At 65.0% G+C, this 55,754-nt stretch carries 55 protein-coding genes and 1 tRNA gene (2 of these 56 cut by a window edge); 29 read left to right on the top strand and 27 right to left on the bottom strand.

The annotated features are described in order from the left end of the window. The 4 genes from RBB31_RS01365 to RBB31_RS01350 all read right to left on the bottom strand — a co-directional run. Window positions 1-1,565 carry the 5' portion of a chemotaxis protein CheB gene (locus RBB31_RS01365; protein ID WP_306127464.1) on the bottom strand. The gene continues 2,797 nt to the left of window position 1, outside the view, so only the first 1,565 of its 4,362 coding nucleotides appear in the window; the start codon lies at window positions 1,563-1,565; its stop codon lies off the left edge, out of view. Between the two features lie 107 nt (window positions 1,566-1,672). Further along, window positions 1,673-2,050 (bottom strand): DUF4112 domain-containing protein, encoded by a 378-nt coding sequence (locus RBB31_RS01360; RefSeq protein ID WP_306127463.1) that lies wholly within the window; start codon window positions 2,048-2,050, stop codon window positions 1,673-1,675. A 295-nt stretch (window positions 2,051-2,345) separates the two neighbouring features. Next, window positions 2,346-2,421: transfer RNA gene (locus RBB31_RS01355), tRNA-Ala, on the bottom strand. A gap of 96 nt (window positions 2,422-2,517) precedes the next feature. Next, the gene (locus RBB31_RS01350; protein WP_306127462.1) at window positions 2,518-2,841 is read right to left on the bottom strand and encodes a TIGR02300 family protein; all 324 of its coding nucleotides are present in this window, start codon (window positions 2,839-2,841) and stop codon (window positions 2,518-2,520) included. Between the two features lie 114 nt (window positions 2,842-2,955). Here RBB31_RS01350 and RBB31_RS01345 point away from each other — a divergent pair, with 114 nt between their 5' ends. The 4 genes from RBB31_RS01345 to RBB31_RS01330 are packed head-to-tail and all read left to right on the top strand — an operon-like array spanning window position 2,956 to window position 5,526. After that, complete coding sequence (locus RBB31_RS01345) at window positions 2,956-3,645, top strand: M48 family metallopeptidase (RefSeq protein WP_306127461.1); 690 nt, start codon at window positions 2,956-2,958, stop codon at window positions 3,643-3,645. 45 nt (window positions 3,646-3,690) lie between these two features. Then, a complete protein-coding gene (locus tag RBB31_RS01340) occupies window positions 3,691-4,368 on the top strand; it encodes a GntR family transcriptional regulator (protein WP_306127460.1) in 678 nt (225 codons plus the stop codon). Window positions 4,369-4,411: 43 nt separating this feature from the next. After that, window positions 4,412-5,131, top strand: a complete 720-nt coding sequence (gene ubiG / locus RBB31_RS01335; protein ID WP_306127459.1) for a bifunctional 2-polyprenyl-6-hydroxyphenol methylase/3-demethylubiquinol 3-O-methyltransferase UbiG — start codon at window positions 4,412-4,414, stop codon at window positions 5,129-5,131. Beyond that, window positions 5,128-5,526 (top strand): DUF4149 domain-containing protein, encoded by a 399-nt coding sequence (locus RBB31_RS01330; protein WP_306127458.1) that lies wholly within the window; start codon window positions 5,128-5,130, stop codon window positions 5,524-5,526. Before ubiG ends, RBB31_RS01330 begins: the two co-directional genes overlap by 4 nt. On the opposite strand, the gene RBB31_RS01325 is transcribed toward RBB31_RS01330, so the two are convergent. After that, on the bottom strand, window positions 5,523-6,485 hold the full coding sequence (locus RBB31_RS01325) for an acetyl-CoA carboxylase carboxyltransferase subunit alpha (protein WP_306127457.1): 963 nt from the start codon (window positions 6,483-6,485) through the stop codon (window positions 5,523-5,525). The two genes, RBB31_RS01330 and RBB31_RS01325, sit on opposite strands and share 4 nt — an antisense overlap. A 109-nt stretch (window positions 6,486-6,594) precedes the next feature. On the opposite strand from RBB31_RS01325, the gene RBB31_RS01320 reads away from it, so the two are divergent. Together RBB31_RS01320 and RBB31_RS01315 are read left to right on the top strand one after the other, a co-directional pair. After that, window positions 6,595-7,152, top strand: a complete 558-nt coding sequence (locus RBB31_RS01320) for a helix-turn-helix domain-containing protein (RefSeq protein ID WP_306127456.1) — start codon at window positions 6,595-6,597, stop codon at window positions 7,150-7,152. After that, window positions 7,149-7,676: a GNAT family N-acetyltransferase gene (locus tag RBB31_RS01315; protein ID WP_306127455.1), complete on the top strand. Its 528-nt coding sequence runs from the start codon at window positions 7,149-7,151 to the stop codon at window positions 7,674-7,676. Before RBB31_RS01320 ends, RBB31_RS01315 begins: the two co-directional genes overlap by 4 nt. On the opposite strand, the gene RBB31_RS01310 is transcribed toward RBB31_RS01315, so the two are convergent. Both RBB31_RS01310 and RBB31_RS01305 read right to left on the bottom strand, forming a co-directional pair. Continuing rightward, window positions 7,673-8,296: a hypothetical protein gene (locus tag RBB31_RS01310; RefSeq protein WP_306127454.1), complete on the bottom strand. Its 624-nt coding sequence runs from the start codon at window positions 8,294-8,296 to the stop codon at window positions 7,673-7,675. The two genes, RBB31_RS01315 and RBB31_RS01310, sit on opposite strands and share 4 nt — an antisense overlap. Window positions 8,297-8,340: 44 nt before the next feature. Continuing rightward, window positions 8,341-8,946 (bottom strand): LysE family translocator, encoded by a 606-nt coding sequence (locus RBB31_RS01305; RefSeq protein WP_306127453.1) that lies wholly within the window; start codon window positions 8,944-8,946, stop codon window positions 8,341-8,343. A gap of 73 nt (window positions 8,947-9,019) precedes the next feature. Between RBB31_RS01305 and RBB31_RS01300 the strand changes: the two genes are divergently transcribed. Next, window positions 9,020-9,472, top strand: a complete 453-nt coding sequence (locus RBB31_RS01300) for an Lrp/AsnC family transcriptional regulator (protein WP_306127452.1) — start codon at window positions 9,020-9,022, stop codon at window positions 9,470-9,472. Window positions 9,473-9,523: 51 nt separating this feature from the next. Here RBB31_RS01300 and RBB31_RS01295 read toward each other — a convergent pair whose 3' ends face one another. The 3 genes from RBB31_RS01295 to RBB31_RS01285 all read right to left on the bottom strand — a co-directional run bounded on the left by RBB31_RS01295 (window position 9,524) and on the right by RBB31_RS01285 (window position 12,714). Continuing rightward, complete coding sequence (locus RBB31_RS01295) at window positions 9,524-10,834, bottom strand: ABC transporter permease (RefSeq protein WP_306127451.1); 1,311 nt, start codon at window positions 10,832-10,834, stop codon at window positions 9,524-9,526. Beyond that, complete coding sequence (locus RBB31_RS01290) at window positions 10,831-11,637, bottom strand: taurine ABC transporter ATP-binding protein (RefSeq protein ID WP_306127450.1); 807 nt, start codon at window positions 11,635-11,637, stop codon at window positions 10,831-10,833. The genes RBB31_RS01295 and RBB31_RS01290 overlap by 4 nt, the downstream gene beginning before the upstream one ends. A gap of 84 nt (window positions 11,638-11,721) precedes the next feature. Beyond that, window positions 11,722-12,714: an ABC transporter substrate-binding protein gene (locus tag RBB31_RS01285; RefSeq protein WP_306127449.1), complete on the bottom strand. Its 993-nt coding sequence runs from the start codon at window positions 12,712-12,714 to the stop codon at window positions 11,722-11,724. Window positions 12,715-13,096: 382 nt separating this feature from the next. Here RBB31_RS01285 and RBB31_RS01280 point away from each other — a divergent pair, with 382 nt between their 5' ends. Continuing rightward, entirely contained in the window at window positions 13,097-14,482 is a 1,386-nt protein-coding gene (locus tag RBB31_RS01280) for an aspartate aminotransferase family protein (RefSeq protein ID WP_306127448.1), read from the top strand. Window positions 14,483-14,575: 93 nt separating this feature from the next. On the opposite strand, the gene RBB31_RS01275 is transcribed toward RBB31_RS01280, so the two are convergent. Continuing rightward, window positions 14,576-15,247: an OmpA family protein gene (locus RBB31_RS01275; protein WP_306127447.1), complete on the bottom strand. Its 672-nt coding sequence runs from the start codon at window positions 15,245-15,247 to the stop codon at window positions 14,576-14,578. Between the two features lie 185 nt (window positions 15,248-15,432). Beyond that, entirely contained in the window at window positions 15,433-16,296 is an 864-nt protein-coding gene (locus RBB31_RS01270) for a bifunctional helix-turn-helix domain-containing protein/methylated-DNA--[protein]-cysteine S-methyltransferase (RefSeq protein WP_306127446.1), read from the bottom strand. A 97-nt stretch (window positions 16,297-16,393) separates the two neighbouring features. Here RBB31_RS01270 and nth point away from each other — a divergent pair, with 97 nt between their 5' ends. After that, window positions 16,394-17,038: an endonuclease III gene (gene nth, locus RBB31_RS01265; RefSeq protein ID WP_306127445.1), complete on the top strand. Its 645-nt coding sequence runs from the start codon at window positions 16,394-16,396 to the stop codon at window positions 17,036-17,038. Then, window positions 17,035-18,021: an adenosine kinase gene (locus RBB31_RS01260; protein ID WP_306127444.1), complete on the top strand. Its 987-nt coding sequence runs from the start codon at window positions 17,035-17,037 to the stop codon at window positions 18,019-18,021. Before nth ends, RBB31_RS01260 begins: the two co-directional genes overlap by 4 nt. Window positions 18,022-18,256: 235 nt before the next feature. Here RBB31_RS01260 and RBB31_RS01255 read toward each other — a convergent pair whose 3' ends face one another. Further along, on the bottom strand, window positions 18,257-19,075 hold the full coding sequence (locus RBB31_RS01255; protein ID WP_306127443.1) for a sulfotransferase family protein: 819 nt from the start codon (window positions 19,073-19,075) through the stop codon (window positions 18,257-18,259). 150 nt (window positions 19,076-19,225) lie between these two features. Here RBB31_RS01255 and RBB31_RS01250 point away from each other — a divergent pair, with 150 nt between their 5' ends. From RBB31_RS01250 to RBB31_RS01240, 3 genes are read left to right on the top strand one after another with little or no spacing between them, the layout of a single operon-like run. Next, entirely contained in the window at window positions 19,226-20,803 is a 1,578-nt protein-coding gene (locus RBB31_RS01250; protein ID WP_306127442.1) for a DUF5928 domain-containing protein, read from the top strand. A gap of 11 nt (window positions 20,804-20,814) precedes the next feature. Continuing rightward, window positions 20,815-21,201 carry a histidine triad nucleotide-binding protein gene (locus RBB31_RS01245; protein WP_306127441.1) on the top strand — a complete coding sequence of 129 codons (387 nt, stop codon included), beginning with the start codon at window positions 20,815-20,817 and terminating at the stop codon, window positions 21,199-21,201. Window positions 21,202-21,250: 49 nt separating this feature from the next. Continuing rightward, window positions 21,251-22,081 (top strand): ion transporter, encoded by an 831-nt coding sequence (locus RBB31_RS01240; RefSeq protein ID WP_306127440.1) that lies wholly within the window; start codon window positions 21,251-21,253, stop codon window positions 22,079-22,081. Window positions 22,082-22,085: 4 nt separating this feature from the next. Here RBB31_RS01240 and RBB31_RS01235 read toward each other — a convergent pair whose 3' ends face one another. Beyond that, window positions 22,086-23,015, bottom strand: a complete 930-nt coding sequence (locus tag RBB31_RS01235) for an ABC transporter ATP-binding protein (RefSeq protein WP_306127439.1) — start codon at window positions 23,013-23,015, stop codon at window positions 22,086-22,088. 73 nt (window positions 23,016-23,088) lie between these two features. Between RBB31_RS01235 and RBB31_RS01230 the strand changes: the two genes are divergently transcribed. The 4 genes from RBB31_RS01230 (at window position 23,089) to RBB31_RS01215 (ending at window position 27,273) form a co-directional block, all read left to right on the top strand. Continuing rightward, window positions 23,089-23,268 carry a zinc-finger domain-containing protein gene (locus tag RBB31_RS01230; protein WP_306127438.1) on the top strand — a complete coding sequence of 60 codons (180 nt, stop codon included), beginning with the start codon at window positions 23,089-23,091 and terminating at the stop codon, window positions 23,266-23,268. Between the two features lie 98 nt (window positions 23,269-23,366). Then, window positions 23,367-23,969, top strand: a complete 603-nt coding sequence (locus RBB31_RS01225; RefSeq protein WP_306127437.1) for a DUF2459 domain-containing protein — start codon at window positions 23,367-23,369, stop codon at window positions 23,967-23,969. A gap of 78 nt (window positions 23,970-24,047) precedes the next feature. Beyond that, window positions 24,048-26,846, top strand: a complete 2,799-nt coding sequence (gene polA / locus RBB31_RS01220) for a DNA polymerase I (RefSeq protein ID WP_306127436.1) — start codon at window positions 24,048-24,050, stop codon at window positions 26,844-26,846. A gap of 301 nt (window positions 26,847-27,147) precedes the next feature. Next, window positions 27,148-27,273 carry a hypothetical protein gene (locus RBB31_RS01215; protein ID WP_261391446.1) on the top strand — a complete coding sequence of 42 codons (126 nt, stop codon included), beginning with the start codon at window positions 27,148-27,150 and terminating at the stop codon, window positions 27,271-27,273. Window positions 27,274-27,424: 151 nt separating this feature from the next. Here RBB31_RS01215 and RBB31_RS01210 read toward each other — a convergent pair whose 3' ends face one another. Beyond that, window positions 27,425-28,006 carry a DUF1285 domain-containing protein gene (locus tag RBB31_RS01210; RefSeq protein WP_306127435.1) on the bottom strand — a complete coding sequence of 194 codons (582 nt, stop codon included), beginning with the start codon at window positions 28,004-28,006 and terminating at the stop codon, window positions 27,425-27,427. 69 nt (window positions 28,007-28,075) lie between these two features. Between RBB31_RS01210 and RBB31_RS01205 the strand changes: the two genes are divergently transcribed. The 4 genes from RBB31_RS01205 to RBB31_RS01190 are packed head-to-tail and all read left to right on the top strand — an operon-like array spanning window position 28,076 to window position 34,774. After that, window positions 28,076-29,083: a MoxR family ATPase gene (locus tag RBB31_RS01205; RefSeq protein ID WP_152490812.1), complete on the top strand. Its 1,008-nt coding sequence runs from the start codon at window positions 28,076-28,078 to the stop codon at window positions 29,081-29,083. After that, window positions 29,080-29,958, top strand: a complete 879-nt coding sequence (locus RBB31_RS01200; RefSeq protein WP_306127434.1) for a DUF58 domain-containing protein — start codon at window positions 29,080-29,082, stop codon at window positions 29,956-29,958. Before RBB31_RS01205 ends, RBB31_RS01200 begins: the two co-directional genes overlap by 4 nt. Then, window positions 29,955-32,729, top strand: a complete 2,775-nt coding sequence (locus tag RBB31_RS01195; RefSeq protein WP_306127433.1) for a DUF4159 domain-containing protein — start codon at window positions 29,955-29,957, stop codon at window positions 32,727-32,729. Before RBB31_RS01200 ends, RBB31_RS01195 begins: the two co-directional genes overlap by 4 nt. Beyond that, on the top strand, window positions 32,726-34,774 hold the full coding sequence (locus RBB31_RS01190) for a hypothetical protein (protein ID WP_306127432.1): 2,049 nt from the start codon (window positions 32,726-32,728) through the stop codon (window positions 34,772-34,774). Before RBB31_RS01195 ends, RBB31_RS01190 begins: the two co-directional genes overlap by 4 nt. A gap of 166 nt (window positions 34,775-34,940) precedes the next feature. Here RBB31_RS01190 and RBB31_RS01185 read toward each other — a convergent pair whose 3' ends face one another. Beyond that, on the bottom strand, window positions 34,941-35,300 hold the full coding sequence (locus tag RBB31_RS01185) for a hypothetical protein (protein WP_306127431.1): 360 nt from the start codon (window positions 35,298-35,300) through the stop codon (window positions 34,941-34,943). A gap of 145 nt (window positions 35,301-35,445) precedes the next feature. Here RBB31_RS01185 and RBB31_RS01180 point away from each other — a divergent pair, with 145 nt between their 5' ends. From RBB31_RS01180 to RBB31_RS01155, 6 genes are all read left to right on the top strand, one after another. Further along, window positions 35,446-36,885 carry an FAD-linked oxidase C-terminal domain-containing protein gene (locus RBB31_RS01180; protein ID WP_306127430.1) on the top strand — a complete coding sequence of 480 codons (1,440 nt, stop codon included), beginning with the start codon at window positions 35,446-35,448 and terminating at the stop codon, window positions 36,883-36,885. Between the two features lie 44 nt (window positions 36,886-36,929). Continuing rightward, window positions 36,930-38,066, top strand: a complete 1,137-nt coding sequence (glcE, locus tag RBB31_RS01175) for a glycolate oxidase subunit GlcE (protein ID WP_306127429.1) — start codon at window positions 36,930-36,932, stop codon at window positions 38,064-38,066. 55 nt (window positions 38,067-38,121) lie between these two features. Then, window positions 38,122-39,408, top strand: a complete 1,287-nt coding sequence (gene glcF / locus RBB31_RS01170) for a glycolate oxidase subunit GlcF (protein ID WP_306127428.1) — start codon at window positions 38,122-38,124, stop codon at window positions 39,406-39,408. 120 nt (window positions 39,409-39,528) lie between these two features. Continuing rightward, the gene (locus RBB31_RS01165; RefSeq protein ID WP_371931277.1) at window positions 39,529-40,302 is read left to right on the top strand and encodes a serine protease; all 774 of its coding nucleotides are present in this window, start codon (window positions 39,529-39,531) and stop codon (window positions 40,300-40,302) included. Between the two features lie 3 nt (window positions 40,303-40,305). Further along, window positions 40,306-41,127: a serine protease gene (locus RBB31_RS01160; RefSeq protein WP_306127426.1), complete on the top strand. Its 822-nt coding sequence runs from the start codon at window positions 40,306-40,308 to the stop codon at window positions 41,125-41,127. 141 nt (window positions 41,128-41,268) lie between these two features. Next, entirely contained in the window at window positions 41,269-41,736 is a 468-nt protein-coding gene (locus RBB31_RS01155) for an Hsp20 family protein (RefSeq protein WP_306127425.1), read from the top strand. 72 nt (window positions 41,737-41,808) lie between these two features. Here the strand turns inward: RBB31_RS01155 and RBB31_RS01150 are convergent, their stop codons facing one another. The 4 genes from RBB31_RS01150 to RBB31_RS01135 form a co-directional block, all read right to left on the bottom strand. Further along, on the bottom strand, window positions 41,809-43,827 hold the full coding sequence (locus tag RBB31_RS01150; protein WP_306127424.1) for a von Willebrand factor type A domain-containing protein: 2,019 nt from the start codon (window positions 43,825-43,827) through the stop codon (window positions 41,809-41,811). Further along, on the bottom strand, window positions 43,824-44,360 hold the full coding sequence (locus RBB31_RS01145) for an RNA polymerase sigma factor (RefSeq protein ID WP_306127423.1): 537 nt from the start codon (window positions 44,358-44,360) through the stop codon (window positions 43,824-43,826). Before RBB31_RS01145 ends, RBB31_RS01150 begins: the two co-directional genes overlap by 4 nt. Window positions 44,361-44,516: 156 nt before the next feature. Beyond that, window positions 44,517-45,410: a dihydrodipicolinate synthase family protein gene (locus RBB31_RS01140; RefSeq protein WP_306127422.1), complete on the bottom strand. Its 894-nt coding sequence runs from the start codon at window positions 45,408-45,410 to the stop codon at window positions 44,517-44,519. An 8-nt stretch (window positions 45,411-45,418) separates the two neighbouring features. Further along, complete coding sequence (locus tag RBB31_RS01135; protein ID WP_306127421.1) at window positions 45,419-46,897, bottom strand: NAD-dependent succinate-semialdehyde dehydrogenase; 1,479 nt, start codon at window positions 46,895-46,897, stop codon at window positions 45,419-45,421. Window positions 46,898-46,980: 83 nt separating this feature from the next. Here RBB31_RS01135 and RBB31_RS01130 point away from each other — a divergent pair, with 83 nt between their 5' ends. After that, window positions 46,981-47,769, top strand: coding sequence for an alpha/beta hydrolase (locus RBB31_RS01130; RefSeq protein ID WP_306127420.1), 789 nt, complete (start codon window positions 46,981-46,983; stop codon window positions 47,767-47,769). Window positions 47,770-47,858: 89 nt separating this feature from the next. Here RBB31_RS01130 and RBB31_RS01125 read toward each other — a convergent pair whose 3' ends face one another. Next, window positions 47,859-48,839, bottom strand: coding sequence for a P1 family peptidase (locus RBB31_RS01125; RefSeq protein ID WP_306127419.1), 981 nt, complete (start codon window positions 48,837-48,839; stop codon window positions 47,859-47,861). A gap of 366 nt (window positions 48,840-49,205) precedes the next feature. Between RBB31_RS01125 and RBB31_RS01120 the strand changes: the two genes are divergently transcribed. Next, window positions 49,206-49,802: a DUF1523 family protein gene (locus RBB31_RS01120; RefSeq protein ID WP_306127418.1), complete on the top strand. Its 597-nt coding sequence runs from the start codon at window positions 49,206-49,208 to the stop codon at window positions 49,800-49,802. A 15-nt stretch (window positions 49,803-49,817) separates the two neighbouring features. Here RBB31_RS01120 and RBB31_RS01115 read toward each other — a convergent pair whose 3' ends face one another. The 6 genes from RBB31_RS01115 to RBB31_RS01090 form a co-directional block, all read right to left on the bottom strand. Then, entirely contained in the window at window positions 49,818-50,690 is an 873-nt protein-coding gene (locus RBB31_RS01115; protein WP_306127417.1) for a DmsC/YnfH family molybdoenzyme membrane anchor subunit, read from the bottom strand. Then, the gene (locus tag RBB31_RS01110) at window positions 50,690-51,469 is read right to left on the bottom strand and encodes a 4Fe-4S dicluster domain-containing protein (RefSeq protein WP_306127416.1); all 780 of its coding nucleotides are present in this window, start codon (window positions 51,467-51,469) and stop codon (window positions 50,690-50,692) included. The genes RBB31_RS01115 and RBB31_RS01110 overlap by 1 nt, the downstream gene beginning before the upstream one ends. After that, window positions 51,466-51,618: a hypothetical protein gene (locus RBB31_RS01105; protein ID WP_306127415.1), complete on the bottom strand. Its 153-nt coding sequence runs from the start codon at window positions 51,616-51,618 to the stop codon at window positions 51,466-51,468. The genes RBB31_RS01110 and RBB31_RS01105 overlap by 4 nt, the downstream gene beginning before the upstream one ends. A gap of 115 nt (window positions 51,619-51,733) precedes the next feature. Further along, window positions 51,734-54,559 carry a molybdopterin oxidoreductase family protein gene (locus RBB31_RS01100; protein ID WP_306127414.1) on the bottom strand — a complete coding sequence of 942 codons (2,826 nt, stop codon included), beginning with the start codon at window positions 54,557-54,559 and terminating at the stop codon, window positions 51,734-51,736. 123 nt (window positions 54,560-54,682) lie between these two features. After that, window positions 54,683-55,741: an acetate/propionate family kinase gene (locus RBB31_RS01095; RefSeq protein ID WP_306127413.1), complete on the bottom strand. Its 1,059-nt coding sequence runs from the start codon at window positions 55,739-55,741 to the stop codon at window positions 54,683-54,685. After that, on the bottom strand, window positions 55,738-55,754 hold the end of the coding sequence (locus tag RBB31_RS01090; protein WP_306127412.1) for a phosphate acyltransferase. Its footprint extends 916 nt past the window's final position; the window shows 17 of its 933 coding nt (coding positions 917-933); its start codon lies beyond the right edge, outside the window — the gene reads right to left on this strand; it ends in the stop codon at window positions 55,738-55,740. The genes RBB31_RS01095 and RBB31_RS01090 overlap by 4 nt, the downstream gene beginning before the upstream one ends.

The following is a 55,754-nucleotide window of genomic DNA, read 5'->3' as shown; positions in this document are numbered from 1 at the left end:
ACGCAGGGCGGCACGAAACGCTCCATAAGCTGGCGCCGTGCGGTCTCGGCCACCGGGGCGAAAGAGCGCGTGCGCGACGGCAGTTTCATTCCGTCTTGCGTCCCGCTCGGCGGAACCGGGAACTTTCCCGGCCGGACCCGGCTGTTGATCGCCTTGCGATAGATCCGGCTGCTTTTCTCGACCGGCGAGAACAACCGCCCGGGCCGCTCCGCATTCTCGGAATTGCCCAAGAGCAGGTGCCCGTTCTCGTTCAGCGCGAAGTGGAACATCTCGATCATCCGCTGCTGTACGTCGGGTTCGAGATAGATCATCACGTTACGGCAACTGATGATGTCCAGTCGCGAAAAGGGTGGGTCCGAAATCACGTTCTGCGTCGCAAAGACCACGGTTTCGCGCAGCCGCTTGCTGACCTGGAACGTCTCGTCCTCCTCGGTGACGAAACTGCGCCGCATCGGCTCGGGTATGTCCGGCAGCGCTGCGACCGGGTATCGCCCGGTCCGGGCCACGTCGATGGCCCGCGAATTGAGATCGGTGGCAAACACCTGGACCGGAAGATCGGCGCGGCGTCTGTCCAGCCGATCAAAGATCGTCATGGCAAGGGTATAGGCCTCTTCCCCGCTGGCGCATCCCGGTACCCAGGCACGTATTCCGTCTTTGGTGTTCTTGCCATCCAGCATCGGCTCTATCACCTTGTCGGCAAGCACCTCCCAGACGTCGGGCTCGCGGAAAAAGCGGGTAACACCGATCAATAGGTCACGGAACAGGCTGTGCACCTCCTCGGGTGTCTCGTTCAGGTGTTCCACATAGTCCGACAGTTCCCGGAACTGGCCCAGCCCCATGCGCCGCTGTATGCGCCGCTCGACCGTGCCGCGCTTGTAGTCGCGAAAGTCATACTCGGTCTGCGACCGCAACAGCCGCAGAACCTCGTTGTACCCGTCAGGCGCTTGCTGCGACAGCGGCGTTTCGGCCTCATTGGGCTCGCGCAGATAGGGATGCTGAAAGAACTGTTTCAGCCGCTCCGGCATCTCCGCTACCGGCAGAACGAAATCCACCAATCCTGTACTGACGGCGCTGCGCGGCATCCCGTCGTGCTCCGCCTCGTTCGGATCCTGTGCCATCACCATGCCGCCGGCCGCCTTGATCTCGCGCAGTCCCAAGGTCCCGTCGCTGCCGGTGCCCGACAGCACGATGCCGATCGCCTTCTCCCCACGCTCCTCTGCCAGCGATCGGAAGAAATAGTCGATCGCCATCCGTATCCCATTTTCCTCGACCGGTGCATCGAGGCTGAGCTTGCGGTCGATCAGGCGAATGAATTTGCCTGGCGGAATGACGTAGACGGTGTCGCGCGCCAGCAGCATGTCATCCTCGGCCTGCACCACGGTCATCGCGGTCTGCCGCGTCAACAGGTCCGCCATCATGCTGGGATGGTTCGGGTCCAGGTGCTGAATAAGGATGAATGCGGCGCCTGTATCGTCCGGCAATGCGTGCAAAAATCGCTTGTAGGCGTCCAGCCCACCGGCCGAGGCACCGATACCGACAATAGGGAAGTCTCCGTGCTCTGCCATGCGATCTCCTGACGCGACAAGCCTAGCGGATAACGGGCGCGCCAACCATCGCGATTTTCTGCCAGAACGGCTCTGGCGCGGTGCGCCCGAGAGCCGGGTCGGATCCGTTACAAGGAGGCCGCGCGCTGATCCGTGGAGGGCAGGACGTCCAGTTCACGCCGCAGCAACGCAACGTTGCGACGGTGGGATTTGAAGAACAGGTCGAAGGCATCGCCCAGTAACGGAATACCGCCCAGAACCGTGTCGATGCCGGTGTTCAGCGCCATTCGTCCCAGAACGCGTTTGCGCGCGCCCATCCGGTGTCCTTCGAGAATCATCCAGGCACCCGGTCCGACAGTGACCAAATCGCCAAGCCCCGGTATCAGCCCGAGGATCGAATCCCAACCCACTGGAACGCCCAGCACCGGAAGCCGGAACTTGGTGTCCAGGGTCCTGGCCATCCGGTCCAGTCGGTCCAACCGAGCCGTCCGGTCGGCTGCAGTCACCGCGGCGCGTCGCGGCCTGCGCCGATACGCATCCGCGCGGGCAGGGCTTTCTGCGGTTGTAGGGGTGCGCCGAGGCGGGCCAGGGCCACCACGACCAAATGCAGCAGAAACATCGGAACGCTCCTTTCACGGGTTACGGCCTGCGATGCCCGCAAGCCTCTCCGGTCAACGTGCGCACTCGGTCAAGGTTCCGCCAAGTCCGGCCAGCAGGACAGTGCCTCCTCCGACAGGGCGGCGCTTCTGCAACCCGTTCACGACAACTATCTGCGTAAATCGTATGTTCAAATCGAGGGGATGGTGGAGCCTAGGGGGATCGAACCCCTGACCTCTTGCATGCCATGCAAGCGCTCTCCCAGCTGAGCTAAGGCCCCGGACAGATGGCCCGTCGCCGGGCCCGTCATTCGCCGCCTTCTAGGTAAAGCGGCAGGCGGGATCAAGTGGAAAATCCCGCCCCGTCACAACTTGGTTCAGCTCTCGTCGTCCTCCGACGCGACGTCGGCGATATCGTCGAGCGAGACGTTGTCATCATCGTCATCGTCTTCCAGAACATCATCGCCCAGGTCGACATCGACGTCGTCATCATCGTCGAGGATTTCCTCGTCGACATCGTTACCCTTCATCTTCTTGGTCTCGGCATCTTCCGCGTCGGCGGTGATGGACCGGCTCTTGCCGGAATGCATCTCGACCACCTCCCCGGTATAGGGGCTGACGATCGGGTCTTTGTTCAGGTCGTAAAACCGTTTGCCGGTCGTCGGGCAGACGCGCTTCACACCCCATTCTTCCTTGGGCATCCTTATCCCCTTCGGTGTCTGTGGACTTGCAGGCGTTCGACGTCCCCTGCCATAAGACGTATCAGGTGTCAAAGGCATAAAGCGCAACGCGGCGCTGCAAGAGGTGAGCGGCATATGGGGCAATATGTTCTGCCCGGCAACCCCCCGGTCGAAGTGACCCTGCGCCGCTCGGCGCGGGCACGGCGGATTTCGCTTAGGGTGTCGGGCGTTGACGGGCGCGTGACGCTGACCATGCCCCCCGGCGTGGCCGAGCGCACGGCACTGAACTTCGCCAATGAAAAGGCCGCGTGGCTGCGCACGCAACTGTCGCGCCAGCCCGACATGACGGAGGTGCGAATCGGATCGGACTTGCCCGTCGAGGGCCGCCTGCGCCATCTCGCGCCCGGCGCGGGCCGCCGCATTCAACTCACCGACGACACCCTCACCGTGCCCGGCCCGCCCGAGACCGCGCCGCGGCGCGTCCAGGCCTGGCTCAAAACCCGCGCCCGCGATCAGTTGGCCGCGGCGTCGGATCACCACGCGCAGGCGGTCGGCCGCGGATATGCCCGTCTGACCCTGCGCGACACGCGTTCGCGATGGGGGTCCTGCACCCACGATGCCGGGCTGATGTATTCCTGGCGGCTGATCCTCGCCCCGCGTGAGGTGCTCGATTATGTCGCCGCGCACGAGGTCGCGCATCTTGTCGAGATGAACCACTCCCGCGCCTTCTGGGATATCGTCGCACGGATCTGCCCCGGCTATGATGCGCCACGCCGCTGGCTACGGGAAAACGGCGCGGAACTGCACCGCTATCGCTTCGACTGACGCAACGGGATTGACCGCGCGGCAAACTGTGATCACAAATATGCCATGAACTTTCCGCCGCGTTCCGAAGCCGGGATTGCCCCGGCCACCGGCGCCGCCCCCACCGGGTCGGCCCATGACCGCGTCTATCGCGGGTTGCGCAGCCGCATCATGCATGGCGAGCTTCGCCCCGGCCAGGCCCTGACACTGCGTGGCGTCGGCGCGGAATACAACGTCTCCATGACCCCCGCCCGCGAGGCCGTGCGCCGTCTCTCCGCCGAGGGCGCCCTGACGGTCAGCAGTTCTGGCCGCCTCGCCGCGCCCGAGCTTGGCAACGAACGGATAGAGGAACTGGCGGCCCTGCGCGCCCTGATCGAGGTCGAGCTGGCCAGCCGCGCCCTGCCCCGCGCCCACATGGCGCTGATCGACAGGCTGCAATCCATCAACGCCCGGATCACCGACCATATCGCCCATCAGGATGCGGTCGGTTACATCCGCTCGAACCTCGAGTTCCACCGCACGCTCTACCTGCGCGCCCAGGCGCCCGCGATGCTGGCGATGGCCGAGACCGTCTGGCTGCAACTCGGCCCGACGATGCGGGCGCTTTACGGCAAGCTTCAGCAGAAAGAGCCGCCGCGTTATCATCGCCTGATCATCTCGGCGCTCAAGGCCGGGGATGAACCGGGCCTGCGCCTCGCCGTGCGCTCTGACGTCACGCAAGGGCTGAAGATGCTGCTGGCCTGACGCCGCCTCTGGATGCACGCTCCAGCCGGCCTATCTCCGGCCCATGACCGCAAAAATCCGCAACACGCAAGAGATCTACGACGATGCCGCCGCCAAGTGGTGGTCGGACGAACTGCGCTGGGTCCGCACGCTGAAAAACCTCGTGCCGGCCCGCCTCAACTACTTCGACCGGCACATCGACTGGGCGGGAAAACACGTGCTCGACCTCGGCTGCGCAGGCGGCTTCATGGCCGAGGCCATGGCGCAGCGCGGCGCGCAGGTCACCGGAATCGACCCGGCGAAAGAGGCGATCGCCGTGGCCCGCAGCCATGCCGCGCAAACCGGCCTTGCCATCCGCTACGACACCGGCACCGGCGAGGCGCTTCCCTATGGCGAGGCGAGGTTCGATGCCGTGGTATGCGTCGACGTACTTGAGCATGTCTCAGACCTGCAACAGGTCCTGCATGAGGTCGCCCGCGTGCTGAAACCCGGCGGGCTGTTCCTTTACGACACGATCAACCGCAACTTCGTCTCGCGGCTGGCCACCATTACCCTGGCCGAGGACATACTAGGGCTGCTGCCCAAGGGCACTCACGATCCCGAATTGTTCATCAAGCCCAATGAATTGACGAACAGACTGCAAGGGGCCGGCCTCACTCCCGGCAGGATGACTGGCCTCGGCCCCACCGGCCTGAGCCGCCGCCTCGATTTCACCTTCGGCGTGCTGCCGTTCAAGCAGGTGATCTATATCGGCACCGCGCAGAAACCGAAGGCCATGACATGAATATACTCGCCCTGCTTCTCACCGCGCTTCTCTTCGGCGGCATGACGCTCTATTCCTTCGGCTTCGCCGCCTTCGTGCTGCGCGCCCTGCCCGAAGAGACGGCCCGCCCCCTGATCCGCCGCGCTTTTCCGCATTTCTACCTGTTCGTGCTGGGCACGGCGTCCCTCGCGGCGGTCTGCGCCGCCTTCACCGACCTGTTGTCCACGGTGATCCTCGTCGTGATCGCGCTTACCACGCTCTATGCGCGCCAGTCGCTCATGCCACGCATCAACGCAGCGACCGATGCCGGCCACTCCAAGCGTTTCAAGCTTCTTCACTTCTTCTCGGTGTTGATCACGTTGGCCCACATCGCCAGCGCGGCGTGGGCCATCATACGCCTGGGCGTCGCGCTCTAGGCCGCCAGCCCGGTCGATCCCATCTTCAGGAACTTCTCGCGCCGGTCGCGCACCAGCTCCTCGCGCGACAGGTCCTTCAGACCGTCCAGCATTGCCCGGATCGCATCGCCCACCGACGCCATCGCGCCTGTCGGATCACGATGCGCGCCGCCTTTGGGCTCGTCGATCACCCAGTCGATCACGCCCAGCTTTATCAGGTCCTGCGCCGTCAGGCGTAGCGCCTCGGCGGCCTCGCGCATCTTCTCGGAATCCTTCCACAGGATGCTGGCACAGCCCTCGGGGCTGATGACCGAATAAACCGAATGCTCCAGCATTGCCACGCGGTTGGCCGAGGCGAACGCCACAGCACCCCCCGATCCGCCCTCGCCGATAATCACGCTCACCAGCGGCACACCGGCCTTCAGGCACATCTCGGTCGAGCGGGCAATCGCCTCGCTCTGGCCGCGCTCCTCGGCGCCCTTGCCGGGATATGCGCCGGGTGTGTCCACCAGCGTAATCACCGGCAGGTTGAACCGGTCTGCCATGTCCATCAGCCGGATCGCCTTGCGATACCCCTCTGGCCTCGCCATGCCGAAATTCCGCTCGATCCGGGACTTGGTATCGTTGCCCTTCTCGTGGCCGATCACCACCACCGGCGTGTCGCCGAACCGCGCCAGCCCGCCCATCACCGCGTGGTCGTCGGCAAAGTTCCGGTCGCCCGCCAGCGGCGTGTATTCGGTGAACAGCGCCTCGATGTAATCCTTGCAATGGGGCCGGTTCGGATGCCGCGCCACCTGGCATTTCCGCCACGGCGTCAGGTCCTTGTAAAGGTCGGTCAGCATCGCCGCCGCCTTGCGGTCCAGCGCCCCGGCCTCTTCCTCGACATCCATGCCCTCGGTGGTGCGCGCCATCGCGCGCAGCTCTTCCGCCTTGCCTTCGATTTCCGCCAGGGACTTCTCAAAGTCGAGGTAGTTGGTCATGCCGATGCTCCTGTTTGGCGAACGGGATATATGGAAATGGCGGGGGGGTTCAACAGACTTCGCACGTGAGGGCTTGCTTGAATCCCAAATTTGGGATTAATTCTCAATTATGGAATCGACCCTTTCCCCCACGCCTCCACTGGCCCAGCATCTCCGCGACCTGCGCCAGTCGCGCAACCTCACGCTCGCGGACCTGGCCGAGGCCAGCACCGTCAGCCGCGCCAGCCTCTCGCGCATCGAGAATGGCGAGGTCAGCCCCACGGCCGACACGCTTGCCAAGCTCTCCACCGCCCTGCGCCTGCCGATCTCTCAGCTGATCTCGCCACTGGAAAGCCGGTTCAAGGCCTTCGTGCCCCGCACCGCCCAGCCGGTTTATCACGACGCCAGCCATGGCTTTCGCCGCCGCAACGTCTCGCCCCCCAGCGCCGATCTGCAAATGGAGCTGGTCGAGGCCACCCTCGAACCGGACGCACATATCTCTTACGACCATCCCAGCGTTCCGGGTCACGAACATCATTTCGTGCTGCTGGAAGGTGCGTTGCAAATCACTGTCGACGGTCAGACCCACAGCCTGTCCCCAGGCGATTGCCTGCGCTACCGCCTGTACGGCGTGTCTGATTTCCGCGCCGGGCCAGACGGCGCCCGCTACCTTCTGGCGCTCGCATGACCGCGCCCCTGATCGCCGCGCTGACCGGCCCCGCGTTGGACCGGAACCTCGACAACCTTGCCCGCCTGCTGATCGACACCGTGGCCGATGGCGCCGCCGTGGGCTTCCTGCATACGCTTGACCCCGAAACGGCCCGTGCCTTCTGGCAAACCGACGTCTTTCCCGAAGTGACCGCCAACCGGCGCAACCTGTTTGCCGCCCACCTGGACAACACGCTTGCCGGCACCGTCCAGCTTGTCACCGCCATGCCCCGGAACCAGCCGCACCGGGCCGAGATCGCTAAGATGATGGTACATCCCACCGCCCGCCGCCGCGGCCTTGGTCGCATGGTGTTGCACGCGGCGCTGGACCACGCCCGCAGCTTGGGAAAAACCAACGTCACGCTCGACACCCGCAGCGGCGACGCCTCGCAGTCGCTCTATGCCTCCATGGGCTTCGAAGTGGCAGGCGTCATCCCTGATTTCGCCCTCGACCCGGACGGGCGCACGCTCCATTCCACGACCTACATGTACAAACGGCTTTAACCGCGCGTCACGTCCAGCACTGCCCTCAACGCAAGCTCCGGCGAATTCAATACCGGCACTCCCAGGTCTTCCAGCCGCGCCGTCGCGCCCGCCATCGATGCCTGCGCCAGCACCACGGCCGCCACGTCGCCCTGCGCGTCCACGGCCTGACGCACCTCGCGGGCGATCACGGCATCAAAGGCCTCCACCTGGCCCGCCTCGAACAGCGGCCAGTATTGCGGCAACGGCAGGGGGTACACTTTCTGCGGCGTGCCCTCTTCCGCCAGTGCCCGCTCCAGCAACGCAAGGCTGGGCGCAAAGGTGCTTTCAAGGCAAAACGCCATCACAACTGGCCCCTGCGCCTGCGCCGCCGCCCGCATCATCGGCCAGTCGACGCGCATCGCCCCCGCCTTTTCGGCCAGTGGCCCCAGCGTTGTGCACGTGCACAGCACCGGCCCGGCGGCCCGCGCCACCACACCCGCGATCTCGTCCTCCAGCGCCGCGCCGCGCCCCTCCTGCGCTCGCTTCAGCCATCGCGGCCGCACCACATGGTTCAGCGTCAGGTCCGGTGCAATCCGGTCGCGGATGCGGTCGAACCGCTCCCGGTGCGCCTCGGCGGTATGAAGTAAGGTGATCGTCATGGCCGCCGTCATCGCAGCAACGCCGCGATCGCGCAAGTCCACGCCTATCCCGCGCCCTGCTGGCGCAGCACCAGGACCAGCGTCGCCACCAGCAATGCCGCCATCACCCGGTTGAATATCCGCAAACGCTTTGGGCTGGTCAGAAAGCGGCGCATCTGCTGACCCAGCACGGTCCAGCTTGTGGTGCTGACGACCGAGACCACCACGTATACCCCGGCCACCCACAGGACAGCGCCAAGGTCCCGGCTGGTCGCGTAAAGCGTGATCGCCGAGAGCGCCATGCTCCACGCCTTGGGGTTCACCCACTGGAACGCCGCCGATTGCAGAAAGGTCAGCGGTTTGCCTTCGACCTTCGCCTCCTTCGGCGGCGCGGCATTGGCGATCTTCCACGCCAGGTACAGCAGATACACGACGCTCAGCGCCATCAGGATCATGTAGGCCGGCGGCCAGAGGTCGAACACCTGCATCACCCCCAGCCCCACCAGGACTATCATGCAGGGAAACCCCAAGGTGATCCCCAGCATGTGCGGCACTGTCCGGCGAAACCCGAAATTGGCGCCCGAGGCCATCAGCATCAGGTTATTCGGCCCCGGCGTGATCACCGTGGCAAGGGCGAACCCGGTGAGAAGGAAAAGCAGTTCGAGTGTCATGGACGCAACCATATGGCGGAAACTGCGCAGTGAAATTGCGTTTGTTTGCGTCCGAAGTGAAATTGTGCAATTCATGCGCGTCATGGACAAGATTAACGACAAGATATTGCAAGAACTTCAGCGCGACGGTCGCATCAGCAATCTCGACCTAGCAGAACGCGTCGGACTGTCGCCCTCGGCCTGTCTGCGCCGTGTGCAGGATCTTGAGCGCCGCGGCATCATCACCGGGTTCCGCGCCGTTCTGGACCGTTCCAAGCTGGGCGTCGGTTTCGTCGCCTACGCCACGATCGGCCTCAACGCCCACACCAAGGCCAGCCAGGTCGCCTTCGAGCGCGCCATGGCCATCGCCCCCGAAGTGGTGGAGTGTCACAACATCACCGGCTCGGTCGAATACCTGCTGCGGATCGAGGTGGCCGACCTGCCCGCCTACAAGTCCTTTCATACCGACGTCATCGGGACCCTGCCGCAGGTCAACGCCATCACCTCCTTCGTGGTGATGGGCTCGCCCAAGGACATGCGGGCGTGAAACGAAAAACGCCCGGCGCATCGGCCGGGCGTCTCTGTCATGGCGCTGGCGTCAGACGCGCCCTTTCCAGGGCACCAGCCATTTCTCCAGGATACGGATGCCCACGTCGATCAGGAACCCGATGATCCCGATCAGGATGATCCCGACGATGACGATATCCGTCAGCTGGAACTTCGACGCGACCATGATCATCATCCCAAGTCCCCGTTCGGCAGCCACCAGTTCGGCGGCCACGACCGTGCCCCAGCAGACCCCCATCGCCACGCGGGCACCGGTGAAGATCTCCGGCAGGCTGTTGGGAATGATCACCTTGGTCAGCACCTGCATCTTGCTGGCACCCAGCGAGTAGGCCGCGTGGACCTTGGAAATCGCCACGCCGGACACACCGGCCCGTGCCGCGATCGCCATGATCCAGAGCGCCGCCAGGAACAGCAGGATCACCTTGGACTGCTCTCCGATACCGAACCAGATGATCATCAGCGGGATCAGCGCCAGCGGCGGCACCGGCCGCATGAATTCGACGATCGGGTCGAACCAGCCGCGCGCCCAGTTGGTCAGGCCCATGGCATAGCCCAGCGGAATCCCCACCAGCGCGCCGAAGAAGAAGCCCAGCAAGACCCGTTGCAGCGAAATCCACGTATGCTGCCAAAGGGTATAGTTGCGGTACCCTTCCTCGTTCAGCTCGAAGAATCGCTCCACCGTCACCTCGGGGGCGGGCAGGTACAACCGCTGCATCCGGTTGCCGGTCGAGGGCGAGAAGGTCGGCGTGCCCTTGTCGGTCAGCCCCACCGTGCCCTCTGGCAGCCGTATCATCTCACCGGCCTGCACCTCGGTCCCGTTGAGCGCGGTGATGACCGCATCCTCGGACCGGCCCAGCTCGTCATTGCCCAGAACGTTGATCACCTTGTAGCCGTAGCGCGGCACCACGACGCTGTCGTTCTTGGCAAACCCCTCGCCCGGCTCCACCTCGGGCGCCGCCGGGATACGCCCCGGGTTGCCCTCGGCGTCCACGGTCTGGCTGATATCCTCGCGGTAGACCAGCACGGTCACCTCGGCTTCATCCGCCCGCCCGTCCGGCAGGGTGGAGGTATAGGTGAACGTCACCTCCCCCAGATAGGGCGACGAGGCCTGCGGCAGCGGCAGGCTCGAGTTGGTAAAGGCCACCCACAGCAGGAAGATCGTGATCACCGACAATACGCTGGCCGCCCGGTTCGGGCGCACGGCGCTTTCGTCACCGAAGGTCACGGTCTTCAGCGCGGTATAGTCGATCCGTGCAAAGAACGCCCGATACAGCGCCGAGACCGCGAGATAGGCAATGAAAAACGCGCCCACATAGAGCGCGAGAACGATGAACCCGGTCATGCGCTTTCCTCCACCCGGCCCATGATCTCTTCTTCCATGTTCCAGATCATCTCGAGGATTTCCTCACGCCGCTCACTGAACTCGGGGTGCTTCTTCACCTCGCGCAGGTCCTTGCCCACGCCGAGGTCGGCAAAGGGCAGGCGGTATTCCTTGTGGATACGCCCCGGCCGCGGCGCCATCACCAGAAGGCGCTCGCCCAAGAGAAGCGCCTCTTCCACCGAGTGGGTAATCAGGATGATCGTCTTGCCCGTCTCCTTCCAGAGCTTCAGCACCAGCCCCTGCATCTTTTCGCGGGTCAGCGCGTCGAGCGCCCCCAAGGGTTCGTCCATCAGGATCACGTCGGGATCGTTGGCCAGGCAGCGGGCAAGCGCCACGCGCTGCTGCATCCCGCCGGACAATTCGTAAATCGCCTTTTCCTTGAAGTCCTTCAGGCCCACTACGTCCAACAGGTGATTGACGGTCGGTGTGTAGGTTTTCTTGCTTTCGCCCTTCATCCGGGGGCCGAAACTGACGTTGTCGCGCACGCTCATCCATTCGAACAGCGCGCCTTGCTGGAAAACCATGCCGCGTTCGGCGTTCGGCCCCGTGACCTTGTGGTCGTTCAGCGTGATCTTGCCCTCGGTCGGCGCAAGAAATCCCGCGACGATATTCAAAAGCGTGGTTTTGCCACAGCCGGACGGCCCCAGCACGCTCAACAATTCACCGCTCTGCAACTCTAGCGAGACGTCCTTGAGCGCCTGCACATGACCACCATTCGGCAAATCGAAGCGCATGGAAATATTGTCGATCTTTAATGTCGACATGCCTGCCCCCTTCCGTTTTCGGATTTTTGGTGTGGTGCGGACCCGCGGACCGGCGCGCGGCCCGCGGGTGTCTTGCGCAAAGCGTTATTGCGCGGCCGCTTCCAGCGGGCCGGTGTTCACGTTCGTCTCGTAAGAGGCTTTCGCCGCGTCGATCGAGCCGGACTCCACGAAAACGTCCGCGACGCCCTTCATGAACTCCTGCGCGCCGCCGCCCAGCCATTTCTCTGTCAGTTGCTCGTCCACCGGAGGAAAGACGAAGGTCTCGATGGTGGCCATCGTGTCTTCCTCCGACATGCCCGCGTCCTCGGCGATCACCGGCAGCATCTTCTCGTGGTTGGCCTCGTCCGCCCACATGGCGTTGGCCTCCGCCGTCACCTTGAGGAAGTTCGACACCACGTCCGGGTTTTCGGCGATGAACGACGCCGGGCCCGAGGTCACGTCGAACACCAGGATGCCCAGTTCCTCCTTCTCGGCGCCGGTCAACAGCACGTTGCCGCTTTCCTTCATGCGGCGCAGCGCACCGCCCCAGCCGCACGCCATGTCGACGGCGCCCTGCGCCAGCGCGGCCTGCCCTTCGGCGGGGGCCATATCGACCACCGTCAGGCTGTCCAGCGACACGCCGAAATGGTCCATCTGCTTCAGGAACCCGTAATGCGCCGCGGTGCCCAGCGGCACGGCGACCTTCTTGCCGGCCAGTTCGTCCGCGCTGTCCTTGTCGATTTCAAGCGCCGCCGACACGACGCAGTTGTCGTTGTCCGAATAGGACACGGCCACGTCGACGATCTGCAGGTCCTGGCCCGCGCTGGTGGCCACCACGAAGGGCGGCACGCCCTGGCTCACCACCAGCTGCACATCACCCGACGCCATCGCCGCGCTCATCGCGGTGCCGGTGTCGAAGCTGACCCAGTTCACGGTCATGCCCAGCGCCTCGTCATACATGCCTTCGGCCTTGGCGTACTGGAACGGCATCGGCCATTCGAGGAAATAGCCGACCGTGATTTCCTGCGCCGAAGCGGAGGCACCGGCCATAAGCGCCGCGCCGGTGGTGGCCGCCATGAGTTTTGACTTGAGTGTCATTTTTCTTTGTCTCCCTGGAGTGTCATTTCTTATTTGCGCCATCTTTGCGGGGCGTGCAGCATGGTGCCGCAACGCTGCCCCCGATGGCAGATGCGGCCTCATCCGAGCCGAATTTACGATTCCGATCAATGATTTTGTCTGGCTGACAGGGCTTCTTCCACCTTTCTGAACCGAAGTTTCGGAAAAACCGTCTCAGAAATCAGCAGAATAGCCACAATTTAACCCTACTGCTGGGCATCGGCGGCATTCCCTGGACTTAATTATTGAACCAGCCTGGCCCTATCGACAGACGCGGTTTCGAGGCTGATTATACGGCAATCGCACCGATGTGCACTCATCCGCCCCCGGCCACTGTGCCGGGCCTGACCCGATGGAGTTTCCGATGGATGGCAACCTGCTGAATGATATCGACAAAGTCGTGGACGCCGACCGCGCCCATGTCTGGCACCACCTGATTCAACATCAGCCGTTCCAGACCGGTGCCCCCAAGATCATCGTCGAGGGCAAGGGCATGCGCGTCTGGGACCAGTACGGCAAGGAACATATCGACGCCGTCTCCGGCGGGGTCTGGACCGTCAACGTGGGCTATGGCCGCGAGCGCATCGCCAACGCCATTCGCGACCAGCTGATCAAGCTGCCCTATTTCGCGGGCTCCGCGGGCTCGATCCCCGGCGCGATGTTTTCGGAAAAGCTGATTTCCAAGATGCCGGGCATGAGCCGGGTTTATTTCACCAATTCCGGCTCCGAGGCGAACGAGAAAGCCTTCAAGATGGTCCGCCAGATCGCGCACAAGCGCTATGGCGGCAAGAAATACAAGATTCTCTACCGCGAGCGCGACTATCACGGCTCGACCATCGGCACCATGTCGGCGGGCGGCCAGGACGAGCGCAACGCGCAATACGGCCCCTTCGCACCCGGTTTCGTGCGCGTGCCGCACTGCCTTGAATACCGCGCCCAATGGGACCTGACGGGCGAGGATTACGGCATCGCCGCGGCCAACGCGATCGAGGAAGTCATTCTCGCCGAAGGCCCCGACACGGTCGGCGCCCTTTGCCTTGAGCCGGTCACCGCCGGCGGCGGCGTCATCACCCCGCCTGAAGGCTACTGGCCCCGCGTGCAGGAGATCTGCCGCAAGTACGACATCCTGCTGCATATCGACGAGGTCGTCTGCGGCGTGGGCCGCACCGGCACCCAATGGTTCGGCTACCAGCATTACGGGATCGAGCCCGATTTCGTGACCATGGCCAAGGGCGTCGCCTCCGGCTATGCCGCCATCGCCTGCTGCGTGACCAACGAAAAGGTCTTCGACATGTTCAAGGACGACGTCGAGGACCCCCTCAACTACTTCCGCGACATCTCGACCTTCGGCGGCTGCACCGCCGGCCCCGCCGCGGCGCTGGAAAACGTCGCCATCATCGAGGAAGAAGGCCTGCTCGAGAACACCACGAAGATGGGCGACTACATGACGGACCAGCTGAACGCGCTGGCCGATAGGCACGCCGTCATCGGGCAGGTCCGCGGCAAGGGTCTCTTCCTCGGGGCCGAGCTAGTCTCGGACCGCACCAGCAAGGAGCCTGTGCCCGAGAAACAGGCGCAGGCCGTCGTCGCCGACTGCATGGCACAAGGCACGATCATCGGCGTGACCAACCGCTCGATCCCGGGCTTCAACAACACGCTCTGCTTCTCCCCCGCGCTCATTTCGACCAAGGACGACATCGACCAGATCGTCGCCTCGGTGGACGAGGCCCTGGGCCGCGTCTTCGGCTGAAGCCACCGCCCGAAACGCAAGTGCCCCGCCGGTCCATCCGGCGGGGCCACTCAATTCAACGCCGGATTATTCGACGAATAATCTTTGCCGGCGTCAGACCGCGTTGGGCAGGATCACGATCTCCACCCGGCGGTTCTGCGCCTTGCCGTCCTCGGTCAGGTTCGACGCCACCGGCACGTCCTCGCCCCGGCCGAACGCATCGATCCGGCTGAACGCCACGCCGCCGTTCATCAGCACGTCCGCCACGGCATTGGCTCGCCGCTCGGACAGGGCTTGGTTATGCTCGGCCCCGCCGGAATTGTCCGTATGGCCCACGATCTGCACGCGGCTGTCGGGGTAATTCTGCAGGTTCTGTGCCACCGCAGCCAGATCGCTGCGCAGCCCCGGCCGCACCGTCGCGCTGTCCACGTCGAAAAGGATGTCCTGCGGCAACGTCACGATCAGACGGTCGCCGGTGTTCTGGATATCGACGTTGTTATTGCCGATGTTGTTGCGCAGCTCTGCTTCCTGCCGGTCCAGCATGTTGCCCGCGACAGCGCCGCCCGCCGCGCCGACCGCACCGCCGATCAGCGCGCCCTTGACCTTCTTGTCGGCCACCAGCGCTCCCGCGCCCGCTCCGATCAGCCCGCCCAGCAACGCGCCCTGCTTGGCCTTCTGGTTCCGGTCGACGGCGGTGTCGTCCAGGTAAGACGGGCTGGTGCAGGCGGTGGCGCCCATCAGCGAAAGGCCCGCAAAAAGAGTGACGGTTTTGTGTGAAATGCTCATCCTGATGCCTCATGTTTCAAATGCCCGTTTGCCGGGTCTGAAGATGATTCTAAGCAATTTGTGTCCAAGGCCCAAGCGATTTCTGCGGGGAAACCGGCGATGATCCGCGCAAAACCGTCAGGCCGACCGCCACGGGGCCGTCAGGAAATGCACATTCTGGCCCATTCTCTGCGCCAAAAAGGGGCTCACCCCGCCTCGGCCCGCGCACTTTCCCACGCCAGGATCGCCCGTTTCACCGGCAGGCCCCAGTGGTACCCGCCAAGTCCGCCCGATTTGCGCAGCGCCCTGTGGCACGGGATCAGGAAACTGACCGGGTTGCGCCCCACCGCCGTGCCAACGGCGCGTACGGCCCGCGGATTGCCGATGGACTGCGCGATTTCCGAATAGGTCGTCACATGGCCCGAGGGGATCTGCATCAGCGCCTCCCACACCTTGATCTGAAAGGGCGCACCGATCATGTAAAGCGGCACTTTCTCGCCCTGTTGATCGCCCGCGCCGAAGGCTTGCAACACCCAAGGGCGCAACATCATCGGGTCCTCGACGAAGTCGGCGTTGGGCCAACGAGAGATCAAGTCCTCCATCGCCGCCTCTTCGCCGGTCTCGCTGGCGAACCCGATCCCGCAGATGCCTTTTTCTGTGCCCATCACCAGTGCCAGGCCGAACGGGCTGTCGAACCACCCCCAGAAGATCTTCATCCCCGCACCCCGCCGCGCGAACTCGCCGGGGCTCATCGCTTCCCACCGCAGGAAAAGGTCGTGCAGCCGCCCCGACCCCGACAGACCTAGCTCATGCGCGGTATCCAGCGTGGTGAACCGCTCGGCCAGCAGGTCCTTGGCCTGGCCCAGCGCCAGGTATTGCTGATACCGCTTCGGGCTGACGCCCACCCATTGCGTAAAGAGGCGCTGGAAATGCGCCGGGCTCATGTTCATCTCGCCGGCCAGATCCGACAGGCGCACACCGGGCCCGCCCGCGTCGATCAGGTCGATCGCCCTGCGCATGACGTTGAAATGATACCCGTCGCGGATTTCGGTGTTGATCCCGGCAGTCATGTGACGTCTCCATTCGATGCAGGGAATGTACGCGCACGCCCCGATCACCGCGACCCGAATGTTGCGCATCCGCACCAAAGCGGGCACAAGGACTGTCATGGCCAAGCAACTCGACTACCAGACAATCCGCGAGATATTCACCCGGTTTCAGGCCGCCTCCGCCGAACCCAAGGGCGAACTCGACCACGTGAACGCCTATACGCTTCTGGTCGCCGTGGCCCTTTCGGCGCAGGCGACCGATGCCGGGGTAAACCGCGCCACGCGCGAGCTCTTCAAGATCGCCGACACCCCGGAAAAGATGCTGGATCTCGGCGAGGAAGAGCTGATCGAGCACATCAAGACGATCGGCCTTTACCGCAACAAGGCCAAGAACGTGATGAAACTGTCGCGCATGCTGATCGACAAGTTCGACGGCGAGGTGCCCAACTCCCGCGCCGCCCTCCAATCGCTGCCGGGCGTCGGACGCAAGACCGCCAACGTGGTACTGAACATGTGGTGGAGCTATCCCGCGCAAGCGGTCGATACCCACATCTTCCGCGTCGGCAACCGCACGGGGATCGCCCCTGGCAAGGACGTGGACGCCGTCGAACGTGCCATCGAGGACAACGTGCCGGTGGATTTCCAGCAGCACGCCCACCACTGGCTCATCCTGCACGGTCGCTACCACTGCAAGGCCCGCGCCCCGATGTGCCAGACCTGTATCATCCGTGACCTGTGCCAATTCGAGGAAAAAAGACTTTGACCAAATACCAGGCCGTCGGCATCGGCAACGCCGTCGTCGACGTGATCTCGCAAGCCGACGACGCCTTCCTGTCCCGCATGGGCATCGAGAAAGGCATCATGCAGCTGATCGAACAGGATCGGGCCGAACACCTGTACGAGAACATGCAGAACCGCACTCAGATGGCGGGCGGCTCGGTCGCCAACACCATCGCGGGGCTGGGGGCGCTGGGTCTTTCGACCGCCTTCATCGGCCGGGTCTCGGACGATGCGCTGGGCCATGACTACGCCCGCGAAATGGCGGATGCCGGTGCCGATTTCGTCAACGCGCCCGCCAGCAACGGCGAACTGCCCACGTCACGCTCGATGATCTTCGTGTCGCCCGATGGCGAGCGGTCGATGAACACCTATCTCGGCATCTCGACCGAACTTGGCCCCGACGACGTGGACGATACGGTCGCCGGCGGCGCCGGCCTGCTTTTTCTCGAGGGCTATCTCTTCGACAAGGACAAGGGCAAGGCGGCCTTCCTCGCCGCCGCCCGCGCCTGCCGCGAGGCGGGGGGCATGGCCGGCATCACCCTGTCGGACCCGTTCTGCGTCGACCGGCACCGCGCCGATTTCCGCAGGCTGGTGACCGAGCTCGACTATGTCATCGGCAACGAGCACGAATGGTGTGCGCTCTATGAGACCGAAGACCTCGGTGCCGCGCTGGAACAGGCCGCGGCCGAAAGCGGCCTGATCGTCTGCACCCGCTCGGGCCATGACGTGGTGATCGTCAGGGGCGAAGAGAGCGTGACAGTCCCCGTCGATGAGGTCACACCCGTTGACACCACCGGCGCCGGCGACCAGTTCGCCGCCGGGTTCCTCTACGGGCTGGCCACCGGCGCCTCGCTGGACGTGGCGGGCCGCATGGGGTGCATCGCCGGGGCCGAAGTGATCAGTCATTATGGCGCGCGGCCCGACGCCGATGTAAAGGCGCTCTTCAAAGCAGAAGGGCTGATCTGACCGGGGCCATTTTCTTTCTAAGAAAATGGCTCGGAAAATGAGATTTTCCGCTGCGGTCCCGACGGACAGCGCAATCGTCACGCGGCCGTAGGAAAGGCCGGCGTCGGCCATCCGTGTATCTGAATCTTCGGGCTCGTCATCTCTTTGACGGCCGGAGGAAGCGTCACGCCGCCAAACGCCCGAGGAGGAGGCACGACGACGAGACAAGACAGCGTGCGCGGACCGCGCACTCCGCCTACTCGCCCAGCTTGGCGTGCACCTCGTCCAGGTCGATCTCACCGATGGGCATCTTGTTCGACGGATCGTCGAAATCGTATTTGAACAGCTCGAAATCCCGGTGATAGATCTCTTTCACCAGGTGCATCGACAGGTCGTCGAAATAATCCTCGACCGGGTGCGCCCGTTTCGGCCCGTGCCCCTCGCTCTCGTTGAAACGCGGGATCTTTTTCAGGTCCACCTCTTTCGGCGTCTTGGTCGCCTTCAGGACATCCGCCATCCCGGCGTTGAACTCTTCCGTCCAGAAGATCTTGTCATAGGTGCCGCCATTCACGATAAAGGTCGACACGTGCCCCGACATCGACGACCAGTGGATGTCCGGCTCCATCGGCCGTTTCCAGCGAATGGTGTCGCGCGCGAACAGCAGGAACCGCCGGAAGCTCTTGATCTGGTCGAACTCCTGCTTTCCATCCTCGCCGCCCACCTCGATGCCGTATTTCTGGATCAACAGCGGCACCAGCTTGCCGCGATACCGTTTGCCGTTGCGCTGGATGCCGCAGATCTTGTCGAAGAACGACGACAGGATGCGGGTATAGGGGTTGCGCACGCAGGTAAACGCATAGGATGTGTGGGTGCGCACATTGGCCTTGATCAGCGGCTGACTCTCGTCGCGGGCCCACTTGTGCAACCCGTCGGTCGCGTCGTGGATATCGCCGTCGAAGAACTCCCCGTGGTCGGAAAAATACATGATCTGCCCGATGGTCGAGCAGGCGCATTTCGGCACCACGCGATAGACCATGCTCTCGCTTTCCGTCATCCATGTACCGGGAAAGCCCATTTACCTGCCTCCATGCCCGTCGCTTTGGTTTTTCTCGGGTCAATTCGTATTTAACCCGTTAAAAAAACCAAAGAAAGCCTGTTTATTCAACGGCTGTTCATCTCTATCACTATAAGCAATCGACGAAAGAGCAGGTCAATCGCTTCGCCCATGGCCAGGATCGCCTTCATTCTTCTGTGCCACAAGGACCCCGATGCGATCATCGGACAGGCCAACATGCTGACGGCCGCCGGCGATTACATGTCGATCCACTTCGACGCCCGCGCCCAGCCCGAGCATTACCGCAAGATCCGCGAGGCGCTGAAGGGTAATCCCAACGTCTCGTTCGCCCGTAAGCGGATCAGGTGCGGCTGGGGCGAGTGGTCGCTTGTGCAGGCCACGCTCCACGCGATCGAGGCCGCGGTCGACGCGTTCCCCCGCGCCACGCATTTCTACATGCTCTCCGGCGACTGCGCCGCGATCAAGTCGGCCCGCTATGCCCACGATTTCCTCGACGCCCATGATGTCGATTACATCGAAAGCTTCGACTACTTCTCGTCAGACTGGATCAAGACCGGCATGAAGGAAGAGCGGTTGATCTACCGCCATTTCTTCAACGAACGGACCCACAAATGGCTGTTCTACACCTCCTTCAACCTCCAAAGAAAGCTTCGCCTCACGCGTGAGATCCCCGCCGATCTGCAGATCCAGATCGGCAGCCAGTGGTGGTGCCTGCGCCGCCGCACCATCGAGTGGATTCTCGATTTCACCCGCAAGCGCCGCGACGTGATGCGTTTTTTCCGCACCACCTGGATCCCCGACGAGACCTTCTTTCAGACCCTCGTGCGCCATCTCGTCCCGGAAAACGAGATCCGCACCCGCACGCTGACCTTCCTGATGTTCACCGATTACGGGATGCCCGTCACGTTCTACAACGATCATTACGACCTGCTGCTCAGCCAGGACGCCCTTTTCGCCCGCAAGATCAGTCCCGAAGCGACCGAGCTCAAGACCCGCCTCGGCGCGCTCTACGCCGACGAAAACGCCCGCTTCAACATCTCCGACGAGGGGCGCAGCCTGTTCAAGTTCCTCACCGGCCGGGGCCGCATCGGCCGCCGCTTCGCCCTGCGCTTCTGGGAAACAGAAAGCACGCTGGGCCGCGAACGCGAATTGATGATCATCATCTGCAAGAAATGGCACGTCGCCAAGCGCATGATCGACAAGATCCGCCAGGTCACCAACGTGCCGGCCATCGAGTACCTCTTCAACGAGGAAAACACCCACCTGCCCGATCTGGGCGGCATCCAGGCGACGCTGGGCAAACGCACCCGCCACCGCCGTGCGCTGATGCGGATGCTGTTCGATTACTTCGAAACCGACCGCCTGATCGTCTGCATGGACCCCGGCAATATCGACCTGCTCGAGGATTTCTGCAACGACCGCTCCACCACCAAGCTTCTGGAAATCCAGTGTGAATTTTCCGATGCCTACCTGGTGGGCCACGCCCGCCGCGTCGGGCTGGCCGGAACCCAGACCCCCAAGGAAACGCTGGAACGCCTGCTGCCCACGATCCGCGGCGACATTAATTTCGAATCCGACCGAATCCGCGACGCGGAGTTCGAGAATCACCGCATCATGAAACAGTCCAGCGATCCCGAGGATAACGCCCACCTCATCGCGCGCTTCCTTGATATCGCGCCCGACAAGGCGCTAGAGATTGCCAGAACCGATCACCTTTATGCCGACTGAGGCCGAACATCATGTCCTTTGCCTATGACGACCAGAACATTTTCGCCAAGATCATCCGCGGCGAGATCCCCAACGACACCGTGCTGGAGACAGAGCACACGCTGGCCTTCAACGACATCCAGCCGCAGGCCCCGGTGCACGTGCTGGTGATCCCCAAGGGGCCATACGTCTGCCACGATCATTTCGCCGCCGAGGCGTCCGAGGCCGAACTGGTCGATTTCATGCGCGTCACCGCGCAGGTCTGTGCCATGACCGGCGTCTCGCCGGGCGACGGGAAACCGGGCTACCGCACCATCTCCAACGCGGGCGAGGCCGGCGTGCAGGAAGTGCCGCATTACCACCTTCACATCCTGGGCGGTCGTGGTCTCGGGCGGATGCTGGCCAAGGCCGAAAACTGACCTCGGACGCATCTTGCGCCCGACTGCGCCCTGCTCCATATCCAGCGCCATGAGCCAGTCCACCCAGACCCAATCGCGATCCCTGCGCGCCCGAGTCGAAGCCCTCGTCAGCCGGAAGAGCTTCCAGAATTTCATCCTCGGGGTGATCCTCTTCAACGCCGCGGTTCTGGGTCTGGAAACGTCAGACCGGGCGATGCAGGCCGCCGGCCCGCTGATCGTCATGCTCGACAAGGTGTGCCTCGCGATCTTCGTGGTCGAGATTGGGCTGAAGCTCTTTGCCCGCGGAGCCGCCTTCTTCCGCAACGGCTGGAGCGTCTTCGACTTCGTGATCGTTGGCATCTCGCTCATTCCAGCCGCGCAGGGACTGTCGGTTCTGCGCGCCCTGCGTATCCTGCGGCTGCTGCGGATATTGTCGGTCACGCCGTCCCTGCGCCGCGTGGTCGAGGGGCTGATGAACGCCCTGCCCGGCATGGGGTCGGTCTTTCTGTTGATGGGCATCCTGTTCTACATCGGCTCGGTCATGGCGACCAAGCTGTTCGGAGGCGGCTGCCCGGCTTGCACGCCCGAAGAGGCCGCGCTCTTTGACCAGTGGTTCGGCACCATCGGCCGCTCGGGCTATTCCCTGTTTCAGATCATGACGCTGGAATCGTGGTCCATGGGCATCGTCCGCCCGGTGATGGAGGTCTATCCCTACGCGTGGATGTTCTTCGTGCCCTTCATCCTCGTCACGACATTCGCCGTGGTAAACCTCGTCGTCGGTCTCATCGTGAACTCGATGCAGGACGCCCACAACCTCGAGGCCAACGAGCGTACCGACGACTACCGCGAAGAGGTGCTGCAACGCTTGCGCGCCATCGAGAAACGGCTTTCGGACAAATAGGCGCCTAGCGCGATCGCGTGAGTTCCAAAAACACCTCTTCCAGGTCCGCCTGCTCGGTCCGCACGTCCCGGATGCGCATCCCCGAGGCCCGCACCGCCTCCAGCACCGCCTCGGCCGACATCTTGGTCGAGCGATAGCTGATCGCCACCTGCCCGCCGGGCCGCGTCTCCACCGTCAGCCCATCGCCCTCGGGCAGCGCCACCGGGTCGGCCTCGGGCTCGATCACCATCGTCCGGCGGTCCATCTGGCGCAGCAGATGCGCCGTACTGTCCCGTGCCACGACCGCGCCTTCGTTGATGATGGCGATCTCGTCGCACATCTCCTCGGCTTCCTCCAGGTAATGCGTGGTCAGGATGATCGTCATCCCCTGTTCGTTCAGCTTGCGCACGTTCTGCCACAGCATCTGACGCAGCTCGATATCCACGCCAGCCGTCGGCTCGTCCAGCACCAGGATATGCGGGTGATGCACCAACGCCTTGGCCAACAGCAGCCGCCGCCGCATCCCCCCCGACAGCGTCCGCGCATAGGCCTCGGCCTTGTCGCTCAGCCCCACCAGTTCCAGTATCTCGTCACTGCGCCGGTCCTTCTTGGGCACGCCGTAAAGGCCCGCCTGAACCTCAAGCGCCGCGCGCGGCGCAAAGAACGGATCCAGGTTCAACTCCTGCGGCATCACGCCGATCGACGCCCGGCTCTGCCGCGGGTTCACGTCCTGGTCGAAGCCCCAGATCTTCACCTGCCCCTTGGTCTTGGTCACCAGCCCGGCCAGGATGTTGATCAGCGTCGATTTGCCCGCACCATTGGGCCCCAGCAGGCCAAAGACCGACCCCTTGGGCACGTCAAGATCCACCCCCGTCAGCGCCGGTTTGGACATGCCGTGCCTGCCACCGCCATAGACCTTCTCCAGGCCTCTCACTTCGATTGCATTTGTCGGCATGGCGGCTCTTGTCCCCAGGATATCTCGGCTATAGTCTCCCCGGACCTACTTGCAGCCAAAAGGAACGCCGTCAATGGTGACCCAAGCCCCCGAAACCCGCATCGTCGACAGCTACCGCGTGGCCTGTGATGGCGGCGAAGCGGCCCTGGGACATCCGCGCGTATGGCTGACCATCCCGCGGGACATCGGTTTCGTCGAATGCCCCTATTGCGACGCCAAGCTGGTGCACCGCGATTTCGAGGGCAAGGTCTGAGCCACGTATTCCGGACTGCCGGCAAGGCCGTCGTCCACGTCACGCTCGGGCTCGTCGCGCTAATTTTCCTCTATTTCCTTGCCGCCGTTCCGGGTGCCTTGATCCCTGGCCCACTCTCACCGGTACCGGCCGACGACGACCCCACGGTCGAGATACGTCTCGTGGCCGGACCGATCCACTACGACTTTCTTCTGCCACTGACACCCCGCACGCGGTCCCGGTTCTTTCACCTCGAACAGGCCGGCCTGCCCCTCGGTGACCCTCGGGCCGAATGGCTGGCGATCGGCTGGGGCAGCCGCGCGTTCTACACACACCAAGGCCCCTATCGCGTTGTCCCCGCCGCCACGCTCTGGCGCGCCGTCACCGGCGATGACGCGGTTCTGCGCGCGGACGTGATCGGGCCGCTGCCGGTTGAATTCGACAGCCCGGTCCTGACGATAACCCCGGCGCAGTACTCCGCGCTGCTGAACGCGATCCTGAAACAGCTGAAACTGAACGCTGACCACGGCGCCCTGCCTCTCCCGGCCCCCGGCTTCACCGACTCCGACTTGTTCTTTGCAGCAAAAGGCCGCTTCCACATCTTCCGCACCTGCAACACCTGGGTCTCCCGCACCCTGCGCCACGCCGGCATCCCCTTCGGCGCCTGGACCCCGACACCCTATGCCGTGACCCTCTCGCACCGCTGGTTCCATCCCGGCTGACGCCGGGCAAAAAGTCAGGCTGGAACTGCCATGGCGGGCGTGAGATACGTAACCCGACAGCAAGGAAAGGCGCGGCACATGGCATTCGGCAAGGGACATCACCTGCACCTGATCGACGGGTCGGCCTTCATCTTTCGCGCCTACCACGCCCTGCCGCCGCTGACACGCAAGTCCGACGGTCTGCCCATCGGCGCGGTCTCGGGCTTCTGCAACATGCTTCAGAAATATGTCGAGGACAGCACCGGCGCCGACGCGCCGACCCATGTCGCGGTGATCTTCGACAAGGGCAGCCACACCTTCCGCAACGACATGTACGCCGCGTACAAGGCCAACCGAGAGGAAATGCCCGAGGACCTGCGCCCGCAGATACCCCTCACCCGCCGCGCCACCGAGGCCTTCAACATCGCCTGCAAGGAGATGGAGGGCTACGAGGCCGACGACATCATCGCCACCCTTGCCGTCCAGGCCCGCGACGCCGGCGGGCGCGTCACCATCATAAGCTCCGACAAGGACCTGATGCAGCTTGTCGGCGGCGGCGTCGAAATGCTCGACGCGATGAAGAACCGCCGCATCGACCGCGAAGGGGTCGAGGAAAAATTCGGCGTTGGCCCCGAGCGCGTCGTCGACGTGCAGGCGCTCGCGGGCGACAGCGTCGACAACGTTCCCGGCGCCCCCGGCATTGGCATCAAGACCGCCGCCCTTCTGATAAACGAATTCGGCAGCCTCGAGGAACTTCTCGACCGCGCTGGCGAGATCAAGCAGCCCAAGCGCCGCGAGACCCTGATCGAAAAGCGCGAGCAGATCGAACTCAGCAAGAAGCTCGTGCAGCTCGACTGCGCCACCCCGCTTGATTTCACTCTCGAAGACCTCGATGTGCGCGACCCCGATCCCGACACGCTGCTGGCCTTCCTGACAGAGATGGAGTTCCGCACCCTTACCAAGCGCATCGCCGACGCGCTGGAGGTCGAGGCCCCCGCCATCCCCGAGCCCGCCGCGCCAGCAACAGGAGAAGACAGCGCCCCCGACTGGCCCGCCATCGACCCCTCGAAATACGAGCGTGTGTCGAACATGGACGCGCTGCAAACCTGGATCGAGCGCATCACCGCCCGCGGCTATGTCGCGATCGACACCGAGACGACCTCGCTCAACGAGATGCAGGCCGATCTTGTCGGCATCTGCCTCTCCATCGACCCGGGCGAAGCCTGCTATATCCCGCTGGGCCACAAGGACGGCAATGCCGACGACCTCTTCGGCTCCAATACGCTGCTCGACGGGCAGATCCCGATGCAACAGGCGCTCGACGCCCTGAAACCCGTGCTCGAGGATCCGTCGATCCTCAAGATCGGGCAGAACATGAAATACGACACCAAGATCCTGGCCCGCTGCGGCATCGCCATGGCGCCTATCGACGACACGATGCTCATGTCCTACGCGCTCTATTCCGGGATGCATGGGCACGGCATGGACACGCTCGCCGAACGCTACCTGTCGCATACCTGCATCCCCATCAAGGGCCTTCTGGGCACTGGCAAAGCCGCCATCACCTTCGACCGCGTGCCGATCGACGAGGCGGTAAAATACGCCGCCGAGGATGCCGACGTCACCCTGCGCCTCTGGCACAGCTTCAAGCCGCAGCTGCACCGCGCGAAGGTCACCACCGTCTACGAGACGCTCGAACGCCCGCTTGTTCCGGTGCTGGCACAGATGGAACGCAACGGCATCAAGGTCGACAAGAACACGCTGTCCCGCATGTCCGCCGCCTTCGCCCAGAAAATGGCCGGCCTCGAAGCTGAAATCCACGAGCTTGCGGGCGAAAAATTCAATGTCGGCTCCCCGGCGCAATTGGGCGACATCCTCTTCGACAAGATGGGGTTGCCGGGGGGCAAGCGTGGCAAGAATGGCAAGTATTCCACGCCTGCGGATGTGCTCGAGGATCTGGCCACCGAACACGACCTTGCCGCCCGCGTGATGGATTGGCGCCAGGTCAGCAAGCTGAAATCCACCTATACAGACGCGCTGCAAGACCATATCGACCCGGAAACTGCCCGCGTGCACACGTCCTACGTGCAAACCGGGGCCAGCACGGGCCGCCTCGCCTCGACCGATCCCAACTTGCAGAACATCCCAATCCGCACCGAGGAAGGCCGCCGCATCCGCGAGGCCTTCGTGGCCGAAGAGGGCAACACCCTCGTCGCCCTCGACTATAGTCAGATCGAGTTGCGTATCCTCGCCCATATCGCTGATATCCCCGCGCTCAAGGACGCCTTTCGCGACGGTCAGGACATTCACGCCATGACCGCAAGCGAGATGTTCGACGTCTCGATGGACGACATGACGCCCGAGATCCGCCGCCGCGCCAAGGCGATCAATTTCGGCGTGATCTACGGCATCTCCGGCTTCGGTCTCGCCCGCAACCTGCGCATTCCCCGCGCCGACGCGCAGGCCTTCATCGACCGCTATTTCGAACGCTTCCCGGGCATCCGCACCTACATGGACGACACCGTCGCCTTCGCCAAGGAGCACGGGCACGTCCAGACCCTTTTCGGCCGCAAGATCCACACGCCCGAGATCGGCGCCAAGGGTCCCCGGGCCGGGTTCGCCCGCCGCGCCGCGATCAACGCGCCGATCCAGGGCACTGCCGCCGACATCATCCGCCGCGCGATGATTCGCATGCCCGACGCCATCGAAGGCCTGCCATGCAAAATGCTGCTCCAGGTCCACGACGAACTGCTGTTCGAGGTGACGACTGGTGACGAAGACAAGGTGATCGACGCCGCCCGTAAGGTGATGGAAGAGGCCGCCCGCCCGGCACTGCATCTTGACGTGCCGCTGGTGGTCGACGCCGGTTTCGGCATCAACTGGGCCGAAGCGCACTGAGACATGCAAAACGCCTGGGAACCAGGCACGCCGCTCCGGAATCATGCGCCCGCGCATTAGGGCGATTGCCGCGTCGGGAAAGCAGATTTTCAAAGGCGAATTGCAAAAGTAACACAGTTGCAACAGCGCAAAACCTGATGAAAATCGCGGAATCCCGCTCAAAAAGGCGTTTACGTGATAAAAATGCTGTCCTAGAAGCCATAGCAGCCGGAGATTCGCGTTTTTGCGCAAGCTCTTGTGTTGACAACAAATCGCGTTCAAACACAGTATCGGGCGCGTGACATGGAAGGAATTTGTTCACATGAAAAACAAGATCGCAATGATTGCTGCTCTCATCGCAACCGTCGGCCTGGCCGCCTGTGCACAGCAACAACAAGAAGAAGTCGTGGTTCCGGTTGAGCCTGAGCCCGTAACGACGAAGTACTAATCTTCGACGTCTTCCCGGGTCGGGGCATGGCACCTTCGGGTGCCCACTTCGACCCGGGATACCCATCTTCATGACCGAAACGACCAATCCGCCTGATGCTCCGCGCATCGGGTTTTTTTGCGCCTTGTAACGTCGCGAATTCCGCCTGCGCTCACTCCGCTGGCAGGTCTTCTGATGGAATCATCGGAAAGAACACCCCGTCCGACCGCACCCCGAACCAGCCATCCTCGTGCACGCCCAATTCCACCAGCCGGTAGAACGACTTGCGGTCGATAAGCGCCTCAAGCCCCGCCCTCACGTGCAGATAAGGTGACGGCTCTCCCGTGTCGGGGTCACGCTCCACGCGAATGGGGTTGTCCGCCCCCGCCAGCACGTGGTCCTCCACATTCGTCACGAAGACCAGCATCTGCGCCGCTCCTTCGCCTTCCGCCTCGAAATCCACCGCCACGAACGGCGCGTCCTCCACCACGATGCCGACCTTTTCCACCGGCGTGACAAGGAAATAGCGATCGCCCTCCTTCTTCAGGATGGTCGAGAACAGCCGCACAAGGCCCTGCCGCTGGATCACCGTGCCTTCGTGGTACCATGTCCCATCCCGCGCGATCCGCATATCGATCTCGCCGGTAAACTCCGGGTTCCACAGGTGCACGGGTGGCAGGCCCTTGCCGCCTTCCCTGCGTGCCGTTTCGGCAAGGCTTTCCGCTGACGGGGTTGTGACCGATTTATTGCTCATTGCTTTTGCCATTTTGCTTGTGCGCGATACACTCTACCCAAGCGATATAGCCCATACCGGAGTTTTGCCATGACCGACGACGCCGACCTGCTGGCCGGGATCGAAGCCCTCGAAGACAAGCTGGCCCAGGCCCGCGCCTCGATCACCCGCCGCTTCATCGGGCAGGAACGGGTCGTCGACCTGTCGCTCTCGGCGCTGCTCTGCGGCGGGCATGGCCTGCTGGTGGGCCTGCCCGGCCTCGGCAAGACCCGTCTGGTCGAAACGCTCAGCGTCGTCATGGGCCTCGATTCGAACCGGGTTCAGTTCACGCCCGACCTGATGCCCGCCGACATTCTGGGGTCCGAGGTGCTGGAAACCGGCGCCGACGGCACCCGCGCGTTCAAGTTCATTCCCGGTCCGATCTTCTGCCAGCTTCTGATGGCCGACGAGATCAACCGCGCCAGCCCCCGCACCCAGTCCGCGCTCTTGCAGGCGATGCAGGAACGCCAGGTTTCCGTCGCCGGCGAGGACCGCCCGCTGACCCCGCCCTTCCACGTGCTGGCAACGCAGAACCCCATCGAACAGGAAGGCACCTACCCCCTGCCCGAGGCCCAGCTTGACCGCTTCCTCGTACAGATCGACGTGCCCCATCCTGACCGCGACACCGAGCGCGCGATCCTGCTCGCCACCACCGGCGCGACCGAGGATGTGGCGCATCAGGTCTTCACCGCCGAGGACCTCATCGCCGCGCAGACCCTCCTGCGCCGGATGCCCGTGGGCGAGGCGGTAATGGAACAGATCATCGACCTTGTCCGCGCCTTCCGACCCGACGACGCCACATCCTCCGAAACGGTGCGCGAAAACGTCGCCTGGGGTCCCGGCCCCCGTGCCGCGCAGGCGCTTATGCTGACCGTCCGCGCCCGCGCCATGATCCAGGGCCGCCTTGCCCCTGATGCCGACGATATCGCGGCGATGGCGCAGCCCGTCCTGACCCACCGCATGGCGCTCAACTTCGCCGCCCGTGCGCGCGGTGAAAACCTCGACGACCTCATCGCCGCCACCGTCGCCCAAGTGACGAGGACCGAGGCCGCCGCTTGACCCAGATCGCCCCTCTTCGCGCCCGGTCCGAGGCCGAGGCCGCCCGCTTTCCCGCGCTTCTGGCGCGGGCAGAGCATCTGGCGGGGACCGTCCTGCTGGGCGAACACGGCCGCCGCCGTGCGGGCATGGGCGACGATTTCTGGCAATACCGCCCGGTTCAGGCCGGGGACGAACTGCGCCATATCGACTGGCGTCGCTCCGCTCGCTCGGACACGCAATTTTTGCGCCAGCGCGAATGGCAGATCGCCCAAAGCGTCACCCTCTGGGTCGACGGCGCCGCCTCCATGCGCTTCGCCTCCGATGACAGCCTGCCGCAAAAAGCCGACCGCGCCCGCCTGCTGTCTCTGGCCATCGCGATTCTACTCAACCGGGCGGGCGAGCGTATCGGCCTCTCGGGCGCCGACCTGCCCCCCCGCCGCGGCGACGCCCAGATCGAACGCCTCGCCATGGCGCTTGGTCAGGACGGCCCCGACGACTATGGCGCGCCCCAGACGACCGGGATGCTGTCGCACGGTCGCGCGCTCTTCCTGTCGGATTTCCTCGGTGATCTCGACCCGGTGCGCAACGCCCTGACCGCCGCCGCCGACCGCGGCGTGCGCGGCGTGCTCTACCAGATCCTCGACCCGGCCGAGGAAAGCTTTCCCTATCGCGGCCGCACCATCTTCGAATCGGTTGGCGGCACCATGGTGCACGAAACGCTCAAGGCGTCTGAACTGCGAGACCGCTACCTTGAACGCCTCGCCACCCGCAAGGACGCCCTGCGCCACCTCTGCGCCACCACCGGCTGGCTCTACGGCACGCACCACACCTCGGATTCCGCTCAATCCGCGCTCCTGTGGCTCTACAACGCGTTCGACGGGGGACACGGACGATGATGATCGGCCCCATCGGTTTCGCCACGCCCTGGCTTCTGGTGGCGCTGGCCGCGCTGCCCATCCTGTGGCTGATCCTGCGCGCCGTGCCGCCCGCGCCCATCCGCCGCCGTTTCCCGGGCGTGGCACTTCTTTTGGGCCTGCGCGATGACGACAGCGTCTCGGACCGCACGCCCTGGTGGCTTCTGCTCCTGCGGATGCTGGCCGTCGCCGCCGTCATCATCGGCCTCGCCGGTCCCATCCTCAACCCGCAGGACCAGGCCCAGGCCAATCGCACCGGCCCCATGCTGATCGTGCTCGATTCCAGCTGGGCCAGCGCCCGCGACTGGCCCGCACAGGAAGACCTGCTCGACTCCCTGCTGGCCGAGGCCGGGCGCAACGCCCGCCCCGTCGGCATCCTGCAACTTTCGGACCCCGAAACCCCGGTCTTCAGGTCCGCCGATTCCTGGCGGACCCGCCTCACCGGCCTGGCCCCTTCCGCATGGTCGCCCCGGCCCGACGCCTTCGAGGAAGCCGCCACGCTCTTGGGCGAGGAAAACTTCGAAACCCGCTGGTTCTCCGACGGCCTTGCCCGCGAGGGCCGGCAGACCCTGCTTGACGCGCTTCAGGATCGTGGCCCCGTCACCATCCACGAAAGCGCCGTGCCGATCTACGCCCTGACCCCGGCTGTGGTCGAGGACGAGGCCCTGCGCCTCACCGCCACGCGCGCCGATCCCGGCCCCGCCCGCAACATCACGGTCGAGGCGCATGGCCGCGATCCCTCCGGCGCCCAGCGCCTTCTGGCGACACAGGACATGACGTTCGAGGCAGGCACCAAGGAAGCCACCACGCTCCTCTCCCTCCCCGCAGAACTCCGCGCCCGTCTCACCCGGTTCGAGATCGCCGGCCAGTCCCACGCCGGCGCCGTCACCCTGACCGACGACAGCCTCAAGCGCCGCGAGGTCGCCCTGATCGCCGGCCGCGAAGACCGCGAAGGCCTCGAACTGCTCTCCCCGCTCCACTACCTTGAACAGGCACTCGAACCCACCGCCGACCTGCTCGATGGCAGCCTTTCGGACATCCTGCCCGCCAACCCCGACGTCGTGGTGCTGGCCGATGTCGCCACGCTCTCGGGCGCCGAACAGGCCGACCTGCTCGACTGGACCGACCGCGGCGGCATGCTCCTGCGGTTCGCAGGCCCGCGCCTCGCCGCCTCGGACGTGTCGCGCAGCGACGAAGACCCGCTGATGCCCGTCCGCCTGCGCGCCGGGGGCCGCTCCGTCGGCGGCGCCATGAGCTGGGGCGAACCCAAGCAACTGGCGTCTTTCCCCGAATCCAGCCCCTTTTTCGGCCTCGACGTGCCGGACGACGTCACCGTCACCGCCCAGGTCATGGCCCAGCCCGACCCGACCCTCTCCGAGCGCGTCATCGCCCAGCTCAGCGACGGCACGCCGCTGGTGACCCGCAAGCGCATCGGCGCGGGCCAGGTCGTGCTGTTTCACGTCACCGCCAATGCCGAATGGTCCACCCTTCCGCTCTCGGGCCTCTTCGTGCAGATGCTCGAACGCCTCGCCATCTCCTCCAGCCTCGCCCTGCCCGATCTGGCCGAGCTTGAAGGCACCACCTGGCAACCGGTGCAGGTCCTCTCCGGCTTCGGTGTGCTTGAAGACGCCGGCAACCTGCCCGGTGTCGACGGCACCCGCTTTGTCGAGGATGCTCCCGGCCCAGATTTCCGCCCGGGCCTTTATGACGGCCCCGACCAGCGCCTCGCGCTCAACGTCCTGCCCGCAGGCGCCACGCTCACCCCGGTGACCTGGCCCGCCGACCTCTCTGTCGTCGGTCTCGAGCGCCCGCCCGAAACCGCCCTGGGCGGCTGGCTCCTGGCCGGGGCGCTGTTGCTGCTGATGGCCGATATCCTCGCCTCGCTGGCGCTTTCGGGCCGCCTCTTGCCCGCCCGCGCCACGATGTCCGCGCTGCTTCTGGCGCTCCTGCTCGGCCCGCAGGTGGCCGACGCCCAAGACGACACCATGACCGAGGCCGACGAAAAGGCCCTCATGGCCGCGTCCGAGGTCGTGCTCGGCCACATCATCACCGGCGACAGCAGTCTCGACAACGCCGCCCAGGCCGGCTTGCGCGGCCTTGGCGAAACCCTCTTCTTCCGCACCTCCGTGGAACCGGCAGACCCGGTCGGCGTGAACCTCGAAACCGACGAGCTTTCGGTCTACCCGTTCCTCTACTGGCCCATCTCGCCCGATCAGCCGATCCCGTCCGAAGAAGCCTACGTCAAGCTCAACGAGTACCTGCGCACCGGCGGCATGATCCTGTTCGACACGCGCGACGCCAATGTCGCGGGCTTCGGCGCCTCCTCCCCGGCGGGCCGCAAGCTGCAACGCCTCGCCCGCCCGCTCGACATCCCCCCGCTGGAACCCATCCCCGAGGACCACGTGCTCACCCGCACCTTCTACCTGCTGCAGGATTTCCCCGGCCGCCACACCGGCCGCTCCGTCTGGGTCGAATCCGCGCCAGCGGACGCCGAACAGGTCGAGGGCATGCCCTTCCGCAACCTCAACGACAACGTGACGCCCGTGGTGATCGGCGGCAATGACTGGGCCGCCGCCTGGGCCATGGACGAACGCGGCAATCCGCTCTTCCCCGTGGGCCGCGGCTTTGCCGGGGAACGCCAGCGCGAACTGGCCTACCGCTTCGGCGTCAATCTCGTGATGCACGTGCTGACCGGAAACTACAAATCCGACCAGGTGCACGTGCCCGCCCTTCTCGACAGGCTTGGCCAATGACCGGCAGCATCGTTTTCGAGCCCCTCCTGAACCCCTGGTTCATCGCAGCCCTGGCCGGCATGATGATGGCCGGAACCGCGCTCGCCATCTGGCGCGGCCTCTCGGGCTGGCCTTTCCGCGCGCTGGCCGGGCTGGTGGTCCTCGCCGCCCTTCTGGGCCCCGTCTACCAGGCCGAGGACCGCGAACCGCTGACCGACATCGTCCTGATGATCGAGGATGAAAGCGCCAGCCAGATGCTTGGCGACCGCGCCACCCTGACCCGGACAACCGCCGACGATCTTGCCGCTCGCATCGCCGCGCGCGACAACACCGAACTGCGCCGCATCACCGTCCCCGACGGCGCCGACAACACCGGCACACAACTGATGACGGCCCTGTCCGAGGCGCTGGCCGAAGAACCCCGCGCGCGCATCGCCGGCGCGATCGTCCTGTCGGACGGCCGCCTGCACGATCTCGACCGCGCCCCCGACATGCCCGCGCCCCTCCACCTGCTGCACACCGGCCGCAAAGAGGACTGGGACCGCAAGCTGGTGGTCGAAAACGCCCCGGCCTTCGCCATCCTGGGTGAGGAAATCCAGATGACCCTGCGCATCACCGACGACGGCGCCGCGCCCGAAGGCACCACAACCGTGCCCGTCGACGTTTCGGTCGATGGCGAGGAACCGCAGCGTTTCAACGTCCCCCTGAACGAGGATATCGACCTGCCCCTCCGCCTGCCCCATGGCGGTCGCAACGTGCTGCAATTCTCCACCCCCGCCGTCGAGGGCGAACTGACCGACCGCAACAACACCGCGCTCGTCCAGATCAACGGCGTCCGCGACCGGCTCAGCGTGCTTCTGGTGTCGGGCGAGCCCCACGCCGGTGGGCGCACCTGGCGCAACCTTCTGAAATCCGACAGTTCGGTCGACCTCGTCCACTTCACCATCCTGCGCCCGCCCGAAAAGCAGGACGGCGTGCCGGTGCGCGAACTGTCCCTCATCGCCTTCCCCACCCGCGAGCTCTTCCTCGAAAAGATCGAGGATTTCGACCTCATCATCTTCGACCGCTACAAGCGCCGCGGGATCCTGCCCTCGCTCTATCTCGACAACGTGCGCAACTACGTCGAGGGCGGCGGCGCGGTCCTCATCGCCGCCGGCCCCGATTACGCCGCCGCCGACAGCCTCTACCGCACCCCGCTCGAGCCGATCCTGCCCGGCCGCCCCACCGCCCGCGTGCTCGAGGAACGCTACAGCCCCTCGATCACCGACCTGGGCCAGCGCCATCCCGTCACCTCGGGGCTGGAACAGGAGTTCGGCGGCGAATGGGGCCGCTGGATGCGCCAGATCGAGGTCGAGGAAACCTCCGGCGACACCGTCATGACCGGCGTGGGCGACCGCCCGTTGCTGACCCTCGACCGCGTCGGCGAAGGCCGCGTGGCGCTCTTGGCCTCCGACCACGCCTGGCTCTGGAACCGCGGTTTCGAGGGCGGCGGCCCGCAACTGGAACTCCTGCGCCGCCTCGCCCACTGGATGATGAAGGAACCGGAACTCGAGGAAGAGGCCCTCTGGGCCGAGGCCACCGGCCAGCAGATGCGCATCATCCGCCGCTCGCTCGAAGACACCGTCGGCCCGGTCACCATCACCACACCCGACGGCGAACAGATCGAGATGGACCTCGAAGAAGTCGCCCCCGGCCGGTTCGAAGCCCTCTTCGACGGCCCCACCATCGGCCTCTACCGGCTGGAGAACGGCGAACACAGCGCCGTCATCGGCCTCGGACCCGCCTCTCCGGTGGAATTCGAGAACACGATTGCCGACACGGAAACACTGGACCCTTACATCACCGAAACCGGCGGCGGCATCCACCCGCTGGCCGACGGCCCGCCCCGCCTGCGCACGGTGCGCGAAGGCCGCGCCATGTCGGGCCGCGGCTGGATCGGCCTTCTGGACCGCGACGCCTACCAGACCCGCTCGGTCACGCAGACGCCGCTTCTGCCCGCCTGGCTGGTCCTGCTCCTTGCAGCAAGCCTTATCGTCGGCGGCTGGCTTCGCGAAGGCCGCCAGTAATCCCGCTCCGCTTCCTCTGGCCCAAAATATCCCGCCGGAGGCTCCCACATCCGCCGCACGCGACACGCCCGGATAACCCCGTCACGCCGCCACAGGCCACCGAGGCGTCGGACGCAAGTCCGACCCCGAGAAAAACCTGTACGCGCCCCAGGGCGCGTCCCTTTTATCAGGGTTGCAACGCCACGCGTTTCTGCGATCCGGACCAGCCATCGACCGAACAGCGCGCCCGCACGAAAATCTCGCGCGTCCCGTCCGGGATCACCACACCGCTCAGCGACCGGGTGAACGGCTGCTCGTTCACGTGCGGATGCATCAGCTCTCGATAGCCCAGCCGGTTGCCCGCCGCGTCCAGGACTTCCCAGCCATCGGCATAATGGTCCCAACCGCTGTCCGGATGGCGAATCGTCACGTGGATGTTCCACACCATGCCCGCCTTTTCGACGGTCACGTCCAGAACCTGCGGCTCGTCGCCGAAAGCCGGTGCGGCCAGCAGCGCGGCCAGGAAAAATGCAGCGAGTCTCTTCATGTCTGTTATTATACGCAAGCCGCAGAGCACATGCACTCACAACCGCGTGCCGTTCTAACAGTTCCTGTGACCGCGTCACGGATGCCGCACTTGCGGGTAACAGAAATTGGTTATATTATCTTACCAATTCACCGGGAGGACCGCCATGGATATGCCAAAGCCCAATCCGACCATCCTTGCCCGCAAGTCGCAACTGCTCGACCGGCTGGCCTCGTTCCTCCCGCGCGAGGCCCTGATCCACGATCCCTCCGAGACCCGCGCCTATGAATGCGACGGTTTGACGGCCTACAAATGTCCGCCGCTGGCCGTGGTCCTGCCCGCCTCCACCTGGGAGGTTTCCGAGACCCTCAAGGTCTGCAATGAACTGGGCGTGCCCGTGGTGCCACGCGGCGCGGGCACCTCTCTCGCCGGCGGCGCGCTTCCGACCGAGGACAGCGTCATCATCGGCGTCGCCCGCATGTCCGAAGTGCTGGAGACTGACTACGACAACCGCTTCATCCGCGTGCAGACCGGGCGCACCAACCTTTCCGTCACCGGTGCGGTCGAGGAGGACGGCTTCTTCTACGCCCCCGACCCGTCCAGCCAGCTGGCCTGCGCCATCGCGGGCAACATCGCGATGAACTCCGGCGGCGCGCATTGCCTGAAATACGGCGTCACCACCAACAACCTCATGGGCGTCACCATGGTGCTGATGGACGGCACCATCACCGAAATCGGCGGCGCATATCTCGATGCCGCCGGGCTGGACCTCCTCGGTCTCATCTGCGGCTCCGAAGGCCAGCTTGGCATCGTCACCGAGGCGACCCTGCGCATCCTGCACAAACCCGAGGGCGCGCGCCCGGTGCTGATGGGCTTCGATTCCTCCGAGGTCGCGGGCCAGTGCGTGTCGGACATCATCAAGGCCGGCGTCCTGCCCGTGGCGATCGAGTTCATGGACCGCCCCTGCATCCGCGCGACCGAGGCCTTCTCAGGCGCCGGCTACCCCGATTGCGAGGCGCTTCTGATCGTCGAGGTCGAAGGTTCCGACGCCGAGATCGACGAACAGCTTGAGACGATCATGGAGATTGCCCGCAGCCACGACCCCGTCGAGCTGCGCCAATCCTCCTCCGACGACGAAAGCAAGCGCATCTGGCTGGGCCGCAAGTCCGCCTTCGGCGCGATGGGCAAGATCAATGACTACATGTGCCTCGACGGCACCATCCCGGTCAACGAACTGCCCTACGTGCTGAAACGCATCGGCGAGATGTCCAGGGAATACGGCCTCGACGTCGCCAACGTCTTTCATGCGGGCGACGGCAACATGCACCCGTTGATCCTGTTCGACGCCAACAAGGAAGGCGACCTGGAACTCTGCGAGGATCTGGGCGCCGATATCCTGAGACTCTGCGTCGAGGTCGGCGGCTGCCTCACCGGCGAGCACGGCGTCGGCATCGAAAAGCGCGACCTGATGCTGCATCAATACGACCCGCCCGATCTGGAAATCCAGATGGCGGTCAAGGACGTGTTCGATCCCAAGTGGCTCCTGAACCCGGCCAAGGTGTTCCCGCTCGCATCATCCGACACCCGCCGGATCGCGGCTGAATGACCATTTCGGGGCGCTGCCCCGGACCCCGGAGTATTTTTGGAACGATGAAAGCCCTTGCCCCCACTTCCGAGGCCGAACTGGCCGAGATGGTCGCCTCCGCCTCCGAGCCCCTGCGCGTCATGGGCGGCGGCACACGCCCCATCGGCGTACCGGTCAACGGCCAGCCGCTGACAACGTCGGGCCTCTCCGGCGTAACCCTCTATGAACCCGGCGCTCTGACGCTGGTGGTCCAGTCCGGCACTCCCGTCGAAGAGGTGCGCAAGACCCTGGCCGCAGAAGGCCAGCGCCTCGCGTTCGAGCCGATGGACCATCGCGGCCTTCTGGGCACCACCGGAGAGCCCACCATCGGCGGCGTCTTTGCCGCCAATGTCTCGGGCCCCCGCCGCATCCAGGCCGGCGCCGCGCGCGATTTTCTGCTGGGCGTGCGCTTCGTCGACGGGCAGGGGCAGATTACCCGCAACGGCGGACGCGTGATGAAGAACGTCACCGGCTATGATCTGGTCAAGCTCATGGCGGGCAGTTACGGCACCCTCGGGGTGCTGACCGAGGTGGCGCTCAAGGTGCTGCCCAAGTCCCACTTTACCGCCACGCTCACATTGGACGGCCTCGACGACACCACCGCCGTCGCCGCTCTCTCCCGCGCGCTCGGCTCGCCCTTCGAGATCACCGGCGCCGCACATCGCCAGACCGAAAACGGCCCGCAAACCTGCCTGCGCATCGAGGGCTTCGAGAAATCCGTCGCCTACCGTGCGGGCCGGATCCAGACCCTTCTGGCCGACCTCGGCGCCGCCGAGATCGAAACCGACCCGGACATCAACGCGAGCCTCTGGCAGGACATCCGCGATGTCGCCTGTTTCCATGACGGGCCGGGGGATGTCTGGCGACTGTCCGTCAAACCCTCCGACGCGCCCGGGATCGTCGCCCAGGTCGACGGGGCCGAGGCGCTTTACGACTGGGGCGGCGGGCTCGTGTGGCTGCGCGTGCCGCAGGACACCCGGGGCGACACCATCCGCGCCGCCGTGAACGCCGCCGGCGGCCACGCCACGCTCATCCGCGGCAACCCCGCCGGCGGCGTGTTCCAGCCGCTCTCGCCCCCTGTCGCCGCGCTTCAGGACGGGCTGCGCGCCCGCTTCGACCCTCGCGGCATTCTCAACCCCGGCCTGATGGGCCGCGCCGCGTGACGGTCACGCCCATCCTTCGCCCTGCCCTCGCACCGCTGAGTAGATTGCCAATCGTATGAAAACCGAATTCACCGCCGAACAGCTCGAATCCCCCGCGATCCAGCGCTCGAACGAGATCCTGCGCTCCTGTGTGCATTGCGGTTTCTGCACCGCCACCTGCCCCACCTACCAGGTGCTCGGCGACGAACTCGACAGCCCCCGCGGCCGCATCTACCTGATCAAGGACATGCTGGAAAACGACCGCGACCCGGACCGCGAGACCGTGAAGCATATCGACCGCTGCCTGTCGTGCCTGGCCTGCATGACGACCTGCCCCTCGGGTGTGCACTACATGCACCTCGTCGACCACGCCCGCGAATATATCGAGGATCGCTACCAGCGCCCGATGTTCGAGCGTGCCCTGCGCTGGACGCTCGCGCGCATCCTGCCCTATCCGAACCGGTTCCGCGTCGCCATGCTGGGCGCCAAGATCGCCAAACCGTTCAAATGGGCCCTCCCCGACGCCCGCCTGCGCGCCATGATCGAGATGGCGCCAAAAACCATCCCGCCGGTCAGCCGCAACGACGACCCGCAGACCTTCCCGGCCAGGGACAAGCCGGTGAAACGCGTCGCCCTGATGACCGGCTGCGCGCAAAAGGCGCTCAACACCGACATCAACGACGCCACCATCCGCCTGCTCACCCGGCTGGGCTGCGAGGTGGTGGTGACCAAGGGCGCCGGCTGCTGCGGGGCGCTGACGCACCATATGGGCAAGACTGGCGAAAGCCATGCGACAGCCGCGCACAACATCCGCGCCTGGACGGCCGAGATGGACGGCGACGGGCTGGATGCCATCGTCATCAACACCTCCGGCTGCGGCACGACGGTCAAGGATTACGGCCACATGTTCCGCACCGAGGCGCTGGCCGACGACGCCGCCCGCGTGTCGGATATCGCCATGGACGTCTCGGAACTCCTGATGCAACTCGACCTGCCAGAGGGCACGCCCAGGAACACCCGCGTCGCCTACCACGCCGCTTGTTCGCTCCAACATGGCCAGCAGATCAAGACCCACCCCAAGACCCTGCTGAAAAAAGCCGGTTTCGAGGTGGTCGAACCCGCCGACGCACATCTTTGCTGCGGCTCGGCGGGCACCTACAACCTGATGCAGCCCGCCATCTCCAAGCAGTTGAAAACGCGCAAGGTTCAGACGCTCGAGGCCAAGTCGCCCGACATCATCGCCGCCGGTAATATCGGCTGCATGATGCAGATCGGCTCGGGCACCGGCGTGCCCGTGGTGCACACCGTCGAATTGCTCGACTGGGCCACCGGCGGGCCGAAACCGCCCGCGCTGCGGCAATAACCGCGGGCCAGCCCTATTTTCGACATATTGCGCCGGTAGCACGCTGATAAATCAAGCGAGGCACCCGGTTTGTTCAAGAGCATGCGTTTCCCAGGGCTTGTCATTGCCCTGCTCTGGTCCATGTCGTCGGCATCCGCGCAGAATGCGATGCTCCAGCGGCTGGACACCACCGATGACGGCCGCGAGTGGCAGGCCGTGGGCCGTATCGACATTGGCGGCAACGGGTTCTGCACCGGCGCGCTGATCGCGCCCGATCTGGTGCTGACGGCCGCGCACTGCCTGTTCGACGCCACCACCGGCAAGCCCGTCGACACCCAGCAGATCGAGTTCCTCGCCGGCTGGCGCAATGGCCGGGCCACGGCCTATCGCTGGGTCCGTCGCGCCGTGGTGCACCCTGACTACGATTTCTCCAATCGGATCGACGCCGCCCGCGTGCGCAACGACATCGCCCTGCTGGAACTCCACCATCCCATCGCCAAGTCCGGCGTCGCCCCGTTCCTGACCGACACGCAGCCGCGCAAGCACGAACGTATCGGGCTGGTCAGCTATGCCCGCGAACGCTCCGAGGCGCCCTCGCTCCAGGACATGTGCCAGGTTCTGGAAAAGCGCAGCGGCGTGCTGGTCATGTCCTGCGACGTCGATTACGGCGCGTCCGGCGCCCCTGTCTTCACCTTCGAGGACGGCGCCCCCCGCATCGTCTCCGTGGTCTCCGCCATGGCCGAGATCCACGGCAAGAAGGTCGCCCTCGGCGCCTCGCTCGACCGCCCCCTCGCCATGATGCGCGAAGCGCTCGAAGGGGGCGCCCGCCTGGAAAACCAGACCCGGTCCGAGATGTTCTCGACCGGACAAAACCGCGACACTGGGGCAAAATTCGCCTCGCCCGACATGGATTGATCCTTGGCCCGGCTGGTTTCACTCCTCACTCTGCTCTTCACGCTTGCACTGCCCGGCCTGGCCCCCGCCAGCGATCTCATACGCCTGACCAACCGCGAAGACCTTCTGGGTTGGGAGGCCGTGGGCCGCATCGACCTCGGCCAGGACAGCTATTGTACCGGCACCCTGATTGCCGACAACCTCGTGCTGACGGCGGCGCATTGCGTCTTTGACAATCGCGGCGCGCCGATCCTGCCCGAGCGTATCGTCTTCCGCGCCGGGCTGCGCGACGGGGCGGCCATCGCCGCACGGAACGTCAGCCGCTATGTGGTGGCCGACGGCTATCGCCCCACTGACGGAATGTCCGCCGCCAATGTCCGCCGCGACGTTGCCTTGCTGGAGCTCAGCGTCCCCATCCCCACCGCCACGGCCAGCCCCTTTGCGCTGCACCACAATCCCACGCGGGGCGATGACGTCAGCGTGGTCTCCTACGGCCGCAAGCGCGACGACGCCTTGTCCTGGGAACGTCAGTGCGATGTGCTGCGCCGTGGGCAGGGCCTGATTTCATTCAACTGCAACGTGACCTTCGGTTCTTCCGGCGCACCCGTCTTCTCCGACGGCGGCTACCGTGCCCGCATCGTCAGCCTCGTCGTCGGCGGCCACAGGACCGAGCACGGCACCACCATCGCATACGGCATGGAACTGCCCGACGCGGTCGCGGCGCTCAAGCGCAAGCTGCGCGCGGAGGCGTCCGGCACCCCCGCTACCGCCAGCACCGGCTTTCGCAAGGTCGACATCACCCGTGGCGGCAAAGCCTCCGGCGCCCGCTTCGAGAAAATTCAGTGATTTCAGCCTTGCCGGGGGTCTTGAAACCGGCTTTTTCCCTCCCCAGATAACGGTCGTCCGACGCCGCATCGCGGGTCGGCGGAAACTGCCTGTCCCGTTCGGGAAGGCATCCACATAGGTATCGCTCAACGGAGGATTCCAATGCGTAACTTTGATCTTGCCCCGCTTTACCGGGCTTCCATCGGGTTTGACCAGATTGCCGACATGATGGACCGCGTCCTCGCCGGTGACGTCAATCACCCCACCTATCCCCCCTACAACATCGAAAAGACGGCCGACGATGCCTACCGCATTTCAATCGCCGTCGCAGGCTTCAGCGATGACGAACTGTCCGTCGAGCTGCGCGAAGGCGCCCTGATCGTCTCGGCCCGCAAGGCCGAAGAGGACGGCGACCGCACCTACCTGCATCGTGGCATCGCCACCCGCGCCTTCGAACGCAAGTTCCAGCTGGCCGACCACGTCAAGGTCACCGGCGCGACCCACACCGACGGCATGCTGCATATCGAGCTGGTGCGCGAGGTGCCCGAGCGGCTGAAACCCCGCCGCATCGAGATCGCCAGCGGCACATCCACCCACAAGGATGTCGTCGACGCCGAGACCGTCAACTAAGCGACGCTTCATTTCATAAGAAACGCCCCGTGGCCACCACGGGGCGTTTTTTCTTAAGCCGCCCGTGGCCTCTCACCGCGACAGGCTCTCCGCCAGCCGCATCAGCTGCACCGCCTCGGCGCGATATCCGAACGGGTCCTCGCCCTTCGCCCCGTTGGCCAGCGCAATCGCATCCGCATAGCCCCAATCCCCAAGGTACGTCTCACCCCGCAACAACTGCCCGAACCCCGCAATCGCCGCCGCGAACCGCGCTTCGGCCCCGGCCTCGCCACCTTCGACGATAGGTTGCTCAATCAACCGGCTCTCATCCTCGCCGGGATTTTTGTACCGCAGCTTGAAATACCCAAGCTCCTCGGCCTCTCCGCTTACCGCCTCCGCCGCACCATATCGCAACGGGTCACTCATCTGCGCGGGCGAGCCCACGGGTGTGATCTCGTAGAGCGCGGTCACCTGGTGCCCTGCCCCGATATCGCCCGCGTCCACCCGGTCATTGTTGAAATCCTCGCGCCGCAAGGCACGCGTCTCGTACCCGATCAGCCGGTACTCGACCACGGCCGCCGGATTGAACTCCACCTGGATCTTCACGTCATCGGCAATCGAGTAAAGCGCCCCGCTTACCTGGTCGACCATCACCTTCTGCGCCTCGCTCAGCGTGTCGATATAGGCCGCCTGCCCGTTTCCGTTCTGCGCCAACGCCTGCATTGTCGCATCGTCCAGGTTGCCGCGCCCGAACCCCATCACCGACAGGTAGGTGCCGCTCTCCCGCTGCTCGGCAATATAGTCCTTCAAGGCCTCCGGGTCGCTGATCCCCACGTTGAAAACCCCGTCCGTCGCCAGGATCACCCGCGACACCTCTCCATCTCCGCCCATTTCCTCTGCCAAGGCATACGCCTGCTCCAAACCCGCCTGTCCGGCGGTCGAGCCACCGGCCTCCAACCGATCCAGCGCGCCCAGGATCGTCTCCCGCTCCGTCGCCGGTGTCGGCGCCAGCGCCTGCCCCGCGCTGCCCGCGTAGGTCACGATCGCCACGCTGTCCCGCTCGGTCAGCTGCGGCAGCATCAGCGCCAAGGACTGCTTCAACAGCGGCAGCTTGTTCGCCGCCTGCATCGACCCGCTCGTGTCGATCAAAAAAACAAGGTTCAGTGGCGGGCGGTCCGCCACGCGGGGCACCTCGCCCTGGATCGCGATATGCACCAGCTGCGTGTCCGGGTTCCACGGCGCGTCCGTCACGCTCACCGTCGGCTCGAACGGCGCATCGCCTTCGGGCGCGGCGTATTCATAGGGGAAATAGTTCACCATTTCCTCGATCCGCACCGCCTCCTTCGGCGGCAGGAAACCGGCTCGCAAGGACGACCGCACCGTACCATACGATGCCGTATCCACGTCGATCGAGAACGTCGAAACCGGCTCTTCGCTCGTGATCTTCAGCGCGTTCGGCTCCGCCTCGGGAAACGCCTCGGTATCGCTTTCCGGCAGGGCCGCCACGCCATCCGCATCCGGCTGCGCGATGCGTCCGACCGGCGTCGTGTTCGCCGCGCTCCCGGCATTTCCCTCCGCATCGGACAAGGCCTGCGACTGCATCGTCTGCGGGGCCATCTGCCTCTGCTTTGCAACGCCTGCCTCCGGTCGCGCCACCTGGGGCTCCGGCGCAGGCCGTGGCGCCTCGGCCTTCGGCGCGGGCTCTGCCGGGGCGACGTCCAGCGCCATCTGCTCCGCCGCCTCCCGCGCAGGCGCTTCCCTGCGCACGCCCATGCCCGCCAAACCGTCATCCGCTTCGGTCACCACCGGCTGCGCCCCCCGCAGCGCCGGCGCGTTGTGCCAATCCGGCACCACCACGACCATCCCCAGCGCCACCAGCGCCGTCGTTGCCGTCAGCGCCCCGCGCGTATTCATCCGCATCAACATGTCCCTCACTCCTCTGACAAGGCCCTTTCTCGGGCGATCAGAGGTTTGACGGGCACCATCCCGCGCCTCTTGGAGATCGGCGAAATTTTTCCGCGCCAAGGCCAGATCCGCCGCCTTCCTGTCGGCATCCGGCTTCGGCGTCGCGGCCCGCATCATGGCCTTCAGATCGTCGAGGTCGTCGCTCATGCGTCCTCCTCTCGCGCGCGCATCGCGCGCAGATGTTTCTTGGCCTCCGAAACGCGCCACCCCACCGTGCCGCCCGAGATGCCCAGCACCTCGCCGGCTTCCGCATGGCTCATGTCGTCCAGCACCAGCGCCAGCGTGTCCCGCAATTCCTCCGGCAGGGCCCGCATCGCTTCCGTCAGCCAGCCCACCGCCTCGGCCACCTCCGCCTCCGCCGCCCGCCGGTCCACTTCCCAGTCGCCCCAGCCTTCCGCGTAACTCGCCCGCACGGCCGCCCTGCGCCGCCGGTCATGGGCCGCATTCACCACCACTCGCCACAGCCAGGTGGTGAACCTCGACGCCCCACGAAAGCCGCCCAGCTTTCCCGGCAGCGCCGCGCACACGTCCTGCGTCAAATCCTCCGCCTCCGCCCTCGCGCCGGTCAGTCGGAATGCCAGCCGGAACACGGCATCGTAATGCCGCTCGACCAAGGTCGAGAAGGCCGCCACATCGCCATCGGCGGCGGCTCGGGCCAGGGTTTCGTCGCTGACTGTCATGCGCATCACGATTGTAGGACGCCGCCCAAGCTTCGATTCTTGGCGACGCGCGAAAGAAATTTCACGCCGTCAATGCGGGTGTAGGGTTGGATTTCATCCCACCTTGACGGGATTCCATTCCACCTTGACGGGATTCCATCCCACCTCGGCAAGATGTCATCCCGCCTGCAGGGCCCCGACCCGTTCCAGCACCGCCTTCAACTCGGCCCGGCCGGCATCGCTCAACCCGTCCTGCGGCGGCAGCGGTTCGCCCACGGCATACCCCTGCAACTCCAGCCCACCCTTCACGCAGGCTGCAAGATTGTATTTCGCGAACGCCTGGTTCAGCGCCCACAATTCGCGCTGCAACTCCATCGCCGCCTGATACTGCCCGACCTTGCACAGCTCATAGAGTTTCACACTCTGCTTCGGCACGATGCACGCCGGCCCCGCCATCCAGCCCTTGCCCCCGATCAGCATCACGCAGGCCGGGATATGCGCCGACGCGGCAAAGATATCCAGCTTGTCGCCCACCCTTTCCATGATCGACAACAGCCGCCCGGTATTGCTCGACGCGTCTTTCAGGCAGCGGATGTTCGGTATCTCCGCCAGCTCCGCGATCAATGGCACGCTCAGATCGCTACGCTGAAAATTCGGGTTGGTGTAGATCACGATCGGCAGGTCCACCGCCGCGGCAACGGCAGTGAAATACGCCTTGATGCCAGCATCGCTCACCGGGAAGTACGCCTCCAGAACGGCAAGAATACCGTCACAGCCCATCGCCGCGAATTCCCGCGCCTGCCGCACGGCCTCTTGCGTCGTCGTCGCCGCAACACCCGCGATCACCGGCACCCGGCCTCTGGCGGCCGCCACGACCGTCTCGACGATATCGCGCTTCTGCTCCCAGCTGAGATACGCGAACTCTCCCGTCGAGCCCAGCGGCGTCAGCCCATGCACGCCCGCGTCGATCAGGTCGTCACAAAGCCGCGTCAGCACCTCGCGATTGACCCGGCCCTCGCCATCCAGCGGCGACACCAGGTAGGGAAAGACCCCGTGAAACCCGTCTTCCATGCCGCGCCTCACACGCTCATGCAGACGTATTTCATCTCCAGGAAATCGTCGATCCCGTGATGGCTGCCTTCCCGGCCCAAGCCCGACTGCTTCACGCCGCCGAACGGCGCCACCTCGGTCGAGATGATGCCGGTATTCACCCCCACAATCCCGTATTCCAGCGCCTCGGCCACCTTGTAGACCCGGCTCAAATCCTTGGCATAGAAATAGCTGGCAAGGCCAAAGATAGTGTCGTTCGCCATGGCGATCACGTCATCCTCGTCCTCGAACTTGAAGAGCGGCGCCAGCGGCCCGAACGTCTCTTCCTGGCTCACCTTCATGTCCTGCGTCACACCCGTCAGGATCGTCGGCTGAAAGAAGTTGCCGTCCATCTCGCCATCCGCACCCCCAAGGATCACCTTGCCACCCTTGACCTTGGCATCCTCGATATGCTCCACCACCTTCTCGGACGCTTCCGGGTTGATCAGCGGCCCCAACTCGGTGCCGTCCTCCAGCCCGTCGCCCACCTTCATCTGGCTCACCCGGTCCTTCAGCTTCTCGGCAAAGGCATCATACACCCCGGCCTGCACATAGATCCGGTTGGCGCAGACACAGGTCTGCCCGTTGTTGCGGAACTTGCACATGATCGCGCCTTCCACGGCGGCATCCACGTCGGCGTCGTCGAACACGATGAAGGGCGCGTTCCCGCCCAGCTCCATCGAGCATTTCATCACCTGGTCGGCAGCTTGCCGCAGCAGGATCCGCCCCACTTCGGTCGACCCGGTAAAGGTCAGCTTGCGCACGTTCGGGTTCTCGCAGAACTCCTTGCCGATGTCCGAGGACCGCGACGAGGTCACGATGTTGAACACCCCCGCCGGGATCCCCGCCCGCTCGGCCAGCACACCCATCGCCGTGGCCGAAAGGGGCGTCTCCGCCGCCGGACGCCCGACAAAGGCACAGCCCGCCGCCAGCGCGGGCGCAGCCTTGCGCGTGATCATCGCATTCGGGAAATTCCACGGCGTGATCGATGCCGCCACCCCGATGGGCTGCTTCAACACCATGATCCGCTTGTCGCGCTGGTGGCCGGGGATCATCTCGCCATAGACCCGCTTGGCTTCCTCGCCGAAGAATTCGATGAACGACGCTCCATAGGCGATCTCGCCCTTGGCCTCGGCCAGCGGCTTGCCCTGCTCTGCGGTCAGGATCGTGCCCAGGTCCTCCTGGTGCTCCATCATCAGGTCGAACCACTTGCGCAGCACCGCGGCGCGCTCCTTGCCGGTCCACTTGGCCCATTCCTTCTGCGCCTTCGCGGCTCCCGCAATCACATCGGCCACCTGCTTGCGATCGAGGTCCGCCACGTTGGCGATCACGTCCCGTCGCGCCGGGTTCACAACCTCGAAGGTCGCGCCGTCCGCGCCGTCGATCCACTCACCCCCGGCATAAGCCTTCTCGGCCAGCAGGTCGGGGTCCTTCAGCAGCGATTTCAGGTTGGTGGCAGTATCGAGCATGACGCATCCTCCGGCAAAAACTGTTGCTCATGGCAAAGCATCTGGGGCACGGAATGTCTAGGGCCAGACCAAAGGAGAAAATCATGAAACTGGACGACGCCTACGCCAACGTCCCCTACATCCCGGACGGCGAAAGCTACCCGCCCCGCTGGGCGGCCGAGGCAGCCACCTTCCGCGAGGCGCGCGCGCAGGCACACGACGCGCTCGGCGTTGCCTACGGCGACACGCCGCGCCAGGCCTATGATATCTTCCGCCCCGAAACCGATCAGAATGGCACGCTCATCTTCGTCCACGGCGGCTACTGGCTCCGCTTCGACCGCAGCTACTGGTCCCACTTCGCCACCGGCGCGCTGGCCCGGGGGTGGTCCGTCGCCATGCCGTCCTACGACCTCTGCCCCGACGTCCGCATCGCCGACATCACCACCCAGATCGCCCGCGCGGTAGAGACGATCGCCGCCGCCGAACCCGGCCCCCTCGCCCTCGCCGGCCACTCCGCCGGCGGCCACCTCGTCTCGCGCATGGCCCAGCCCGGCCTCCTGCCCGGCGATGTCACAGACCGCATCACCACCATCACCCCGATCTCCCCGGTCTCCGACCTGCGCCCGCTCCTGCAGACGTCGATGAACGACCAGTTCCAGCTCACCGAAGCCACCGCCGCCGCCGAAAGCCCCGCACTCATGACCGACCGCCTCGCCATCCCCACCCACATCTGGGTCGGCGCCGAGGAACGCCCCGTCTTCCTAGACCAGGCCCGCTGGCAGGCCGACGCCTGGTCCTGCCCTCTGCGCATCGACGCAGGCCGCCATCATTTCGATATCATCGACGCCCTCAAGGGCCCCGACAGCCCGCTGATGCAAGACATCCTCGGCTGACCCACACCCAGCTTTTTCTCGCCGCAACCCGCCGCGCCCGATGCGAAGGCCCTGCGTAGGGTGGGTGAAAACCCACGCCTCCCCGCGCCTCATCCCTGTCCGAACCGCTCCACCCAACACGGCACCACATCCCCCTCGGCAGGCCTTGCCGCGTAAACCGCCCGTGCAATCGCCCGCGCCACGCAACTCGCCGCCGCATGCCCCAGCGCCAACTGCCCCGCCACGTCCGGTGCCTCCCCGTGCCCCGTGGCCGCGGCAAAGATCAGATCCCCGTCCATCGGCGTGTGCGACGGCAGCAGCGCCCGGGCAAACCCGTCATGCGCCGACACCGCCATCCGCGTGCACTGCGCCTGGGTCAGCTTTGCATCCGTCGCAACCACCCCTATCGTCGTCGCCGCGTGCTGCCCCAGCTTTGTCCGAGGCTCCTGCACATCCCCGAAATTCCGCGCCACGCCCAAGCCGCCAAACTCGCCCTCCATCTCAAACGGTGCTGTCCAGAACTCCCCGCGCTCGCCGGCCACCGCCGAGCCCAGCGCGTTCACCGCCACCAGCGCCCCCACCGTCACACCCGACGCCAGCACGACCGAGGCCGATCCCACGCCGCCCTTGAAATCCGCCGTCACCGCGCCTGCACCAGCCCCGAACGACCCCAGATCGAACGCCTCGCCCCGAGCCGCCAGCGCCTCCCGCCCCAGCCGCTTGTACGGGTTCTCCCCCCAATCCTTGTCCCCGCCGTTCAGCAGATCGAACAGGATCGCCCCCGGCACGATCGGCACGCGCTGGCCGCCCACGGCAAAGCCGCGCCCCTCGACGCGCAACCCGTCCGCCACGCCCGACGCCGCATCCAGGCCAAAGGCCGACCCGCCCGACAGCACCAGCGCATCGACCTCCTCCACCACCTTGTCCGGCGCCAGCAGATCCGTCTCGCGCGTGCCCGGCGCCCCGCCCATCACGTGCACACCCGCCGTGAACGGGGCATCGCCCACCACCACGCTCACCCCGGTCTTCACTGCCGCATCTTCGGCCTGTCCCACCAGTATCCCCGGCACATCCGTGATCAGGTTCCGCATTCCCGGTCTTGCCCTCATGGTCCGTTCCAGTCCTCATTCTGTCGCAGACCATCTTGCCAGACCCATTCCGCTCTGCAACAACAGCCTCAGACCCGCCGGCGAGGGCGTCGCCCCAACCACGAGTCTCACATCCCAACAGTTCTGAACGCCGGGACCTTTCTTTGATTAGGAGGGTCACACCATGACTGCCTCCCAAACCCGACTACGGGCCAGAGTTCAACGTGGTCGGCTCGGTGTCACACACCCCGCGTTCCAAAATGACATAACCCCGCTCCGGCCCCCGAGCCAGGGCCTCCCTGTCCCTCTGGCTGTTGTCTTCAGTCCTGCGAACCTAGATATAAGGGCAACACGCCAAAGAGGGTCGCCATGCACTACATCAAATGGATATTCGTCGCCGCCTTCTGGCTGCTGGTCGCGGGCTTCCTGCACTATACCCTGCCGCAGCACGACATCGCGCGCGTCACCGACACCTATGAAAAGCGCATCGATTTCGGCGAAAACTCGATCTTCTGGTCCAACGTGGGCACCGGCGACGCCGAAGGCACGGCCAACCGCGATATCTTCTTCATCCAGACCCGCCTCGCCGACGGCGGCGTCATGGTCTACCGCAATGAGGATACCGGCTGGGGCTGGCCGCCCTATTTCAAGTTCGACACGTCGAATCTTCAGGCCGAAGCGGCCGACCTGCGCTCGACCTCAGAGACGCCCAAATGGGTCTCGATCACCCATTACGGCTGGCGCAACGAATTCTTCTCGATCTTCCCCAACGCCATCTCGGTCGAGCCCGTCGAGGGCCCGAACGTCACAATCATCCCGTGGTTCAACATCATCTTCCTGACGCTGCTGGCCGCCCTCGTCTGGGCCATCCGCGCCCGCTGGGTGCGCTTCCGCGAACGCCGGGTTGATCCCGTCACGGACGAATGGGGCCTGACCGACCCCCGACCGGGCCGCGACCGCCTGTAAGGGCGGGAAAGACCCCTAGCGCTTTCCGTAATAGAGGCCCACCACGTGCTCGGCCTCGGCAAAGAACAGCCAGCGCGACGCCGCGATCCCGCCCAGATGCGCCAGCACGGCCACCAGCGCCGCGATATGCGAAAACGGCACCAGCAGCAGGACGAACGGCACCGTGTATCCGAACAAGAGCGCGATCATCCGCAGCTTCTGCGCGTGCTTGCGCCCCACCACGTAGACGAATTCCCGCAACAGGTAATTGTTGCCGGTATGCGGCGGCTCGAACGACCGCACGCTGCCGATATGCCCCAGCCCCGTCGCCGTCGCCAGGTTCGTGCCGCTCTTTTCCAGCGCCTTGTCCCCGCGCAGCCAATACAACACCTGCAGCGCCGCCGCCACGGGTAGCATGACCAGCGCGATCATCACCTGCCCAGCCAGCAATGCGCCGCCCGCCAGCGAGGTCGACATGTAAAGCAGCGGCGTCAGCGGCGTGTTCCACCGCGGCACGGTCTTCATCTGCGTGTAGATCATCGAGGTGGTGAACACCGTCACCGCCGACAGCACCGCCCCGATCACCCCCACCAGCACCCACCGCGTATCGAAGAATACCAGTCCCGCGCCATAAATCGCCATCACGATCAGCGCCGCGACAGATGAAACCCCTTCCCGGCTCAGCCACGAAGACCGCCACTGCGTGAACGCCTTCAGCGCCCGCTCCGGGTGGCCCAGGTGAAAGGTCGAAGCCATCAGCCCGCCCACCGCCAGCAGGTAGCCGATCACGAAAAAGGTAAACGCGACCCAGCCTGTGGGCACCAAAACCCCAAGCCCCAGCCAGAACAACAGGCCGAACCCAAGCCCCGACAGCGTGGTGAATACGATAACGGACGGTGCAGGATGCATCAGATCTTCTCCAGAGCCTTGTCGAGCCAGCCGATGAATCCCTTGGGTTCTTCGGCCACGGGCGCCAAAAGCGGCGCCAGGACGTCGATCTGCTCATCCGGCGCCGCCATGACGCGGTCCTTGGGCCGCGGCGGCAGGTACTGGTTCACCGGCTTGGTACCCTGTTCCGGCATCAGGTCCATTCCGCCACGCTCTTCGACCAGCTTCGACACGTCGCTCTCCGGATCGCCAAGATCTCCGAAATGCCGTGCCCCTGCCGGGCATGTCCGCACGCAGGCCGGCACCCGGTCCACCTCCGGCAAGTTGTCGTTGTAGATCCGGTCGACGCACAGCGTGCATTTCTTCATCACGCCCTCGGCCGCGTCCATCTCGCGCGCGCCATAGGGACAGGCCCAGGCGCACAAGCCACAGCCGATGCAGTCGCTCTCGTTCACCAGAACGATCCCGTCCTCGACCCGCTTGTAGCTGGCGCCAGTCGGACATACGGTGACGCATGGTGCATCCTCGCAATGCAGACACGACTTGGGAAAGTGAATGAGCTGCGCCGCCGGCTGCGGCATCCCGCTTTCCGCCAGGGGTTGCACCTCGTAGGAATGCACCCGGTTCAGGTACGTCCCGCGAGGATCGGCCCCATAGGCGTCCTGATCGCTCAGCGGCGCGCCGTAATTCTCGGTGTTCCACCCTTTGCAGCTGACCACGCAAGCGTGACAGCCCACACAGGTATCCAGGTCGATCACCAGCCCCATCTTGCGCTGCGTCGTCTCGGGAAGCGTCGTCATGCTTGCCGCTCCTCTGTCTTGGCTGGGACCGCGCCGGTCGGGGCCGCGTCCTCGCTCGCATTCCAATTGCCGATGAACCACGCGAAGGTGCCGACCACGAAAATCACGAACGCCAATATGGCGACCAATGTCAGGGTCTTGCCGCTCACCGCCGCACCTCCGCGCACTCATTTTCCGCGCGGAAAATGGGCCGGAAAATACGCATTTTCCGCCCAAGACTTTTCAAAAAGTCTTGGCAATTTTCTTCCAAGAAAAGTCCCGCGCTCATTTGCCCACCTTCCAGCGCAGCTCGTCCGGCCCGGTCCCCACCGGCGACCGGATCGGCGCTAATGTCGGGTGCACCTCCTCGGGCGCTGCTGTCTTCTCGATCTTCACGCGCAGGTCGAACCACGCCGCCTGCCCCGTCACCGGGTCGCTGTTCGCCCAGCGCAGCCCGTCGCCCTTGGGCGGCAACAACTCGTGAATCAGGTGATTGAGCAGAAACCCCTTCGTGGCCTCCGGCGCGTCCTTTTCCAGCGCCCAGGCCCCCTTGCGCTTGCCGATCGCGTTCCACGTCCAGACGGTATTCTCATTGAGCGCGGCCATATGCGCCACCGGCACCGTGATCTCGCCATGCGCTGAGGTCACACGCGCCCAATCCCCCTCGGCAAACCCCTCCGCCTCCCAGATCTTCGTCGGCAGGTACAGCGGATTGCGCCCATGAATCTGCCGCAGCCACGCGTTCTGGCTCCCCCAGGAATGATACATCGCCATCGGCCGCTGCGTCAGCGCGTGCACGGGATACTCCACCGGGTCCACATGCCCGTCCTCGAAGGGCGGATACCACACCGGCAGAGGGTCCAGCGTCGCCTTGATCCGCTCGCGCAGATGTTCGGGTGGTTGCCGTTCCCCATGCCCCTCGGCGGCCAGCTGGAACTTGCGCATCGTTTCGGCATAAAGATCGAAGATATAAGGCTGCGGGCTGTCATACAGGCCCATACCCACCGCCCACTCCTGATAGCCCATGTTCCATGGCTTCATATAGGCGTGTTCCTCGGCGATGTGGTTCACGAAGAACCCGCCATTCTCGATATATTTCTCCAGTTGGTCCTCGTTCGGCGCGCCACGCCCGTGGGTCAGACCGTCCTCGCCCTTGCGCCACCCGGCCAGCGGGCCGATCCCCGGCTTGCGTTCGTGGTTGACGATGTAATCGGCATAGTCCGCCCACTTGGCGCTGCCATCCTCGTTGGTGAACCCCGGCAGCCCCATCTTGTTGGCCAACAGAACCAGCGCGGTCTGAAACCCCTTCACATCCCGGTCTGGCTCCACCACCGGCCAGCGGATCGCGTCGGCGGCGGCATCCGCCTCGCAGATCGGGCGGTCCAGCAGGCTGATGCAGTCATGCCGCTCCAGATAGGTCGTGTCGGGCAGGATCAGGTCGGAATAGGCAACCATCTCGGAACTATACGCATCCGAATAGATGATATGCGGAATGACATACTCGCCGTCGTCGCCCTTGTCCGTCAGCATGTCGATCACGCCGCGCGTGTTCATCGTGGAATTCCACGCCATGTTCGCCATGTACATGAACAGCGTGTCGATCTTGTAGGGGTCTCCCGCATGGGCATTGCTGATGACCATGTGCATCATGCCATGCGCGCTCATCGGGTTCTCCCAGGTGAACGCCTTGTCGATCCGCGCCGGTGTCCCGTCCTCCTTCAGCGCCAGATCCTCCGGCCCGCGCACGAACCCCAGATGCGGCCCGTCCAAGGGCTTGCCGGGCGTCACCTTGCAATGCGGCGTCGGGTGGATGCTCACGGGCTTGGGATAAGGCGGCTTGAACCGAAAGCCCCCCGGCACCTCGACCGACCCCAGCAGGATCTGCAACAAATGCAGGCTCCGGCAGGTCTGAAACCCGTTGGAATGCGCCGAGATCCCCCGCATCGCGTGGAAACTCACCGGGCGGCCCACCATCGTCTTGTGTGTCTGCCCCCGGAAGTCCGTCCATTCGCGGTCCAGCACGATCTCTTCCTCGAAGGCAACCCGCGCCAGTTCCGCAGCAATCGCCCGGATGCGCCGCGCACTCACGCCGCACCGCTCCGCCACCGCCTCGGGCGCGTATTCTTCGCCCATGTAGCGCTCGGCCAGCAAATGCATCACCGGCCGGTGCGTCACGCCATCCTTTTCATAGCTGGCCGACAGGTCCGGCTTCACACCCTTCTTGTCGAACGCCGCAGGTTCCCCCGTCGCCCGGTCGATCACCAAGAGCTTGCCATCGGCGTCGCGCATCAACAGGCCCTGCTCCGGCGAGCTGGCATCGCAATTCACCAGCACCGGCGCATTGGTATACTCCGCCAGGTACCGCAGGTCGATCTTCCCCGCGCGCAGCAATTCATGCACGAGCGCCAGGATGAACAACCCATCCGTCCCCGGCGTGATCCCGACCCATTCGTCCGCCACGGCGTTGTACCCTGATCGGATCGGGTTCACCCCGATCACCTTGGCGCCGCGCTCCTTCACGCGCCCGATCCCCATCTTGATCGGGTTGCTGTCATGGTCCTCGGCCACGCCGAAGATCATGAACAGCTTGGTATTCTCCCAGTCCGGCTGACCGAACTCCCAGAACGCGCCGCCCATCGTGTAGATGCCCGCCGCCGCCATGTTGACGGAGCAGAACCCGCCATGCGCGGCATAGTTCGGCGTTCCGAAATTCTGCGCCCAGAAACTGGTGAAGCTCTGGCTCTGGTCCCGCCCGGTAAAGAACGCCAGCTTCTCCGGCGCCTCCTGCCGCAAGGGCTCCAGCCAGCCCGTGGCGATCTCAAGCGCCTCGTCCCAGCTGATCTCCTCGAACTCGCCCGACCCCCGAGGCCCGACCCGCTTCAACGGCGCCCGCAGCCGCGCCGGCGCGTTGTGCTGCATGATCCCGGCGCTGCCCTTGGCGCACAGCACGCCCTTGTTCACCGGGTGGTCGCGGTTGCCCTCGATATAGGCGACCTTGCCGTCCTTCATATGCACGTTGATCCCGCAGCGGCAGGCGCACATGTAACAGGTGGTCTTGCGCACCTCGTCGGACACCTTGGGCGAGGTATCCAGTTTGGGCTGATCCAGCATGTCGTCGCCTCCCTTTGCTTGTCCCGGTCACGCTAGGCCAGTTCTCACCGCCCCGCGACTGCTTCTCTCGGTTCGTTCGCTTTCCCGAAGCGCTCTGCCGGAAAAGCCGAAAATCCTTTGCGCTCAGCCGGGCAACAGCCCGACCACATCCCGCGCAATCTGCCGTTCCTCGTCGGCGGGCACCACGTGCACGGGGATATCCCCCAGCCATGTCAGATGCTCCATGATACGCTCCCGTATGGATTCGGCGTTCTCGCCGATGCCCCCGGTAAACGCCACCGCGTCCACGCCCTGCATCGCGGCAATCGCCGACCCGGCCTGCCGCGCCGCCCAGTAACAAAAATGCTCGACCGCGAACCGCGCGTCCTCGTCGTCGCGACTCAGCAGCGTCGCCATGTCATTCGTCCCGGCCAGCCCCTTCAGCCCGCTTTCCTTGTTCAGGATCTTGCCCGCAGCCTCGATCCCGTGATCCTCGGCCAAACGCAGCACCGCCATACCGTCGATGCACCCCGTCCGCGTGCCCATCACAAGGCCGTCCAACGGCGAATACCCCATCGAGTTCGCCACAGACTTGCCCTCGACCATCGCGCACAGGCTGGCCCCGTTCCCAAGGTGCAGCCCCAGCAACCGCCGCGGCAGGTCATCCCCGAACTGCGCCACCATCCCGGCATAGGAAAGGCCATGAAACCCGTACCGCCTTATGCCCTTGTCCCGCTCCGCGCGCGGCAATGCATAGGTCACCGCCACGTCGGAATTGGTCGCATGAAACGCCGTGTCGAAACTGGCGAATTGCGGCAGGTCCGGGGCCAGCCCGGCCAGCGCCCGCACCCCCGACAAGTTATGCGGATTGTGCAGCGGCGCCAGCGGCACCACCGCCTCGATCCTGGCAATCACCTCGTCGGTCAGCCGCTCCGGCGCGGTCAGATGCGCCCCGCCATGCACCACGCGATGCCCTGCCGCCGCAAGCGACGACACCGGATGCCCCGCCGCCTCCAGCTTCTCCAGGATCAAACCCAACGCAGCCGTATGGTCAGCAACAGACACGTCCTGCTTGTCACCCCCAAGGCTCAGCCGCCCCTGCCCGCCGATCTCGGTCACCGAGCCCGACAAAACCGACTCCAGAGCAGGCGTGAACAGCTCCACCTTGATCGAGGACGACCCGGCGTTGACCACCAAAATCATGCCGCCCCCCCGA

Origin of the sequence: Roseovarius sp. MMSF_3350, from assembly GCF_030733425.1 — a bacterium.
Classification (GTDB): domain Bacteria; phylum Pseudomonadota; class Alphaproteobacteria; order Rhodobacterales; family Rhodobacteraceae; genus Roseovarius.
This window is presented reverse-complemented; position numbering and strand designations above follow the sequence as displayed.

Coding starts and splice junctions, on each gene's coding strand:
- RBB31_RS01350 (WP_306127462.1), bottom strand. CDS start 2,841: ATGCCCAAGGAAGAATGGGGTGTGAAGCGCGTCTGCCCGACGACCGGC.
- RBB31_RS01345 (WP_306127461.1), top strand. CDS start 2,956: ATGGGGCAATATGTTCTGCCCGGCAACCCCCCGGTCGAAGTGACCCTG.
- RBB31_RS01340 (WP_306127460.1), top strand. CDS start 3,691: ATGAACTTTCCGCCGCGTTCCGAAGCCGGGATTGCCCCGGCCACCGGC.
- ubiG (WP_306127459.1), top strand. CDS start 4,412: ATGACCGCAAAAATCCGCAACACGCAAGAGATCTACGACGATGCCGCC.
- RBB31_RS01330 (WP_306127458.1), top strand. CDS start 5,128: ATGAATATACTCGCCCTGCTTCTCACCGCGCTTCTCTTCGGCGGCATG.
- RBB31_RS01325 (WP_306127457.1), bottom strand. CDS start 6,485: ATGACCAACTACCTCGACTTTGAGAAGTCCCTGGCGGAAATCGAAGGC.
- RBB31_RS01320 (WP_306127456.1), top strand. CDS start 6,595: ATGGAATCGACCCTTTCCCCCACGCCTCCACTGGCCCAGCATCTCCGC.
- RBB31_RS01315 (WP_306127455.1), top strand. CDS start 7,149: ATGACCGCGCCCCTGATCGCCGCGCTGACCGGCCCCGCGTTGGACCGG.
- RBB31_RS01310 (WP_306127454.1), bottom strand. CDS start 8,296: ATGACGATCACCTTACTTCATACCGCCGAGGCGCACCGGGAGCGGTTC.
- RBB31_RS01305 (WP_306127453.1), bottom strand. CDS start 8,946: ATGACACTCGAACTGCTTTTCCTTCTCACCGGGTTCGCCCTTGCCACG.
- RBB31_RS01300 (WP_306127452.1), top strand. CDS start 9,020: ATGCGCGTCATGGACAAGATTAACGACAAGATATTGCAAGAACTTCAG.
- RBB31_RS01295 (WP_306127451.1), bottom strand. CDS start 10,834: ATGACCGGGTTCATCGTTCTCGCGCTCTATGTGGGCGCGTTTTTCATT.
- RBB31_RS01290 (WP_306127450.1), bottom strand. CDS start 11,637: ATGTCGACATTAAAGATCGACAATATTTCCATGCGCTTCGATTTGCCG.
- RBB31_RS01285 (WP_306127449.1), bottom strand. CDS start 12,714: ATGACACTCAAGTCAAAACTCATGGCGGCCACCACCGGCGCGGCGCTT.
- RBB31_RS01280 (WP_306127448.1), top strand. CDS start 13,097: ATGGATGGCAACCTGCTGAATGATATCGACAAAGTCGTGGACGCCGAC.
- RBB31_RS01275 (WP_306127447.1), bottom strand. CDS start 15,247: ATGAGCATTTCACACAAAACCGTCACTCTTTTTGCGGGCCTTTCGCTG.
- RBB31_RS01270 (WP_306127446.1), bottom strand. CDS start 16,296: ATGACTGCCGGGATCAACACCGAAATCCGCGACGGGTATCATTTCAAC.
- nth (WP_306127445.1), top strand. CDS start 16,394: ATGGCCAAGCAACTCGACTACCAGACAATCCGCGAGATATTCACCCGG.
- RBB31_RS01255 (WP_306127443.1), bottom strand. CDS start 19,075: ATGGGCTTTCCCGGTACATGGATGACGGAAAGCGAGAGCATGGTCTAT.
- RBB31_RS01250 (WP_306127442.1), top strand. CDS start 19,226: ATGGCCAGGATCGCCTTCATTCTTCTGTGCCACAAGGACCCCGATGCG.
- RBB31_RS01245 (WP_306127441.1), top strand. CDS start 20,815: ATGTCCTTTGCCTATGACGACCAGAACATTTTCGCCAAGATCATCCGC.
- RBB31_RS01240 (WP_306127440.1), top strand. CDS start 21,251: ATGAGCCAGTCCACCCAGACCCAATCGCGATCCCTGCGCGCCCGAGTC.
- RBB31_RS01235 (WP_306127439.1), bottom strand. CDS start 23,015: ATGCCGACAAATGCAATCGAAGTGAGAGGCCTGGAGAAGGTCTATGGC.
- RBB31_RS01230 (WP_306127438.1), top strand. CDS start 23,089: ATGGTGACCCAAGCCCCCGAAACCCGCATCGTCGACAGCTACCGCGTG.
- polA (WP_306127436.1), top strand. CDS start 24,048: ATGGCATTCGGCAAGGGACATCACCTGCACCTGATCGACGGGTCGGCC.
- RBB31_RS01215 (WP_261391446.1), top strand. CDS start 27,148: ATGAAAAACAAGATCGCAATGATTGCTGCTCTCATCGCAACCGTCGGC.
- RBB31_RS01210 (WP_306127435.1), bottom strand. CDS start 28,006: ATGAGCAATAAATCGGTCACAACCCCGTCAGCGGAAAGCCTTGCCGAA.
- RBB31_RS01205 (WP_152490812.1), top strand. CDS start 28,076: ATGACCGACGACGCCGACCTGCTGGCCGGGATCGAAGCCCTCGAAGAC.
- RBB31_RS01195 (WP_306127433.1), top strand. CDS start 29,955: ATGATGATCGGCCCCATCGGTTTCGCCACGCCCTGGCTTCTGGTGGCG.
- RBB31_RS01190 (WP_306127432.1), top strand. CDS start 32,726: ATGACCGGCAGCATCGTTTTCGAGCCCCTCCTGAACCCCTGGTTCATC.
- RBB31_RS01185 (WP_306127431.1), bottom strand. CDS start 35,300: ATGAAGAGACTCGCTGCATTTTTCCTGGCCGCGCTGCTGGCCGCACCG.
- RBB31_RS01180 (WP_306127430.1), top strand. CDS start 35,446: ATGGATATGCCAAAGCCCAATCCGACCATCCTTGCCCGCAAGTCGCAA.
- glcE (WP_306127429.1), top strand. CDS start 36,930: ATGAAAGCCCTTGCCCCCACTTCCGAGGCCGAACTGGCCGAGATGGTC.
- glcF (WP_306127428.1), top strand. CDS start 38,122: ATGAAAACCGAATTCACCGCCGAACAGCTCGAATCCCCCGCGATCCAG.
- RBB31_RS01165 (WP_371931277.1), top strand. CDS start 39,529: ATGTCGTCGGCATCCGCGCAGAATGCGATGCTCCAGCGGCTGGACACC.
- RBB31_RS01155 (WP_306127425.1), top strand. CDS start 41,269: ATGCGTAACTTTGATCTTGCCCCGCTTTACCGGGCTTCCATCGGGTTT.
- RBB31_RS01150 (WP_306127424.1), bottom strand. CDS start 43,827: ATGAGCGACGACCTCGACGATCTGAAGGCCATGATGCGGGCCGCGACG.
- RBB31_RS01145 (WP_306127423.1), bottom strand. CDS start 44,360: ATGACAGTCAGCGACGAAACCCTGGCCCGAGCCGCCGCCGATGGCGAT.
- RBB31_RS01140 (WP_306127422.1), bottom strand. CDS start 45,410: ATGGAAGACGGGTTTCACGGGGTCTTTCCCTACCTGGTGTCGCCGCTG.
- RBB31_RS01135 (WP_306127421.1), bottom strand. CDS start 46,897: ATGCTCGATACTGCCACCAACCTGAAATCGCTGCTGAAGGACCCCGAC.
- RBB31_RS01130 (WP_306127420.1), top strand. CDS start 46,981: ATGAAACTGGACGACGCCTACGCCAACGTCCCCTACATCCCGGACGGC.
- RBB31_RS01125 (WP_306127419.1), bottom strand. CDS start 48,839: ATGCGGAACCTGATCACGGATGTGCCGGGGATACTGGTGGGACAGGCC.
- RBB31_RS01120 (WP_306127418.1), top strand. CDS start 49,206: ATGCACTACATCAAATGGATATTCGTCGCCGCCTTCTGGCTGCTGGTC.
- RBB31_RS01115 (WP_306127417.1), bottom strand. CDS start 50,690: ATGCATCCTGCACCGTCCGTTATCGTATTCACCACGCTGTCGGGGCTT.
- RBB31_RS01110 (WP_306127416.1), bottom strand. CDS start 51,469: ATGACGACGCTTCCCGAGACGACGCAGCGCAAGATGGGGCTGGTGATC.
- RBB31_RS01100 (WP_306127414.1), bottom strand. CDS start 54,559: ATGCTGGATCAGCCCAAACTGGATACCTCGCCCAAGGTGTCCGACGAG.
- RBB31_RS01095 (WP_306127413.1), bottom strand. CDS start 55,741: ATGATTTTGGTGGTCAACGCCGGGTCGTCCTCGATCAAGGTGGAGCTG.